General features: G+C 48.6%; 51 protein-coding genes, 1 tRNA gene and 3 pseudogenes (1 of these 55 running past the window's edge). 17 read left to right on the top strand and 38 right to left on the bottom strand.

Features of this window, described 5'->3' with window-relative positions:
• On the bottom strand, positions 1 to 202 hold the 5' portion of the coding sequence (locus VJY99_RS07195; protein WP_324117380.1) for a YbgS-like family protein. 179 nt of this gene lie to the left of the window's left edge; the window shows 202 of its 381 coding nt (coding positions 1–202); its start codon is at positions 200 to 202; its stop codon lies off the left edge, out of view.
• 320 nt (positions 203 to 522) lie between these two features.
• On the opposite strand from VJY99_RS07195, the gene aroG reads away from it, so the two are divergent.
• Complete coding sequence (aroG, locus tag VJY99_RS07190) at positions 523 to 1,575, top strand: 3-deoxy-7-phosphoheptulonate synthase AroG (protein ID WP_324117373.1); 1,053 nt, start codon at positions 523 to 525, stop codon at positions 1,573 to 1,575.
• A gap of 66 nt (positions 1,576 to 1,641) precedes the next feature.
• Here the strand turns inward: aroG and VJY99_RS07185 are convergent, their stop codons facing one another.
• The 7 genes from VJY99_RS07185 to VJY99_RS07155 form a co-directional block, all read right to left on the bottom strand.
• Entirely contained in the window at positions 1,642 to 2,688 is a 1,047-nt protein-coding gene (locus VJY99_RS07185) for a fimbrial protein (RefSeq protein ID WP_324117372.1), read from the bottom strand.
• A complete protein-coding gene (locus tag VJY99_RS07180) occupies positions 2,681 to 3,280 on the bottom strand; it encodes a fimbrial-like protein (RefSeq protein WP_324117371.1) in 600 nt (199 codons plus the stop codon). The genes VJY99_RS07185 and VJY99_RS07180 overlap by 8 nt, the downstream gene beginning before the upstream one ends.
• Before the next feature lie 9 nt (positions 3,281 to 3,289).
• Positions 3,290 to 3,865: a fimbrial protein gene (locus VJY99_RS07175; protein WP_324117370.1), complete on the bottom strand. Its 576-nt coding sequence runs from the start codon at positions 3,863 to 3,865 to the stop codon at positions 3,290 to 3,292.
• 24 nt (positions 3,866 to 3,889) lie between these two features.
• Positions 3,890 to 4,468 carry a fimbrial protein gene (locus VJY99_RS07170; protein WP_324117369.1) on the bottom strand — a complete coding sequence of 193 codons (579 nt, stop codon included), beginning with the start codon at positions 4,466 to 4,468 and terminating at the stop codon, positions 3,890 to 3,892.
• Between the two features lie 102 nt (positions 4,469 to 4,570).
• Positions 4,571 to 7,201: an outer membrane usher protein gene (locus tag VJY99_RS07165; RefSeq protein ID WP_414641576.1), complete on the bottom strand. Its 2,631-nt coding sequence runs from the start codon at positions 7,199 to 7,201 to the stop codon at positions 4,571 to 4,573.
• A 53-nt stretch (positions 7,202 to 7,254) separates the two neighbouring features.
• Positions 7,255 to 7,998, bottom strand: a complete 744-nt coding sequence (locus tag VJY99_RS07160; RefSeq protein WP_324117367.1) for a fimbrial chaperone — start codon at positions 7,996 to 7,998, stop codon at positions 7,255 to 7,257.
• A 119-nt stretch (positions 7,999 to 8,117) separates the two neighbouring features.
• The gene (locus tag VJY99_RS07155) at positions 8,118 to 8,714 is read right to left on the bottom strand and encodes a fimbrial protein (protein ID WP_324117366.1); all 597 of its coding nucleotides are present in this window, start codon (positions 8,712 to 8,714) and stop codon (positions 8,118 to 8,120) included.
• Between the two features lie 326 nt (positions 8,715 to 9,040).
• On the opposite strand from VJY99_RS07155, the pseudogene VJY99_RS07150 reads away from it, so the two are divergent.
• Positions 9,041 to 9,234, top strand: a pseudogene (locus VJY99_RS07150) (IS1 family transposase); the annotation flags it as partial.
• Between the two features lie 118 nt (positions 9,235 to 9,352).
• On the opposite strand, the gene gpmA reads toward VJY99_RS07150, so the two are convergent.
• The 7 genes from gpmA to modE form a co-directional block, all read right to left on the bottom strand.
• Positions 9,353 to 10,105 (bottom strand): 2,3-diphosphoglycerate-dependent phosphoglycerate mutase, encoded by a 753-nt coding sequence (gpmA, locus tag VJY99_RS07145; RefSeq protein ID WP_324117365.1) that lies wholly within the window; start codon positions 10,103 to 10,105, stop codon positions 9,353 to 9,355.
• Between the two features lie 209 nt (positions 10,106 to 10,314).
• A complete protein-coding gene (gene galM, locus VJY99_RS07140) occupies positions 10,315 to 11,355 on the bottom strand; it encodes a galactose-1-epimerase (protein WP_324117364.1) in 1,041 nt (346 codons plus the stop codon).
• Positions 11,349 to 12,497, bottom strand: coding sequence for a galactokinase (gene galK / locus VJY99_RS07135; protein WP_324117363.1), 1,149 nt, complete (start codon positions 12,495 to 12,497; stop codon positions 11,349 to 11,351). Before galK ends, galM begins: the two co-directional genes overlap by 7 nt.
• A gap of 2 nt (positions 12,498 to 12,499) precedes the next feature.
• A complete protein-coding gene (gene galT, locus VJY99_RS07130) occupies positions 12,500 to 13,546 on the bottom strand; it encodes a galactose-1-phosphate uridylyltransferase (protein WP_324117362.1) in 1,047 nt (348 codons plus the stop codon).
• A gap of 9 nt (positions 13,547 to 13,555) precedes the next feature.
• The gene (gene galE, locus VJY99_RS07125) at positions 13,556 to 14,572 is read right to left on the bottom strand and encodes a UDP-glucose 4-epimerase GalE (protein WP_324117361.1); all 1,017 of its coding nucleotides are present in this window, start codon (positions 14,570 to 14,572) and stop codon (positions 13,556 to 13,558) included.
• 225 nt (positions 14,573 to 14,797) lie between these two features.
• Complete coding sequence (gene modF, locus VJY99_RS07120) at positions 14,798 to 16,279, bottom strand: molybdate ABC transporter ATP-binding protein ModF (RefSeq protein ID WP_324117360.1); 1,482 nt, start codon at positions 16,277 to 16,279, stop codon at positions 14,798 to 14,800.
• 76 nt (positions 16,280 to 16,355) lie between these two features.
• On the bottom strand, positions 16,356 to 17,147 hold the full coding sequence (modE, locus tag VJY99_RS07115) for a molybdenum-dependent transcriptional regulator (protein ID WP_324117359.1): 792 nt from the start codon (positions 17,145 to 17,147) through the stop codon (positions 16,356 to 16,358).
• Between the two features lie 128 nt (positions 17,148 to 17,275).
• On the opposite strand from modE, the gene VJY99_RS07110 reads away from it, so the two are divergent.
• On the top strand, positions 17,276 to 17,425 hold the full coding sequence (locus tag VJY99_RS07110) for an AcrZ family multidrug efflux pump-associated protein (protein WP_064512573.1): 150 nt from the start codon (positions 17,276 to 17,278) through the stop codon (positions 17,423 to 17,425).
• Positions 17,426 to 17,496: 71 nt separating this feature from the next.
• Here the strand turns inward: VJY99_RS07110 and VJY99_RS07105 are convergent, their stop codons facing one another.
• Complete coding sequence (locus VJY99_RS07105) at positions 17,497 to 18,777, bottom strand: DUF445 domain-containing protein (protein ID WP_324117358.1); 1,281 nt, start codon at positions 18,775 to 18,777, stop codon at positions 17,497 to 17,499.
• Positions 18,778 to 19,034: 257 nt separating this feature from the next.
• Between VJY99_RS07105 and umuD the strand changes: the two genes are divergently transcribed.
• The 3 genes from umuD (at position 19,035) to VJY99_RS07090 (ending at position 21,168) form a co-directional block, all read left to right on the top strand.
• Complete coding sequence (gene umuD / locus VJY99_RS07100; protein WP_324117357.1) at positions 19,035 to 19,388, top strand: translesion error-prone DNA polymerase V autoproteolytic subunit; 354 nt, start codon at positions 19,035 to 19,037, stop codon at positions 19,386 to 19,388.
• A 2-nt stretch (positions 19,389 to 19,390) separates the two neighbouring features.
• A complete protein-coding gene (locus tag VJY99_RS07095) occupies positions 19,391 to 20,656 on the top strand; it encodes a Y-family DNA polymerase (protein ID WP_324117379.1) in 1,266 nt (421 codons plus the stop codon).
• A gap of 203 nt (positions 20,657 to 20,859) precedes the next feature.
• Positions 20,860 to 21,168, top strand: coding sequence for a hypothetical protein (locus VJY99_RS07090; RefSeq protein ID WP_324117356.1), 309 nt, complete (start codon positions 20,860 to 20,862; stop codon positions 21,166 to 21,168).
• 236 nt (positions 21,169 to 21,404) lie between these two features.
• On the opposite strand, the gene VJY99_RS07085 is transcribed toward VJY99_RS07090, so the two are convergent.
• The 3 genes from VJY99_RS07085 to VJY99_RS07075 all read right to left on the bottom strand — a co-directional run bounded on the left by VJY99_RS07085 (position 21,405) and on the right by VJY99_RS07075 (position 23,566).
• Positions 21,405 to 21,481: transfer RNA gene (locus tag VJY99_RS07085), tRNA-Pro, on the bottom strand.
• A gap of 74 nt (positions 21,482 to 21,555) precedes the next feature.
• Entirely contained in the window at positions 21,556 to 23,319 is a 1,764-nt protein-coding gene (yejM, locus tag VJY99_RS07080; protein ID WP_324117355.1) for an LPS biosynthesis-modulating metalloenzyme YejM, read from the bottom strand.
• A gap of 19 nt (positions 23,320 to 23,338) precedes the next feature.
• Complete coding sequence (locus VJY99_RS07075; RefSeq protein WP_034458713.1) at positions 23,339 to 23,566, bottom strand: YejL family protein; 228 nt, start codon at positions 23,564 to 23,566, stop codon at positions 23,339 to 23,341.
• A 138-nt stretch (positions 23,567 to 23,704) separates the two neighbouring features.
• Here VJY99_RS07075 and yejK point away from each other — a divergent pair, with 138 nt between their 5' ends.
• Complete coding sequence (gene yejK / locus VJY99_RS07070; protein WP_324117354.1) at positions 23,705 to 24,712, top strand: nucleoid-associated protein YejK; 1,008 nt, start codon at positions 23,705 to 23,707, stop codon at positions 24,710 to 24,712.
• A 49-nt stretch (positions 24,713 to 24,761) separates the two neighbouring features.
• Here the strand turns inward: yejK and rplY are convergent, their stop codons facing one another.
• Both rplY and VJY99_RS07060 read right to left on the bottom strand, forming a co-directional pair.
• Positions 24,762 to 25,046 carry a 50S ribosomal protein L25 gene (gene rplY, locus VJY99_RS07065; RefSeq protein ID WP_324117353.1) on the bottom strand — a complete coding sequence of 95 codons (285 nt, stop codon included), beginning with the start codon at positions 25,044 to 25,046 and terminating at the stop codon, positions 24,762 to 24,764.
• 176 nt (positions 25,047 to 25,222) lie between these two features.
• Positions 25,223 to 26,992 carry a DEAD/DEAH box helicase gene (locus VJY99_RS07060; RefSeq protein ID WP_324117352.1) on the bottom strand — a complete coding sequence of 590 codons (1,770 nt, stop codon included), beginning with the start codon at positions 26,990 to 26,992 and terminating at the stop codon, positions 25,223 to 25,225.
• A gap of 446 nt (positions 26,993 to 27,438) precedes the next feature.
• Between VJY99_RS07060 and rsuA the strand changes: the two genes are divergently transcribed.
• The 3 genes from rsuA (at position 27,439) to VJY99_RS07045 (ending at position 30,064) form a co-directional block, all read left to right on the top strand.
• Positions 27,439 to 28,146 (top strand): 16S rRNA pseudouridine(516) synthase RsuA, encoded by a 708-nt coding sequence (rsuA, locus tag VJY99_RS07055; RefSeq protein WP_324117351.1) that lies wholly within the window; start codon positions 27,439 to 27,441, stop codon positions 28,144 to 28,146.
• Between the two features lie 15 nt (positions 28,147 to 28,161).
• On the top strand, positions 28,162 to 29,364 hold the full coding sequence (locus VJY99_RS07050; RefSeq protein WP_324117350.1) for a Bcr/CflA family multidrug efflux MFS transporter: 1,203 nt from the start codon (positions 28,162 to 28,164) through the stop codon (positions 29,362 to 29,364).
• Positions 29,365 to 29,719: 355 nt separating this feature from the next.
• Positions 29,720 to 30,064: a YejG family protein gene (locus tag VJY99_RS07045; protein WP_324117378.1), complete on the top strand. Its 345-nt coding sequence runs from the start codon at positions 29,720 to 29,722 to the stop codon at positions 30,062 to 30,064.
• A 16-nt stretch (positions 30,065 to 30,080) separates the two neighbouring features.
• Here the strand turns inward: VJY99_RS07045 and yejF are convergent, their stop codons facing one another.
• The 9 genes from yejF to VJY99_RS07000 all read right to left on the bottom strand — a co-directional run bounded on the left by yejF (position 30,081) and on the right by VJY99_RS07000 (position 41,941).
• On the bottom strand, positions 30,081 to 31,670 hold the full coding sequence (gene yejF, locus VJY99_RS07040; protein ID WP_324117349.1) for a microcin C ABC transporter ATP-binding protein YejF: 1,590 nt from the start codon (positions 31,668 to 31,670) through the stop codon (positions 30,081 to 30,083).
• A 1-nt stretch (position 31,671) separates the two neighbouring features.
• Complete coding sequence (locus tag VJY99_RS07035; RefSeq protein ID WP_324117348.1) at positions 31,672 to 32,697, bottom strand: microcin C ABC transporter permease; 1,026 nt, start codon at positions 32,695 to 32,697, stop codon at positions 31,672 to 31,674.
• On the bottom strand, positions 32,694 to 33,791 hold the full coding sequence (locus VJY99_RS07030) for a microcin C ABC transporter permease YejB (protein ID WP_324117347.1): 1,098 nt from the start codon (positions 33,789 to 33,791) through the stop codon (positions 32,694 to 32,696). The genes VJY99_RS07035 and VJY99_RS07030 overlap by 4 nt, the downstream gene beginning before the upstream one ends.
• 8 nt (positions 33,792 to 33,799) lie before the next feature.
• Positions 33,800 to 35,608, bottom strand: coding sequence for an extracellular solute-binding protein (locus tag VJY99_RS07025; protein ID WP_324117346.1), 1,809 nt, complete (start codon positions 35,606 to 35,608; stop codon positions 33,800 to 33,802).
• 179 nt (positions 35,609 to 35,787) lie between these two features.
• Complete coding sequence (locus tag VJY99_RS07020; protein ID WP_324117345.1) at positions 35,788 to 37,374, bottom strand: cyclic di-GMP phosphodiesterase; 1,587 nt, start codon at positions 37,372 to 37,374, stop codon at positions 35,788 to 35,790.
• A 252-nt stretch (positions 37,375 to 37,626) separates the two neighbouring features.
• Positions 37,627 to 38,193: a bifunctional murein DD-endopeptidase/murein LD-carboxypeptidase gene (gene mepS, locus VJY99_RS07015; RefSeq protein ID WP_324117344.1), complete on the bottom strand. Its 567-nt coding sequence runs from the start codon at positions 38,191 to 38,193 to the stop codon at positions 37,627 to 37,629.
• Between the two features lie 421 nt (positions 38,194 to 38,614).
• Positions 38,615 to 39,322 (bottom strand): phosphatase PAP2 family protein, encoded by a 708-nt coding sequence (locus VJY99_RS07010; RefSeq protein ID WP_324117343.1) that lies wholly within the window; start codon positions 39,320 to 39,322, stop codon positions 38,615 to 38,617.
• A 42-nt stretch (positions 39,323 to 39,364) separates the two neighbouring features.
• Complete coding sequence (locus VJY99_RS07005; protein WP_324117342.1) at positions 39,365 to 40,345, bottom strand: GTP-binding protein; 981 nt, start codon at positions 40,343 to 40,345, stop codon at positions 39,365 to 39,367.
• A 132-nt stretch (positions 40,346 to 40,477) separates the two neighbouring features.
• Positions 40,478 to 41,941, bottom strand: a complete 1,464-nt coding sequence (locus VJY99_RS07000; protein WP_324117341.1) for a mannitol dehydrogenase family protein — start codon at positions 41,939 to 41,941, stop codon at positions 40,478 to 40,480.
• A gap of 209 nt (positions 41,942 to 42,150) precedes the next feature.
• Here VJY99_RS07000 and uxuA point away from each other — a divergent pair, with 209 nt between their 5' ends.
• Positions 42,151 to 43,344 carry a mannonate dehydratase gene (gene uxuA, locus VJY99_RS06995; protein WP_324117340.1) on the top strand — a complete coding sequence of 398 codons (1,194 nt, stop codon included), beginning with the start codon at positions 42,151 to 42,153 and terminating at the stop codon, positions 43,342 to 43,344.
• Positions 43,345 to 43,525: 181 nt separating this feature from the next.
• Here the strand turns inward: uxuA and yeiP are convergent, their stop codons facing one another.
• A complete protein-coding gene (gene yeiP / locus VJY99_RS06990; protein ID WP_324117339.1) occupies positions 43,526 to 44,098 on the bottom strand; it encodes an elongation factor P-like protein YeiP in 573 nt (190 codons plus the stop codon).
• 166 nt (positions 44,099 to 44,264) lie between these two features.
• On the opposite strand from yeiP, the gene VJY99_RS06985 reads away from it, so the two are divergent.
• Positions 44,265 to 44,519, top strand: a complete 255-nt coding sequence (locus tag VJY99_RS06985; RefSeq protein ID WP_324117338.1) for a YkgJ family cysteine cluster protein — start codon at positions 44,265 to 44,267, stop codon at positions 44,517 to 44,519.
• A 106-nt stretch (positions 44,520 to 44,625) separates the two neighbouring features.
• On the opposite strand, the gene VJY99_RS06980 is transcribed toward VJY99_RS06985, so the two are convergent.
• The 3 genes and pseudogenes from VJY99_RS06980 to VJY99_RS06970 form a co-directional block, all read right to left on the bottom strand.
• Positions 44,626 to 46,206: an EAL domain-containing protein gene (locus VJY99_RS06980; RefSeq protein WP_324117337.1), complete on the bottom strand. Its 1,581-nt coding sequence runs from the start codon at positions 46,204 to 46,206 to the stop codon at positions 44,626 to 44,628.
• A 32-nt stretch (positions 46,207 to 46,238) separates the two neighbouring features.
• A pseudogene (locus tag VJY99_RS06975) lies at positions 46,239 to 47,222 on the bottom strand (methyl-accepting chemotaxis protein); the annotation flags it as partial.
• 462 nt (positions 47,223 to 47,684) lie between these two features.
• Positions 47,685 to 47,777, bottom strand: a pseudogene (locus VJY99_RS06970) (hypothetical protein); the annotation flags it as partial.
• 369 nt (positions 47,778 to 48,146) lie between these two features.
• Here VJY99_RS06970 and fruB point away from each other — a divergent pair.
• Genes fruB through fruA form a run of 3 tightly spaced genes read left to right on the top strand, consistent with a single transcriptional unit; the run spans position 48,147 to position 51,923 of the window.
• Positions 48,147 to 49,280 (top strand): fused PTS fructose transporter subunit IIA/HPr protein, encoded by a 1,134-nt coding sequence (fruB, locus tag VJY99_RS06965; protein WP_324117336.1) that lies wholly within the window; start codon positions 48,147 to 48,149, stop codon positions 49,278 to 49,280.
• A complete protein-coding gene (gene fruK, locus VJY99_RS06960) occupies positions 49,277 to 50,215 on the top strand; it encodes a 1-phosphofructokinase (RefSeq protein ID WP_324117335.1) in 939 nt (312 codons plus the stop codon). Before fruB ends, fruK begins: the two co-directional genes overlap by 4 nt.
• Positions 50,216 to 50,231: 16 nt before the next feature.
• Positions 50,232 to 51,923, top strand: coding sequence for a PTS fructose transporter subunit IIBC (gene fruA, locus VJY99_RS06955; protein WP_324117334.1), 1,692 nt, complete (start codon positions 50,232 to 50,234; stop codon positions 51,921 to 51,923).
• Positions 51,924 to 52,044: 121 nt separating this feature from the next.
• Here the strand turns inward: fruA and nfo are convergent, their stop codons facing one another.
• From nfo to VJY99_RS06935, 4 genes are all read right to left on the bottom strand, one after another.
• Complete coding sequence (nfo, locus tag VJY99_RS06950; protein WP_324117377.1) at positions 52,045 to 52,902, bottom strand: deoxyribonuclease IV; 858 nt, start codon at positions 52,900 to 52,902, stop codon at positions 52,045 to 52,047.
• A 99-nt stretch (positions 52,903 to 53,001) separates the two neighbouring features.
• Positions 53,002 to 53,571 carry a hypothetical protein gene (locus VJY99_RS06945; RefSeq protein ID WP_324117333.1) on the bottom strand — a complete coding sequence of 190 codons (570 nt, stop codon included), beginning with the start codon at positions 53,569 to 53,571 and terminating at the stop codon, positions 53,002 to 53,004.
• Positions 53,561 to 53,905: a hypothetical protein gene (locus VJY99_RS06940; RefSeq protein WP_324117332.1), complete on the bottom strand. Its 345-nt coding sequence runs from the start codon at positions 53,903 to 53,905 to the stop codon at positions 53,561 to 53,563. Before VJY99_RS06940 ends, VJY99_RS06945 begins: the two co-directional genes overlap by 11 nt.
• Before the next feature lie 113 nt (positions 53,906 to 54,018).
• On the bottom strand, positions 54,019 to 55,068 hold the full coding sequence (locus tag VJY99_RS06935) for a YeiH family protein (RefSeq protein ID WP_324117331.1): 1,050 nt from the start codon (positions 55,066 to 55,068) through the stop codon (positions 54,019 to 54,021).
• A 104-nt stretch (positions 55,069 to 55,172) separates the two neighbouring features.
• Between VJY99_RS06935 and yieE the strand changes: the two genes are divergently transcribed.
• Together yieE and VJY99_RS06925 are read left to right on the top strand one after the other, a co-directional pair.
• On the top strand, positions 55,173 to 56,039 hold the full coding sequence (yieE, locus tag VJY99_RS06930; protein ID WP_324117330.1) for a DNA-binding transcriptional regulator YeiE: 867 nt from the start codon (positions 55,173 to 55,175) through the stop codon (positions 56,037 to 56,039).
• Between the two features lie 163 nt (positions 56,040 to 56,202).
• On the top strand, positions 56,203 to 57,671 hold a 1,469-nt coding region (locus VJY99_RS06925; RefSeq protein WP_324117329.1), incomplete at its 3' end, for an amino acid permease.

Below are 57,671 nucleotides of genomic sequence, written 5' to 3'. Positions count from 1 at the left end.
TGCCGCCGTTGTTGATATTGCTGTTATCAAGGCCTTTGGGCGCGATGTTTTGATTCGCGTCAGGGGCGACCTGGCCTGCTTCAGCGCTGGCATTAGCCTGGCCATTATTCATACCACTTGTTGTATCGGCAGCCAACGCTGCACCGCTGGCAAGGGTAAGGGTTGCTGTCAGGAAAAGAGTGGTTAATTTAGTCATCATGATGCTCCTGTTATGGTCGTTATTGCTGGATAACTTCTTCCAACAGTGCACGGGTTTGATCCTGATTAAATTATTTATATCGGTGATACCTACCAACCTTGAGAATCTAATCAGAATACAATTTTGCTAAATTGCTACTTTTTGGTGTTAACAATTAAAAATTGTAGTGGGAAACCGAGTTTTTACCATTTATTGACCGCTTTTAGGCCATTTCCAGGAATATTCCGCCTGAAGTGTAAAAGCCCGTTTACACTTCAGGCTTGAAGCGATAGATTGAAGGGATTGCAACTAAGCTAAATCTAAAGGCCATTCCCGGAAATCTCATGAATTATCAGAACGACGACTTACGTATCAAAGAAATTAACGAACTTTTGCCTCCAGTAGCGCTGTTCGAAAAATTCCCTGCCACTGAAAAAGCAGCCGCAACGGTATCTGGCGCTCGCAAAGCGATTCATAAAATTCTGAAAGGAAATGATGATCGCCTGCTGGTTGTCATCGGCCCTTGCTCAATTCACGACATTAAATCGGCAAAAGAGTATGGCGCCCGCTTACTGACACTGCGTGAAGAACTGCAAGGCGAGCTGGAAATCGTGATGCGTGTTTACTTCGAAAAGCCACGCACTACAGTAGGCTGGAAAGGCCTCATCAACGATCCGCAAATGGATAACAGCTTCCAAATCAACGATGGCCTGCGTATTGCTCGTAAGTTGTTGGTCGATATCAATGACTCCGGTCTGCCTGCTGCGGGTGAGTTCTTAGATATGATTACCCCGCAGTATCTGGCGGACTTGATGAGCTGGGGTGCCATTGGTGCACGTACTACAGAATCTCAGGTTCACCGTGAACTGGCATCAGGCTTGTCATGTCCAGTTGGCTTCAAAAATGGCACAGATGGCACAATGAAAGTGGCGATTGACGCCATCAACGCCGCTGGCGCACCACACAGCTTCCTGTCGGTGACGAAATGGGGTCATTCTGCCATTGTGACGACCAGCGGGAATGGCGACTGCCATATCATACTGCGTGGCGGTAAAGAGCCAAACTACAGTGCGGCACACGTCGCTCAGGTTAAAGCGGATTTGGTGAAGGCTGGCTTGCCTGCACAGGTGATGATTGATTTCAGCCATGCCAACAGCAGCAAGCAGTTTAAGAAACAAATGGAAGTTGGTGCCGATGTTTGCCAGCAAATCGCTGGTGGCGATAAAGCCATTACTGGTGTGATGATCGAAAGTCATCTTGTTGAAGGCAATCAGAACCTGGAAAGCGGCGAACCGTTGGTTTACGGCAAGAGCGTGACCGATGCATGTATCGGCTGGGAAGATACTGAAATTGTGTTGCGCCAGCTAGCGGATGCCGTGAAAACTCGTCGCGGCTAAGCATCATTGATAAACAGGCGCTGCCAGTGATTTTCTGGCAGCACCTGACAATCTAATGACACCTTTCTATTCATACGTTAGCGAAAACGTCCCGGTCGCTTTAAACTCCCCAGCCGAAACCGCAACACCACTCTCTCCAGTCGCCACTAATTGCGCCTGATACTCAAAGGTTCTCGAGCCTGGCATTGTGCCTGGAGTATCGACATACTGGGAATTACTGTTATTTGCCAGAAGTTGGCTCTCATTCGGCGCCGTAATATAAACACCTACACCTCTCGCTTTAAGCGATGCAGATGAATTATTACCCAACAAACCATTGTAAGCGGAGTGTGTGGTCAGTTTTGTGGTAAACCGCGTGACGTTGGAACACTGCGAGGCGGTGAGTGTGAAAGGGACTATCTCTGTTTTGTGATTTGTTATATCTGCTACATCATAATCCTTCAAATTTACATTGCCAGATCCTACTGAAGAAATTAGAGAGGTACATGTCGGTACCACAATCGGGACATCCATACTAACCATAGTAATATCTGCTGCGTGGTGTTGTTCTCCACCTACCCGCAAATAACCGATATAACCAGTTTGTTTGAGTTTAATGCTTGAAATTCCTGTGGGAACCCCATTATAGGATGGCATCTGGTAAAGAATAATAGAAATGCGCCATTTTGAATCATCAAGTTGATCAAAACTCCCACCAGCCCAACTTAATTCTCTGGAATCAGCCGATATAGCCCCCCCAGGATGCGACCCTCCGGTTGTTTCTGCCTGCAAAGAATAAACAATACCCGGTATATTGGTTTCGAATAGACCTTTATTAGAGTATGAACCTACCGTGGCAAAATTACTGGAACGTTTTGTATAGATGTCATTTCCATCATTTCCTCGACCACAGCGTGAATAAATATTCTGATCATAATCCCAACGATATAACTCTACTGTGCTGGCGACTTTGGCGCGAAAACTAATAGGCGTTGTGTTGCTTACGCTAATCATAGGGTCCAACGAACCCTCAAGTTCACAGTCTTTTGCTATACTTATGTTTGAATAAAAAATCAAAATTATCACGCTCAGAATTATAGGTGTGGTTACTGAACATTTTAAGTAATTAATCATAGACTACGCTCACTAAAACATTTGAGGTCACTCTTCCTGCTGACGCTGGACCTGTGTTTTGATAACGTGCATAAAATGTATAATTCGTTAAATATTGTGAAGAGGTCTTATCTTCCACGTTATAGATTACGTCTGATGAACCATCTGGGTTTAAAACATTTTTATTAGTAGTATCAGAAAAGATTACTACGCCAACATTATTTGCCCCGCCACTGGCTTCATTAATAAATACTTGCCTTGATTCGGGAGGGAAGGTGCCTGACTGTGGCCTAAATTTAAAATGCAGGCGATTGGCATTACCTTTACTCCAGTCTTCACAATCATCGACCTTGATATTAAAAGGCGTTCCACCTGCGGTATCGGTCGGCATCAGTGGTGATGGAGGGTTACCGCGAGCGTTAAAATAACCTGTACTTACAATAGGCATATTGATGTTTCCATTATTATCAACCGATATATAACAGGTGTTGTTAATGATATTAGCTGTTAGATTAACATCCATATCAGCATTGCAGAGTGAAGAAAATAGCCCTGACAATAAAAAGCTTAATAAGTATGCAGCCCTTGATCTGCAATGCTGAGAAAAAAGCATATTGAAGTCCTATCGATACGTGATAACGAATGTCACTGGGGCCTGAAATGTTCCAGCCGTGATATCGCTTGCTGTTTGTCCATTAGCAACGACCATTCTTGCACTCATACTGACATCTTTAGTTCCACCTGAAATCGAAATATCTTGCGCGGTGGTTCGAGTATTACAGCTAAATTCTGTGCCAGAATCCGGTTGTCCATTCCAGATTTCCACTGCGGCACCTGTAGATGTACCTCCCGCATTCGGATAGGAAGTGCCATTTGCGTTAGCCCCTGAGCAACTTCCAGCAATCTGTGTAGTGACCAGTGCTCCATGTACACCAGAGCATTCGCTGAAGGATAATTGGAAATTCTCCTGACGGGTTTTACGTTCCAAATCAGATTTAAATACATCACCAAAACTAATAGTCGATGTAGTGGCTCCGGTATTGTCTTTAATCCGGGCGTTACACGTACCCGCTTCTATAGTGGACGTCAGTGTCGCGGTCAGGCTCGGTGTACCTTCAATGGCAAAAACAGCCAGGGACATCGGAAGCATTAATAGTGCTAAGCTCAGAAGCAGTGACTTATTTGATTGTTTGTTCATTATTATTCTCTTATCCTTGAGTTATTAATCATAAGTAAAGTTAAATGTTGCTACTGCGCTGAAATCACCGGGAGTCGTTTTATCGCCGCCATATGTTGGTACTAATTGTGCAACCAAATCGACTTTCTTTTTATTTTTAATCTCGTCATTGGTCCACACTATCCGATGTGGATCGTCTGTTGCATTGATGGTAAATGCGTCACCTCCACTGCTACGGGAAAGGGTAACCCCAACATATGTAGATGCCCCTGTTCCTGTTAAACCATTTGTTATTGCTTTATCATTATAATTGGATTGCGTTCCGCTAACGGTTGTTTTCAGTGTGCTAATACTGGATGGGCAGGTGATAATATCCAGAGAAAAAGGAGCGCTTACACTAGCATCTTCAGAAATAATTTTATCCAATGAAGTTTTCCCCCCACTTCCACCAATGGGGATGGTATTGTTTTTTCCATCACCAGTACCTCCCGTTATCCGCATATCACAGGTAGTCTCACGAATTGTTGCAGTGAAATTAACGTCTATATTCTGTGCGTATAATGATGATGTGCTGACGCAAGATAATATGAATATCAGTATGAATTTTTTGTCTATTTCTCTCATAATAAAATCCTGATTTATTCTCCAGTAATGGTTTCATTGTTATGCCCGTTATCCTTTAGGTGAAAGGTGTATTGGCTACGCTCATTCATCTGTTGACTAAACTCATTGGGACTCGTTATCTTTCTGTTTCCCAGCAACGTTAAACTCATTGGGTATAATTTTACATTCCTGGTTTTTTAAAAATATTGATTTGCCAATTGTTTGCGGTTGTGGCGGGATCAGGTAATTAACCTGGCATTGTTCATCTGAAGCACGCCCCCATCTCACGTTTAATACTCCTGTTTGATCTATACCCCGTACCCAAGCACGTCCAGCTTGTCCGACACTTCCTACCAGGTTATTTTTACTGTCATACACATCAGCGCCAAGAGGGATGAACCCTTTATCAGAACGTATTAATTCCAGTAAAACTGAACGCCCCTCATCGGTTGCAAAGTTCACAAGTACAACTGCACCATCACGTGGAATGGTTGTGGTACTGGTATTTTCCATTTCAATATCATTTTCAAGTGTATCAATATTCAAACCAACGCTGTTTTCCTGATAAGGCGAAAGCCATGGCATAACGGCATAACCATTGGCATCAATTTTCCCTTCACCGCTATTCATTTTCGCTCCCGCTGCACCTTTAGCATTAACCAGTGCAACCGTGCTGTTGACACCCAAATTACCAGGAGTCAGTGTTATGCCGCCGCTATGCAGGATCATGCCACCGCTATTACCTAAAGAATATTGTTGGCCATTATCGCCATTCACCGATGCGGAGCCGCTAAACGGACCCCATGGACTATTGTAGGTACCATAACCCCCAATTTGCTGAAGGTTTCCTGAGTCGGACTGTGACAGCGAAGCATTCACACTATAACTGAAACGATTATCTGCAGTATTGCCACCAACCGAGATATCTGTCTGGTTATTCCCCTTGAAATCTGTACTTGCCGACGTGTTAAGCGTGTTGAAACCACCCTGCAGAGTATCGTGTCCTAAAAGCCTGTTCAAAGGGATGCTTAAGCTAATATAAGCTCTATCGTCTTCTTCTCCCCATTCGTTATAGGCTCGTTGTAATGAAATGTTGTAACTGACCCAACTAAATGAGTTGCTGTAGCCTAACGAATATTGTGATGTTGTTTTGTTGCTGCCCCAATAATCTTGCCAGCTGCCTGTCAGATAGACGGAACCATAATCACTATCCCCGTTTCGTAACGGCTGGTTAATATTTATCTGGATCTCATTTTTTTCGCGCTCAAAATCTTGCTTAGAATGTTCAGTGTCTCCATCCTCGGATTCACTCATATCATTTCTCAGCAACGCAGCATCCTGGAGACTAAAGTAGTTTTCGGTTGAGAAGCGGTAAGCCGCGACGTTCAGTGAAGTGTCGGTAATTTCAAGTAATTTGCTATATGTCAGGCGAAAACTTTGCCCTTCTAGCGCACCTTCATCATCAAATTCAGCATGTGAATGAGTAACATCAAAAGCAAATGCCCCGGCAGAGGTATTTACCGCGATACCGAGTAAAGCCGCGTAATAATCAGTATCTGTATATTCAAACCCTGAATACCCCGTGAAAATATTATTCAGGCCGTAATATCCCGTAGCGGTAACAACACGCGTTTTTTCACTCCCGGTATCCTCATTGAGTTCACCAATGCCGAGATCCCAGCGAGCATCGCCGGGGCGTAACAATTGCGCAACTGATGAAAATGGCACTGAAAAGTAACTTTTACTTCCATCGGACTCTTCAACCGTGACTTCTAAATCGGTGCCGTATCCTGTCGGGTTTAAGTCCGTAATGGCGAATGGTCCAGGGGGAACGGTATTTTCATAAATAACATTCTCATTCTGACGAATGGTCACCTTCGCGTTACTGTTCGCCACACCGCGTACTATTGGGGCATAACCGTTAGTCGAGCCAGGTTTCATTCGATCGTCGCTGTATAAACGAACGCCACGCAGGCTTATCGAATCAAACGTATCACCGTTGGTGTAAGTGTCCCCGATGACAAACTGCGACTTTAGTGACGGAATATCACGCTGCAAGAAAAGGTCCTGATGATCGTAGTCTCCACTTTCATCATCCGACCAGTGCGCAGAACCACGGGAGCGAAACCGCCAGGCACCCAGGTTGATACCATAGTTCAGGCCCGCATACAGACTTTGAGACGAATCACCATTATTAGTTGAACTGTAGGCGTTGAGATCCCAGGAAAACATGGCCGCATTAATACCGCTATCCCACAGGCTAGGATCGACATAATCGCGTGGCAGTTTGGATAGATAAATTTGTGGCAATGTAATATTCAGACGCTGATCGGTACTGTCAAAACTGAGCTGTGCACCCGGATAAAGTGTATTCAAGTCATAACAGATTGATTCATCATCCAGATTGGTCGCAATGCTGTTGCTCTCACTATCCTCAAGTTTCAACTGCTTCAATAACTTGTACGTTATACAAGGTGACGCTATTTCAGTACCGGTATCCTTAAAAAGGAGGTTGCCGCTAAATTCTGCTCGATCGTTAATGTAGACAGTAACACTGTAAACTCCGGGTAAAACGGGGTTGCCTTTAGTAAAACGATCGACATCTATTTTCCCGCCGCTGCCCGTATGGAACAAAAATTGATCGTTAAACGTCACGACTTCAGGCGCCGGAGCCACCTTTTTTTCTTCTGCGCTGACATATATCGGCAGCAGCACGCAGCTAAGCAGAAGTAACTGGGAACGGTTTGCAGGCACTTTCACGGTGATGAAATTCCATTTCAGAATAAAAGATGCGAAGTTGTGGCGTTTTAAAGCTGAATTTCGTTCTTTATCGATCCGCCAAAATCATTAATAACGTCATATTCAATCTTTGCGCCCGTAGGCATCGAGCTTAAGCCTTGCACCTTAAAGGACTGATTTTCACCGGGTTTTAGCATTGCTGTTTCAATAGCGTATTTACTCTTCCCATTCAGAAGGGAAGCACTGCTAAAGGAAACATGGAACAGCGAAGGATTATTGACCTCAACATAAACGTTTTTGCCGTCCGCTTTTGCTTTCCAGGTAAGCGTTTTCGCCGCATCGGCAGGATTGCCTTTTAAACCTTCAGGGCGATAAAACAGCTTGATGCGTGTGCGAAAAGCCAATTGAAGGAGATTTTGATCGGCAGCGTTATTGGCTTTTGGCGGTATCTCCAGGACGTTAAACCAAAATATGCTCTCTTTATTTTGCGGGAGCGCATTACCTAAATAGGTGACCTTGATGGTCTGGCCTTTAGACGGTTCAATACGTGAAACGGGCGGTGTGACTAAAAATGGGATGTTTAGCTCTTGTGGATTAACATTCTCACGGCCATCGTCAAGCCATGACTGAACTAATAAGGGTTTTTCTCCACGGTTTTCAAGTTTTATGGTGACGTTTTGTTGTTCTGAAGGATAAATTACACGTGTACCTGAAATAACGATGTCGGCATGACTCATTGAGGACATCAGCAAGCCACTGAGTAAACCTAAAATAGGCATGAATGTTTTTTTAGTAAGCATACTTTTACTCATCAGGTTCTCGAGGTTGTTTTAGGCGAAAATGGCGAATGCAGAGACGCCATTTTTAGACAACTCATGGAAATACAGCATGCCGTTTTCGACATGCTGCTAACAATTAATACTATGAAAAATTACTCGTAAGCTAGAGTAAAGGTTGCATTGGTATTAACTTTACCTGCAATAATAGGATTGCTGGTGGCATTCATATCCGCACTTGGAACATATTTTGCTTTATATGCAAATACACCACCGTTGGTTTCACTCAGATCTAATTCCTGGGAAGCATCTGCAGGATCGCCAATTTTCACTTGGTTGGTTGAACCATTACCGTTATTAAACAGGGCGATGTTAACGTTTTCGGCTGCACCAGAAACCGTTGCATCTGGTTTCAAAGTACCGGTAGAAAGTTCAGCAAACTGTTGAGAAGTAAATGAAATTTTTGCCGCAGTCAGCGTTTCTTCACATTCTGATAACTTCAGTTCAAACTCTTTGCTTGCAGCGGTGCCATCTAATACTGCTGCTTTTGTTACAATGGGCATAGAAATAGTCACGTTGTGAGCATCCAAACCGTTATTAGTGGTGACTTTACAGGTTGTATCTGTCACTGCGCCGTCAAACGTCACTAAGCCCAGATCGGTTGCTGCTTGGGTAGAAAAAGCACTCATTGCCAGCAATACAACAGAAATATTAAATTTCATTTTAAGCATCCCTCTAAAATTATTTTTCATTGAATCATAGCCCTGGCTATATACCTCGAGGCTCATGCCTCTGATAAATATATTAAAGCCAAAGAAATTATAATGGATATGTGATGTTATTAAACTTAATCACTCATTAAGATAATTAAAGTGGTTCCTACAGTTATCTTAATTATGATATTTGCGGCATCAATGATTAGAAATAAAGTTATATAAAATATAAGGTCATGGCGCTCAAGCGTGAATGCAATAAACTCTCCGTTTTTCAGGATCTGCCATGACAGTCACAATTGAAGTTTATTACTGGTACTGCTAACAGACTGAACCCATTCGTAAACATGGGACGGGAAAAGCAGGGTTTTATTACCACGGATGACTGGGGAAGCTATGCACGTGAAGTCCCGTCAGAAATCCACCTGGTGGGAAAGATATTTACGCAGCGAATAGAGATTTACACATACCCATTAAGCGTCTGGCACGTAGCATAATATGCTATTCACGTTTAGTGAAATTTGATGAGAAGGTTATTGGCACTTATATCAAAAGGCATCATGACAACGTGTCTGCGTCATCACCAAATATAAGGCAGGAATCAGATGAACTAATTCCTGCCTTATTGTGTATGTATTGCTTCTATTTTGCAGCTACGGGTACTGTAACAGAGTTTATTACTTCGCTTTACCCTGGTTTGCTACCGCTGCGGCTTTTGCTGCGATTTCATCAGCATTGCCCAGATAGTAGCGCTTCAGCGGTTTGAAGTTCTCGTCAAACTCATACACCAACGGTACGCCAGTTGGGATATTCAGCTCAAGAATTTCGTCTTCGCCCAGGTTATCAAGGAATTTAACCAGTGCACGCAGGGAGTTACCGTGAGCCGCAACAATGACGCGCTCGCCGCTTTTCATGCGTGGCAGAATGGTTTCGTTCCAGTAAGGGATAACGCGATCAATAGTCAGCGCCAGGCTTTCAGTGACCGGCAGCTCTTTATCGGTCAGGCTTGCATAACGCGGGTCATGGCCCGGGAAACGTTCGTCATCACGAGTCAGTTCTGGAGGGGTTATTGCAAAGCCACGACGCCATTGTTTAACTTGCTCATCACCGTATTTTTCTGCGGTTTCAGCTTTGTTCAGACCCTGCAATGCACCGTAGTGACGCTCATTCAGTTTCCAGGATTTTTCAACCGGCAGCCAGGCCTGGTCCAGTTCATCGAGGATGTTCCACAGGGTATGAATGGCACGTTTCAGCACAGAAGTGTAAGCAAAGTCGAAGGAGTAGCCTTCGTCTTTCAGCAATTTACCTGCAGCTTTCGCTTCAGTTTCACCTTTCTCAGACAGATCAACGTCATACCAACCAGTGAAGCGGTTTTCGTTGTTCCACTGGCTTTCACCGTGACGAACCAGAACCAGCTTAGTAACAGCCATAGTTTACTCCTTAATAAGCCTGCGATTAATGATAACGATTATCATTATATTGCCGTAAAGGGACGAGCGGCAATGGTAATCGTTTAACATAGCGAAAAAGAGTGTTTAGTGTAAGGTGGATGTGAACGGTTGTTATATTTTTGTCGCTAAATGGCGGGAAATCCAGCGATTCGAATAAGAATCGCCCTCCCTGGAGGAGGGCGAGAAACTTAAAGCGGAATGAACTCGTATTCTGTAATGCTTAGATATTCATCATTAGGCTGTAACCAGCAATCGGGTTGTGGCCATTCTGGATGATTCGGGCTGTCAGGCAGGAACTCACTTTCCAGCGCCAGGCCTTGATAAGCGCTGTAAGTGCCTTGCTCCCGAGCCGGTGTCCCTTCCAGATAATTACCGCTGTAAAACTGTAATGCTGGGGCAGTCGTGTAGACCGTCATTTGCAGTTGATTATCGCTCGACCAGAGGTGTGCTGCGGGTTGGCTGGCATCGCCCTGCGCTTGTAACAAGAACGCATGGTCATAGCCTTTTACCAGCACCTGGTCGTTGTCACTCAGGAAATCATCGGCAATGGTTTTCACCGTGCGGAAATCAAAGCTGGTGCCTTCTACATCTTTAAGCCCGGCCTGCGGAATGCCGCTGCTGTCGACAGGCAAATAGCTATCAGCCAGAATTTGCAGGCGATGTTGACGGATATCGTTCTGCTGGCCATCAAGGTTGAAGTAGGCGTGATTGGTCAGATTCACCGGGCACACTTTGCTGGTTTTGGCGCGAAACTCAACGGTGATGCAGTTATCTTCGGTGAGTGCATAGCGTGCTGTTGCGCGCAACTCGCCAGGAAAACCTTGGTCACCGTCCTGGGAATCCAGGGTGTACAGCACTTCGTGTTCGTTTTGACGCACGATACGCCAGCGACGTTTGTCGAAGCCGTCAGGCCCGCCATGTAACTGATGAGCCCCTTGGTTTGCTGTCACACTAACGGTTACGCCATCACGGCTAAACTCGCTGTTGGCAATCCTGTTGGCATAGCGCCCAACCGTGGCCCCAAGATAAGCCGATTGATTCAGATAATCTTCTGGCGTTTCGCAGCCGAGCAACGTTTCGCGCACGCTTCCATCTTTCATCGGCACACGGCACGACAGCAGGGTAGCGCCCCAGTCCATGACTGAGACAACCAAGCCTGCGTTGTTGCGCAGGGTGGAGATGCGGAAGGGCTGCCCGTCAGGTGCGAGCTGTGGCGTTTCTTTTAGCATTGGCCTGCGCCCTCCGAAGCTTTGCAGACATAGAAAGTCTCTTTGATGCCAGTTTTGGCTTCGTACTGTTTTGCGACCGCTTGTTGCACAGCAGGAACCATATCTTCAGGGATAAGCGCCACGATACAACCACCGAAGCCACCGCCGGTCATGCGCACGCCACCTTTATCGCCGATTGTCGCTTTCACGATTTCAACTAATGTATCGATTTGCGGTACGGTGATTTCGAAGTCGTCACGCATTGAGGCGTGAGATTCAGCCATCAATACACCCATACGTTGTAAATCGCCTTTTGCCAACGCATCGGCGGCTTCAACGGTGCGGATATTTTCAGTCAGTACGTGGCGTACACGCTTAGCGACAATGGGATCAAGTTCATGTGCCACAACGTTGAATCTGGACAGCTCCACGTCACGCAACGCTTTCTGAGTAAAGAAGCGCGCACCCGTTTCGCATTGCTGGCGGCGGGTGTTGTATTCGCTGCCCACCAGAGTGCGTTTGAAGTTACTGTTGATGATGACAACGGCCACGCCTTTTGGCATTGAAACCGCTTTGGTGCCGAGCGTGCGGCAATCGATCAGCAACGCATGATCTTTTTTGCCCAGCGCAGAAATCAGCTGATCCATGATGCCGCAGTTACAGCCAACAAACTGGTTTTCTGCTTCCTGGCCATTTAACGCAATTTGTGAGCCATCGAGTGACAAGTGGTACAGCTTCTGGAACACCGTACCTACGGCCACTTCAAGTGAAGCCGATGAGCTTAGTCCCGCGCCTTGTGGCACGTTACCGCTGATCACTAAATCGGCACCGCCAACGTTTTTATCACGCTTTTGTAGATGTTTAACCACGCCGCGCACATAGTTTGACCACTGTTGCGTGTCGTGGCTCAGAATCGGTTTATCCAGAGAGAACTCATCGGTTTGATTGTCATAATCCGCGGCAATCACTCGCACCATCCGATCATCACGCTTAGCACAACTGATAACCGTCTGGTAGTCGATTGCACAAGGCAGCACAAAACCGTCGTTGTAATCGGTGTGCTCGCCAATCAGGTTAACGCGGCCCGGAGCCTGAATCGCATGGGTCGCCGGATAACCAAATTGTTCGGCGAAGATGTGTTGGGTATTATCTTTCAGACTCATTTTTACTCTCCGGATTGGCGAAAGTGAGTATCGGAAACGGCACGCAAGCGTTCTGCGGCTTGCTCTGCGGTTAAATCACGTTGGGTTTCAGCCAGCATTTCATAGCCGACCATAAATTTACGCACTGTTGCGCTACGCAGCAGTGGCGGATAGAAGTGAGCATGCAACTGCCAATGACCATTTTCCTCTCCGTTAAACGGGGCGCCGTGCCAGCCCATGGAATAGGGGAATGAGCACTGGAAAAGGTTGTCATAGCGGCTGGTTAGTTTTTTCAGCGCGAGCGCTAAATCACGACTCTGTTCAGTTGTCAGGTCAGTGATACGCAGAACATGCGCTTTTGGCAGCAGCAGCGTTTCGAACGGCCAGGCAGCCCAATAAGGCACCACGGCAATCCAATGTTCTGTTTCGACGACTGTGCGGCTGCCGTCTTTGAGTTCGCGCTCTACGTAGTCGACCAACATCGGTGAACCCATTTCCGCGAAGTACTCACGCTGCAGCACATCCTCACGTGCCACTTCATTTGGCAGGAAGCTGTTTGCCCAAACCTGGCCGTGTGGATGCGGGTTGGAGCAGCCCATGGCCGCACCTTTATTCTCAAAAACCTGTACCCACGGATAGGTTTTCCCTAAATCCGCGGTCTGTTCTTGCCAGGTTTTTACCACTTCTTCCAGTGCTGGCACTGAAAGCTGTGGCAATGTTTTACTGTGATCCGGTGAGAAACAGATAACCCGGCTGGTGCCGCGTGCGCTTTCACAACGTAAAAGCGGATCGCTGCTTTCAGGCGCATCGGGGGTGTCCGTCATCAACGCGGCAAAATCATTCGTAAAAACAAAAGTGCCGGTATATTGCGGATTTTTATCGCCGGTTACGCGTGTATTGTCAGGACACAAGAAACAATCCGGATCATGGGCCGGTAACGTTTCATTTGACGGTGTTTCCTGCGCCCCTTGCCATGGGCGCTTAGCACGATGCGGAGACACCAGAATCCATTGTCCGGTCAGTGGGTTAAAACGGCGATGTGGATGATCCACCGGGTTAAACTGCTCCATCACATTTCCTTAGTCTGGATAACCTTGAGGGTGGCGAGACTGCCAGCGCCAGGTATCATCTGCCATTTCTTGCAGAGTACGGCTGACACGCCAGTTAAGTTCTTGGTCGGCTTTTGTGGCATCGGCCCAGTAAGCCGGGAGATCACCATCACGACGCGGGGCGAAGTGATAATTCACTGATTTTCCACAAGCGGTGCTAAAAGCGTTGATCACGTCCAGCACGCTGCTACCAATGCCTGCGCCGAGGTTGTAAATATGTACGCCCGGTTTGTCTTGTAGCGTTTGCATCGCGGCCACGTGACCATCAGCGAGATCCATTACGTGAATGTAGTCGCGCACGCCAGTACCGTCTTCGGTTGGATAATCATTCCCAAAGACGGCCAGTGAATCACGACGCCCAACAGCAACCTGCGCGATGTACGGCATCAGATTGTTTGGAATACCTTGTGGGTCTTCACCCATATCACCTGATGGATGTGCGCCAACTGGGTTGAAGTAACGCAACAGCGCTACGCTCCAGTTCGGCTGCGCTTTTTGCAGGTCAGCCAGAATCTGTTCAACCATTAACTTACTGCGGCCGTAAGGGCTTGCAGGTGTGCCAGTCGGGAAGTTTTCAACATAAGGGATTTGGGGTTGGTCACCATACACTGTGGCGGAAGAACTGAAGATGAAGTTGGTGACATTGGCTGCGCGCATGGCAGAAATCAGGCGCAATGTGCCAGTAACGTTGTTGTCGTAGTATTCCAGCGGTTTGCTAACCGATTCGCCGACCGCTTTTAGGCCAGCAAAATGAATCACGGCATCAATTTGGTGATCGTGGAAAATTTCAGCCAGCAGGGCTTCATCACGAATATCACCATCAATGAACAGTGGCTTCTTGCCGCTCAGACGTTCAATGACGGGCAGAACGCTGCGTTTGCTGTTGCACAAATTATCCAGAATGACGACGTCGTGGTCATTTTGTAGCAGTTGTACGCAGGTATGACTACCAATGTAACCGCTACCACCTGTTACCAATACTCTCATTTTTCTCTCCATTACGCGTATGGTATGTAATAAACATAGCATAACAGAGATGTCAAAAGTGTGACATGCGCTAAATTAGTGGAATCGCTTACACTAATGTTTTAAAGACGAACATCATCGTAAAAAATGATTATAAAACAAAAGGTCACCGTCATGATGTTGCGGGTTGTCTGAAAGTGGGGCGGATATGCGAAACCTCTCTCCGCCCCCGTGAATGAATGAGCCTTATCGTGCAGACGAAACGTCGTCTAACTGATAGCGATACACCTCGCCATCGGCGACGAAGGTTAACCGCTTAGTGATGCATTCCGGCGCATCTTCAGCGTGGTGAGAGACAAACAGCAATTGGGTTTCCCCTTCGCCAATCAAAATATCAATGAAACGGCGTACTAGCTGGCGATTCAGCGGATCCAGACCTTGCAGTGGTTCATCCAGGATTAACAGCGTCGGATGTTTCACTAACGCACGAGCGATCAGTGCAAGGCGCTGCTGGCCCCAGGAAAGGCTGTGGAATGGCGCGTCAGCGATGGAATTGTCCATACCGAGCATATTCAGCCATTGGCGGGCCAGTTTTTGCTGGCGGTCAGAAACAGCTTGATAAATGCCTATCGAATCAAAATAACCGGAAAGAACCACGTTTCGCACCGTGGTACTGACGCGGTAATCAAGGTGCAAATTACTGCTGACGTAACCGATATGCTTTTTGATATCCCAAATGGTCTCGCCACTGCCACGGCGGCGGCCAAACAACGTCAGATCGTTACTGTAACCTTGGGGATGATCACCTGTCACCAGACTGAGTAATGTCGATTTACCCGCGCCGTTTGGGCCCACGATTTGCCAGTGTTCGCCGGGATTTACCGTCCAGGACAGTTTATGCAAGATAGGCTTGTCGTTATATTCCACAACACCATCACGCAGAATAATGCGTGGTTGATCCTCGGGTAGCGTATAGCGAGCACTCGGATCGTCGGCTTCCGGCAGTGCAACGCCTGCCAGTTTTTCACTGTGGGCCAGTTGTGCGATCAGCGCCTGTTCGAGCAGCTTTTGCTTTTTACCCACTTCAATCAGTGCACAATCGGCCAGCACGCCAGCATGTTGTACAAAATCAGGAATTTCATCGAAGCGGTTAAGCACCAGCACCACGGTGTAGCCTTGCGCGCTCAATTCACCTAATAATCCAGCAAGTTGCTCACGGGACTTCACATCCAGCCCGTCAAACGGCTCATCAAGAATAAGCAAATCAGGTTGTGGCATCAGTGCCTGGCAGAGCAGAGTTTTACGTGTCTCACCGGTCGAAAGATATTTAAAGCGGCGGGTCAATAACGAGGTGATACCGAAAAGCTCCGCAAGCCTGTTACAGCGGGCTTCATCTTTGATTTCATCTTGAATAATTTCTGCCGTGGTTCGGCCGGTATCGTCTTCATCAGGACTCAATAAATCGGTGTTATTGCGCTGCCATTCATCGCTGACTAATTTTTGCAGCTGTTCAAAGGAAAGATGCGCAATACGTGAAAAGGTGCACTGGCGTTCACCTTTTTGCACAGGCAGGGATCCTGCGAGCGCGCGGGCAAGTGCCGATTTCCCGCTACCGTTTGCACCCACAAACGCCCAGCTTTCACCGGCATTAATGGTTAAATCATTGAGGGCAAGAGTGCGGGTATCGCTAAGATGGAAGATCCCTTGCGAAATGCGTAACACAGACATGTTTCATCCCATTTTTTGCAGTGATTAACTCCAGATTTACGGATTGCCTGTGTTGTTGTCAATTCGCTGGGCGGTTTTAGCACAGAGTGGCGATAATCACGCGATCGGCATTAAAAAATGCTATGACTTCAGCACCTTTTACCAGTTTCTGGATTTCTACCACGTGATTAGGAACCGTTGCGCACAGCGTTTGTCCGTCTGGCAGTTGCACCAGGATTTCGCTTTGCTCGGAATCTTGCTCAATCTCGCTGATAGTGCCAGTGAGTTGATTATCAGCACCACTGGCCTGCTTCGCATCAGTGGTGATTTCCACCCACGGAGCCTTAATTAGCACCAGCACTTCTTTGCCCGAACTCAACCCCAGGCGCTCGGCGCTTTGGCGTGTAATCGCTGCACGTAAGCGGGTGGTGCCATCAGCCAAAAGAATATCAACGTGCTGTTGCACTTGTTCGCTATCGCGATGTAAAACTGTGCCGAAAAGCTGGTTACGAGCGCTGGTTTGTAGCGAAAAACGGGAAATTGCGGCGAGCAGGCTATCAAGTGGTAATGCGTCATCACGCAGGACATCGAAAGCTTTTTGCTGGATCTGTGCGAGCAATTCATACAGCTGAATCAGGCGTTCGCCATAGCGGGTAATCACCGCACCGCCGCCGCCTTTACCGCCAGTCGCCCGCTCAACTAAGGTCTCATCGCTTAACTGATTCATCTCATTGATAGCATCCCAGGCACTTTTGTAGCTAATGCCGGCGAGTTTTGCGCCCTGGCTAATTGAGCCGGTATGTTGTATTTGTTTAAGTAGCGCAATACGACGTGGATCGGCGAACAACCGCTGCTGGAGTTTCAGCGTCAGTAAAATTTCAGCTTGCATAACCTCTCCGCAATGATAAAAACGTCATTTTCCTCTATTGCGGCAGGATGGGCAAATGGCACAAAAGGAGAGTGCGTTTTTCTGTCATGTCGTTAGAATGCTCGCTCTTACTTTTGTTGGAGGCATCCATGTTAGAGTTATTAAAAAGCTTGGTGTTTGCCGTGGTCATGGTGCCAATCGTTATGGCGGTGATCCTCGGTCTTATTTATGGATTGGGTGAAGTCTTTAACGTCTTCTCAAAAGTCGGTCATAACGACCAACCGAAACAAAACCATTGATTTCCAGACGCCCGCTTATGCGGGCGTTTCTTTATCCCCGTCATTCTTCACATGGCGCGTTCAGCTCATCATCATAAATTCAGCAACTGTAGCGCCGCGGGTATTTGCGAGAGCAGGTACAACACCAGCCCGATAGACCCCCCAACCAGCGTGCCGTTAATGCGGATAAACTGTAAATCCTTGCCGATATTAAGCTCGATTTGCCGCGACATATCCTTTGCATCCCAACTTTTGACCGTATCGCTAATGTGGTGAGTCAGGAATGTGGCGAATTCTGGTGCCATTTTTTGCACCGCTTGCTCCAGATGCTCATTCAGTGAAGTGCGCAATGCGCTGTCAGTCACCAACGTTTCCCCCAACCAAAGTCCTGCCTCCGCAATACGCTGTTTCATACGGGAGTCATCAGAGTTGACGTCTACTTTCAGCCATTGTCGTAAATCCCCCCAAAGTTCACCCAGATAGCGGTTGAATGCCTCATCTTCTTTCAGATAATTTTTGATACTGTCTGCTTTTTCAGCCATTTGTGGCGAGTGTTTAAGATTATCAATGAGCTTTAACGTCGCTCGATCAAATGCCTGTCGGATTTGGTGCCCCTGGTCATGGCTAACATCATCTAAAAATGAATTTACCGCACTGGAAACCCATTCAGCGCTGTGCTCTCCCAGCCACTCTGTCGGCAGCATTTTGGCTTTGCGCGGATGCTCTGTTTCCAGCCAGTGCACAATCTGGCGGGCAATAAAAGCACGTGTGCTTTCACGTTTAATCAGCGCGAGCATTTGGGCGATAACTGAATCGAGCAGTTCTTGATGTCGGTTATTTTTAGTCAAACTTTCCAGCAGTAGAGCGCTTGAATACGTCAAATCGACTTTATCAATCGCCTTATGCACGGCCTGGCGGATTAAGCGCTGGATCCGTGCATCGTCGGTCAGATCCAAAAAAGTGCTCATCACCTGTAGCAGGTGTTGACCCACTCGCTGGGCATTGTCGGGTTTGCTGAACCACTGGCCCATCATGTGTGCCGGTTCGTGGCGACGAATTAGGGCAATCAGGGATTGAGTATCGAGAAATTTCTCTTGCACGAAGATGCCAAGATTTTCGCCAATTCTGTCTTTATTACGCGGAATTATTGCCGTATGGCGAGCAATAAAGGGAATAGGTACGCGCCGAAACAGCGCCACAACGGCAAACCAGTCAGCAAGAGCCCCCACCATAGCGGCTTCAGCAATCGCTTTTAAACCGCTAACCCAGAAGTTGGGAGGTAAAAAGAGGGTGATCACAAAAGTTACGGCAGCAACCAGCAATAAGGACAGCGCAAGTCGCTTGGTACGTTTCAGTTCAGCTATTTTCTCCATCACCTAAGCATAGAACGGTGAAGGCTGAATCGGTAGAACAAATTTATCTTGCGATTAACCCTGTGCATCAGTGTGCCTATTCCTGGCAACTAAATTGTCCGCGACTTCAAATGTTTATAAGAATCTTCCCGGTGGCAACTTGATTGCTATGTTGCTTTAACGATACTGTATATATATACAGTTAATTGTTCGAGGGGATTTATGACACCGCTTATTTCGTTTTCTTTTTGTCACTCAACGCTATATGAGGCATGACTATGGGGGCATTTCCATCACCGGCACAGGACTATGCGGAACACAGTCTCGATCTTCATCAACTGCTGGTTAAGCATCCTACTGCCACCTATTTCGTACGTGCATCCGACGACTCAATGATTGAAGGCAGCATCGGTAAGGGGGATTTACTGGTTGTCGACAGTGCCAAAACGGCGGTGCATCACGATATTGTGATTGCAGCAGTTAATGGTGAATTCACCGTGAGGCAATTAAGCCTCAGACCCATTGTTCAGTTAATGCCACTCAATCGCGCTTACAAACCGTTCTGTCTCGGTTCAGAGGAGGCGCTTGAGGTCTTTGGCGTTGTCACTTACATCATTAAGTCGACGAGCTAATGATGTTTGCCCTGGTGGATGTAAACAGTTTTTACGCCAGTTGCGAAACCGTATTCAGGCCTGATTTGAAAGGGATACCGGTTGTTGTTTTAAGTAATAACGATGGGTGCGTGGTCGCGTGTAATGCCGAGGCTAAAAAATGTGGCGTACAAATGGGGGGGCCTTACTTCAAGCAAAAGGATCTCTTCCGCCATCGTGGCGTTATTGCGTTCAGTAGCAATTATGAACTGTACGCTGATATGTCACACCGCGTCATGATGACGCTGGAGGAAATATGCCCGCGCGTGGAGATTTACTCAATCGATGAAGCATTCTGTGATTTTTCTGGTGTACGTCATTGCCGTAATCTGGAGGATGTTGGTCGGGAAATACGCGCCACTCTTTTACAGAGAACGCATTTAACGGTTGGCGTTGGAATAGCCCAGAGCAAAACGCTGGCCAAGCTTGCTAACCACGCCGCGAAGAGATGGCAACAGCAGACGGGTGGCGTTGTTGACCTGTCAAATGTCGAACATCAGAGGAAACTTATGGCGGCATTGCCAGTCGGTGAAGTTTGGGGGATAGGCCGCCGTATAAGCAAAAAGCTTGAGGCAATGGGTATCAAAACCACGCTGCAACTTGCGGATACTGACACGCGATTTATACGCAAACACTTCAGTGTTGTGCTCGAAAGGACAGTTCGCGAGCTGCGCGGTGAATCTTGTCTGGGATTTGAAGAGTTTGCGCCGACGAAACAAGAAATCATCTGCTCTCGCTCATTTGGCGAGCGACTTACCGAATACGAACATATGCATCAGGCCATTTGTAGTTATGCAACGCGTGCCGCAGAGAAACTGAGAACTGAGCACCAGTATTGCCGTCATATTTCAGTCTTTATTAAAACATCCCCGTTCAACGTAAATGAACCTTATTACGGCAACCAGGCGATGGTAAAACTGCTTACGCCGACGCAAGACACCCGAGATATCATCGCGGCGGCCACACGCTGCCTGGGGACTATCTGGAGAAGCGGGCATCACTATCAAAAAGCCGGAGTGATGCTCGGCGACTTTTTTAGCCAGGGTGTTGCGCAGCTTAATCTCTTTGATGACAACCCGCCACGGGTCAACAGTGAAGCACTGATGCAGGTATTGGACATGATTAATAAAAAGAAAGGCAAAGGGACGCTTTACTTTGCAGGGCAGGGGATTGAACAACCGTGGCAGATGAAAAGGGCGATGTTGTCGCCTTGCTATACGACGCGGTATAAGGATTTGCTGTTGGTGTGATGATGCCGGCACGAGAATAACACCGTGAGTTTAAGAATGAGATATCTGGGGCGACCAGTCCATTAACAACGCCGAACCAATGAAAAAGCCCGCTATTTAAACTGCCCCGAGGATTACCCTCCATTGTTCTCAGAATCACCACAGAGATGATATTTTCCTGACTACAATATGAATACTTCAACATTTTGTTGGCGGAGAGCGACATGATGCGAGCGTTAGGGGGAGTTTTATCCGTTCTGAGTTTGACTATATACATCTTCATTGGCTTTGTTCAACTATCAGCTATCGCCTCGGCCTTCCAACTCTGGTGGGGGATTGGCACTTTTTTCTCATACCTACTTGGTGCGTTTCTGGGTTATACGCCTCTGGTAGGTTCAATTGTAGGAATGATAGGCGCAATGGAGGTATGGCACTGGGAATGGTGGCAAGCAGGCGGTTTGTTCTTTGGTGGATTACTGCTGACCATCGTGCTTATAGTGGTAAAGATCGCACGAGAAAAACGGGGAAGATGACGAGAAAATTCTACTTATGAACACACCGCTTTTCGGGGGGGGATTACCGAATAAGTTAGATTATCGTAGCGCATCCTGGTCGCGCAAAAGGCCGTTTTAAGTTTTGCTTTCGGCATGGACTAATCTACAGGAATTTGCACCCTGTTAAGGGTATAGCACGTGCCATATTTTAAGATAGGATTGCTTCAAAATGCAGGGTGAGGGCAATGTAACTGATTGTCCTTATTGGAATAATTTGGTCGGCACGAGAGGATTTGAACCTCCGACCCCTGACACCCCATGACAGTGCGCTACCAGGCTGCGCTACGTGCCGACTGTCAAATAATACTACCTTTTTTACCATCATTTGCAAGATTACGCACAGCTAACTGTTTAATAAATAAACAATCAATTAGCGATGAAGCGTTTCTCATCGGTCAGCACTTGCAGCAATAATCCCAGCTGTGGTTTAGTTTCTATGATGGTGTCGCCTTTCAAATTGTACATTCGATAGTTGCCGTTGTTATCGAGTACCAGCGTCATGGTCGGCAAAGTAATCCCGAGGCTATTATTGTCCGCACCCACCACCCAGTTATTGCGTCGAGTTGCAGCAAACAGGTCTTCACCTTGTGAATACTCACTTGCCGGGTTTTTGACGTGTAGCAGACGTTGCATCAACGTGGTCATCACATCCCGATGGTCGGTGAGTTTTGCGATATTTTGCGCAGGCGTACCAGGCCAATGGATAACCAGCGGTACCTGAATACGAGCACGTGACCAGGCGAAGTCACCCCGCTCTTTACCCAGCGGCACACCATGACCTGCGGTAATAATCACCACCGTATTCTGCAGCTTCCCGGAAGCTTCTAGCGCATCCAGAACGCGTTTAATTTGCTCATCAACGTTACCTGCGGCACGGGCATAGCGACGACTAAAGGCTTGCTGATTGTTGTCTGCCGTGATGCTGGTGCCATTAAAGGCCACCCAGGAGAACCAGCGATTATCTTCAGATGCGTATTGCGTCAGCCACTTAACCCATTGCGAAGCCGTTTGGCTGTCAGACTGGCTTTGCGCAGAAGGCAAAGAGAAGTCAGATAACAAAGCCTGGCGATACATTGAAGAGTCAAAGCCATCGGATGCGAAAAGCCCCAATTGATAGCCCTGCTGGTTCAATGCAGTAATGAGCGCAGCAGGAACACGAGCGGATAAAACACCGTCCATATAGGCCGGTGAGATACCGTAGAACAGGCCAAAGATGCCGTTATCGGTGCCATTACCCGCGCTCATATGCTGCGTGAAGTTAATATTGTTGCTCGCGAACTGGCTCAGATTGGGTAGATCTTTTTGCGCCTGTTCGGCATTCAGACCATCGACAGTAATCAGCAAGACATTACTGCCCGTTCCCATATCGCGGAATTGCAGATCACTGAGTGGATACTGCACCGAAACGGCTTCAGGATTACCCTGTTCCACGAGGCGACGCTGGTACTCTTTCGCATCCAACAGGCCATGTTTTTCGAGGAAGCGACGGGCCGTCATCGGGTAGGAAAGCGGTAGGTTGGCGCGCTGCATAGTAATCGGGCGATAGAAATTCGCATCCGCCCAGATATACATAATGTGGCTGCTAAAGAAAGCGACAAAGAACAGCACGACGACCGGTTTAGCATAGTGCCTGCGCCGCCCGAGACTGCGCAGTTTTTGCCAACTCCAGGTCGCAAACAGCATTTCAATCAGTAAAATTACGGGCACGCTGATAAACATCAGTTGCCAGTCACGCGCCATCTCACTCTGGTCGGGGTTAATCACCAGTTCCCAGACAATCGGATTAAGATGGAGATGGAAACGAGTAAAGACTTCGCTGTCGATAAGTAGCAGCGTCATGCCTGCGGTGGCAAGCGCTGCCGAGACAAAGCGCATCAAGCGTTGCGACATCACAATGAATGTCAGCGGGAAGAGGATCAGCAAATACGTGGCGAAAACCACAAAGCTGAAATGGCCGATAACGGTCAGCCAGGAATAAATACGACCCGTGAGCGTTGTCGGCCAGTCGGCGACAAACAGATAGCGGCTACCCAGCAGCGTTGCCAGCAGGATATTAAACAAGGCGAACCAATGTCCCCAACTGACCATCTGGGAAACTTTTTCGCGGTAGCGCTGACGGTTAGTCACCATAACGTATAGCTACAATCCCTTAATGAGCTTTGTCTTCGCTCACGGAGGCTTGTAACGCCTCAGCGAATGAGCGAGCCAGCGAGCGGCGCTGGGCAGAAGCTACGCTGGTATTAATCAGGTTGGTGACCATATTTCCCAGTACCATCAGGGAAAGATCGGTTGGCGTTTGGTGCTTTTCCAGCACGCTTGCCAGTTCACTCAACAGTTCTTCGACGCGTTCGTCACTATAACGGGATATTTGTGGCATAAATTAACAATCATTTAGATTCAGGAAAGGGCGTTATCTTACCGTAGGAAGACCTATTTTTCTTGAATTATTTAGGGGATGTTGCGTAAGGCTTCCGGCAATGGTTGAATACCGCCGAGTCTAAAAGGAGAGTTTATCATGAGTCTGGATATCAACCAGATTGCCTTACACCAGTTGATCAAGCGCGGCGAACAGACACTTGAAGTTGTGCTGCGTGATTCTCTGTTGGCAACGAACGGCGCCGTAGAAGAAATGATGGCCGAATTGCACCGCGTCTACAGTGCAAAGAATAAAGCATATGGTCTGTTCAGCGAGGAGAGTGAATTAGCGCAAGCGTTGCGCTCGCAGCGTAAAGGCGAGGAGGATTTCCTGGCGTTCAGCCGTGCTGCCACGGGTCGCTTGCGTGATGAACTGGCGAAATATCCTTTTGCTGATGGCGGCATCGTGCTGTTTTGCCAATACCGTTATTTGGCTGTGGAATATTTGTTGGTGGCGGTGCTGAATAATTTAAGCAGCATGCGTGTCAACGAAGAGCTCGATATCAGCTCAACGCATCACCTGGACATCAACCACGCAGATATCGTGGCGCGTATTGATTTGACCGAATGGGAAACCAACCCAGAGTCCACCCGTTACCTGACTTTCCTGAAAGGGCGAGTCGGGCGCAAAGTTGCCGATTTCTTTATGGATTTCTTGGGTGCCAGCGAAGGTTTGAACGCCAAAGCGCAAAACAAAGGTCTGTTACAAGCGTTAGATGATTTCACTAACGAAGCGCAACTGGATAAAAACGAACGTCAGGCCGCACGCCAGCAGGTTTATGCTTACTGCAACGAGCAACTCCAGGCGGGAGAAGAGATTGCGCTTTCTTCCCTTGCCGATGAGTTACCCTGGGCTGTGGATGACAAAAACTTCAAGGAATTCACCGCTGATAAAGGCTATGAGCTGGAAGAGAGTTTCCCGGCTGACCGTAGCACGTTGCGTCAATTAACCAAATTCGCCGGGAGTGGTGGCGGGTTAACGATAAGCTTTGATGCAATGTTATTAGGCGAGCGCATTTACTGGGATCCTGCGACCGATACGCTGACGATTAAAGGTACGCCGCCGAACCTGCGCGATCAGTTGCAGCGCCGGAGCTCTGGTAAGTAGCCATAAAAAAACCCGCTGAAGCGGGTTTTTTTTCGAGCTAAATTCGCGATTAAGCGCGAACGAAGTCGATGTGGCTCAGTTTTGGCTTGAACGGGTGACGCTGAACAGCCTGAACTTTAGCTTTAACTTCTTTACCGTCTACAACCAGAGTCAGAACTTCTTCGTAGAAACCTGGTTTAGCTTGCAGGTTCATTACGTTGTCGTGATCCAGTTCGATAGAGATCGCAGCTTCGGAACCACCATAGATGATTGCCGGGAATTTGTTAGCTGCACGCAGGCGGCGGCTCGCACCCTTGCCCTGCTCTTTGCGTTCTACTGCATTGATAGTAAACATTAACTGTTTCTCTCTTAAATAATCCTGTTACAGGCGACCCAGCAACAGGTAAGTTTCCTGCTTTGCGGATGCAAAAGCGGGCGGGATTATAGCCATATTTGCCCTGGGCTTCAATGAAAAGAACCTTTATCCCCATAATCCTTCAAGCTGCAGGGGTGTTGGCTGCAACTCGAATGCTAATGGGAATAGCCACGCAATTCGTTGGCACGGCGGAAGCGGCCTTCATAATCAAATACCTTTTCCCGCACGTTCCAGAAGTTACCGTTCTTGCGGGCAACGACAAAATCCGGGTGACGAAGTGCTGATTGCTGTGCGACGACATCGGCGGCGTTTATCCAGCGTAGCGGCACGCCTGGTGTACGGCTGTGTGGCCGAATAAAGATCTGTTCAAACGCCATACGCTGGGCGGGTGTTTGCAGGCGGAACCGTTCGCTGACATCCGCACCATCTTCATCAAAATAGGTAATCTTCAGCCACTCGCCTTTTTCATCGCTGCCGTGTTGCAGCGTCATCCCGCCACAGCGCAACACCAGCGCGTCTTTTAATTTCAACGCAGCTTTTAACATGTCATCGGGATCGACCAGAACCTGATCGCATTGGTGGCAGCGACGGGCTGCGATATCATTCTCGGCGTTGCATTGCGGACAGTTTTTAAAGCGGAAGCGAAAATCGCATTGTTCACGCCCACCATCGTCATCTTCAAACCACCCCTGGCAGCGGCGGCCAAAATGCTCAATCAATGTGCCATCGCGGGTGGTTTTGCCCCAGAAAGTGTTGGCAAAACCGCAGGCAGGGCAAAATACTTGCACCGGTACATTGTCACTTTTGCCTTTCGCTGCCCCGACTTCAGGCGTGAATAAATCATGAGGGTTTCCCGCATAATCCAGAATCAAACAATCTTTTTTCCCCGGGGCAAGACGCAATCCACGGCCAACAATTTGCTGATACAGGCTCACGGACTCGGTCGGTCGTAAAATAGCAATCAGGTCGACATGGGGGGCATCAAAGCCGGTGGTGAGCACCGAAACGTTGACCAGGAAGCGGAATTGCTGGTTTTTGAAGGTCTCAATTAAGGTATCGCGCACAGGGCCTGGGGTATCGGCGGTAATGAGTGCGGCATCGGTTGCGGGCAGCAGCGCGGTGATTTCTTTGGCATGTTCAACCGTTGCGGCAAAAATCATCACTCCGCGCCTGTCAGTAGCAAACTCAACAATCTGGCTGATGATATGTGGCGTAATGCGTTTTTGTTGTTTGAGTTCGCGATTAAGGTCCGCTTCACTAAACAGGCCGTTAGATTGCGCTTGCAGGCGACTAAAATCGTATTGCACCACCGGCATATCCAGGCGCTCGGGCGGTGTTAAATAGCCATGCTTTATCATGTAACGCAGCGGTAATTCGTAAATACAGTCACGAAATAGGGCAGTTTCATTGCCACGAACCATACCGTGATAGTGAAAATGATAAATCCAGCCTTTGCCCAGTCGATAAGGTGTAGCGGTTAGACCCAACAGGCGCAACTTAGGGTTTGCCGTGCGTAAATGAGCCAGAATTTGTTGATATTGGCTGTCGTCGGCGTCACCGATGCGGTGGCACTCGTCCACAATCAGCAAAGAAAACGCACCGTGGAATTGCTCCAGATTACGCGCCACCGACTGTACGCTGCCAAAAACCACTTTTCCGTGGCTCTCTTTGCGTTGCAGGCCTGCGGCAAAAATGTCGGCTTCCAGCCCAAGTGCGCAATACTTAGCGTGGTTTTGTGCAACCAATTCTTTGACATGCGCCAGCACCAATACGCGCCCACGCGCCACACGGGCGAGTTCGGCAATCACCAGACTTTTCCCAGCCCCCGTCGGCAGCACAATCACCGCAGGCGTAATGTGTTGGCGAAAATAGTGCAGGGTGGCGTCCACGGCTTCTTGTTGGTAAGGGCGTAAGGTAAAAGACATCTGCATTCCAACCCTTCATCTTTCAAGCCACAGGGTTGTTGGCTGCAGGAGCTCCCCCCAGTCACTTACTTTAGTCAGCTCCTGGGGATAAGCGCCTTTGCCGCCTACCTGTGACTCGAAATCTAAAGGGCATAAAAAGTATTCATAAATGAAAGCGAAGACGGGATTATGGCATGAAACAGGGTTTTAGCTTGAGAGAGTTTTCTATCCCGCTATACTGGGCAACTAATTAACAGGCAAATTATTATACCCGTCATACTTCGAGCCGCAGGAGTGTTGGTTGCACTCTCAAATCCCAGTCACTTACTTAAGTAAGCACCCGGGAATTTGTTCCCTTGCCGTTGACCTGCAACTCGATTTATATAGGGTATTGGCCTCAAAAAGCGGGCTAAATGCCCCGTCAGTAGCCTTCATGCTGGCACCTCTATGAAACAGGCAATATTTTAATGCGACTCGATAAATTTATCTCTCAGCAGCTTGGCGTGAGCCGTGCAATTTCTGGCCGTGAAATCCGTGCTAGCCGTGTCACCATTGATGGCGAAGTGGTGCGTGACGCCTCTTTCAAGCTCAACCCTGAACATCAGGTTGAGTTTGATGGCCGCTCGTTGACGCAACAAAACGGTCCTCGCTACTTCATGCTTAATAAGCCACAGGGTTATGTTTGCTCCACCGAAGACCCGGATCATCCAACCGTGCTGTATTTCCTGGATGAGCCAATGGCGCACAAACTGCACGCTGCCGGGCGTCTGGATATCGACACCACAGGCCTTGTGTTGATGACCGATGATGGTCAATGGTCACACCGTATTACTTCTCCGCGCCATCTTTGTGAAAAAACCTATTTAGTGACGCTTGAGAATCCTGTATCCGATGACACGGCAGAACAATTTACCGCTGGTGTTCAACTGCATAATGAAAAAGATCTGACGCTGCCTGCGGTACTTGAAGTCATTACCCCGCTGGAAGTCCGTTTGACCATCAGCGAAGGGCGTTATCACCAGGTAAAACGCATGTTCGCGGCAGTGGGCAACCATGTGGTTGGCTTACATCGTGAGCGTATTGGTGCCATTGCCATGGATGCGGATCTCGCGCCAGGTGAATATCGTCCATTAACCGAAGAAGAAATTGCCAGCGTAGGCATGCCGCCACGTTGATTCCGGGAGGATGCGTTGAGTAGTAAGCAAAACTCGTCAATTGGTATTGTGGTAATACTTGGCCTGCTGGCCATGTTGATGCCGTTATCAATAGATATGTACCTGCCAGCATTACCGGTTATCGCCTCGGAATTTGGCGTGCCAGCAGGCAGTGCGCAGATGACGCTAAGTACGTATATTCTTGGTTTCGCTATCGGCCAGCTATTCTATGGCCCAATGGCTGACAGCATTGGTCGTAAACCGGTTGTGCTCGGTGGGACGTTAGTCTTTGCGGCGGCGGCGATTGCTTGTGCACTCTCACAAACGATTGATCATCTGATTGCGATGCGTTTTCTGCATGGTTTATCAGCGGCAGCTGCAAGTGTCGTTATCAATGCTCTGATGCGCGATATTTATCCGAAAGAAGAGTTCTCACGCATGATGTCGTTCGTCATGCTGATAACCACGGTTGCGCCGCTGGTGGCGCCAATGGTCGGTGGGGCGGTGCTGGTGTGGTTTAGCTGGCACGCCATCTTCTGGATTCTGGCGCTGGCAGCACTGCTGGCATCAGCGATGATTTTCTTCCTTATCCATGAAACGCTACCCGTCGAACGGCGGCAGAAGTTTCATTTGCGCACCACGATAGGGAACTTCGCGACACTGTTCCGCCACAAACGCGTACTGAGTTATATGTTGGCAAGCGGTTTTAGCTTTGCGGCAATGTTCTCATTTTTGAGCGCTGGGCCGTTTGTTTACATTGAGCTGAATCATGTCGCGCCGCAGCACTTTGGTTACTACTTTGCGCTTAACATCGTGTTTTTGATCGTGATGACGCTGATCAATAGCCGCTTTGTACGCCATTTTGGTCCACTGGCGATGTTCCGCTTCGGGTTGTTTGTGCAATTTGTCATGGCAATCTGGCTGGTGTTAAGTACAGGGTTAGGGTTAGGTTTTTGGTCAATGGTGCTGGGCATTGCGGTGTTTGTTGGCTGTGTTTCGATGGTGTCGTCAAACGCGATGGCGGTCATTCTTGATGAATTCCCCCATATGGCAGGCACGGCCTCTTCGCTGGCGGGGACATTCCGCTTTGGTATCGGTGCATTAACCGGTGCGTTGTTATCTATCGCGACCTTTAACTCCGCGTGGCCAATGATTTGGTCGATTGCGGTGTGCGCAACATGCTCCATCGTTTTCTATCTCTACGCCAGCCGTCCTCGAGTCACCGCGACAAAATCCTAAAGTTCAAAACGGGTATCGCCAGATGCCCGTTCTTTAATCCACATCAAAAAAACTTCTCCTCGAACGGCTACAATTTGTTTCTCAAATGTAAACGTTTCAATAATAAAAAGTCACATTCATGTAGTTAAAAAGGTTGAGTTAGACTGAAGAAAGCGTTACATATAGCGCCGAAATGTGTGCTGTAGCACAAAAATAATGCTTTAAAAATGAAATGGTAGACAAATAAATACAAGGGATGTATGCGGTTTCTGCTGGTGTTTACACACAAAACATCAACAATGTGTTAACCTTTTATGTAAATCATTTGTGAAAATATTTTGAGTTTTTCCAGGGGAATACCACAGTGAATACCATCGTGAATACGTTACAACTTTCCATCGTTCATCGCTTACCTCACTGCTATCGTTGGCTGACGGGTTTTGCAGGTTCCAAAGTTGAACCGATTCCGCAAAATGGGCCGAAAGCTGAAAATTGCCTGATAGGCCTGAAATTACTAAGCGATAATAGCGATTCTGCATGGCCGACAATGCACAACCTAAGCCTGGCCTTGCGAGATATCGAAGTGGATTCTTCGGTTGTGGAATGTGAAGGTGGGCCGTGCTTGTTTGTGAATCGCCAGGATGAACTTGCAGCAACTTGCCGACTGAAAAATTTTGGCGTTGCAATTGCTGAGTCTTTCTCCAACACGAATCCTTTTTGACTGTAAAACCTGCGTATCAGGCAAGCGAAAGTAGCTGGCGTGTATATTCCGCCTGAGGTGCTGCGAAAATCTGCTGGCACGCCCCTTGCTCAACCACTTCTCCCTGCCGCAGTACGACTACCTGATGGCATAACGACTTCACCACGCGCAAATCATGGCTGATAAAAATGTAGGCCAGCTGATGCTTTTCTTGTAACGATTTCAGCAATGCAAGAATTTGCGCTTGTACCGACCGGTCAAGAGATGACGTCGGCTCATCAAGAATAATCAATTCTGGTTGTAAAATGAGCGCCCTGGCAATGGCGATGCGCTGTCTTTGCCCGCCTGAAAACTCTGCCGGATAACGGTGCATTGTTTGCGGATCTAACCCCACTTCCTGCATTGCAACGATCACTTTCTGCTCACGTTCAACTGCAGTTAGCGCAGGCTGATGGACGCGCAAACCCTCTTCAATAATCTGCAAAACATCAAGCCGCGGATTAAGCGACGAATTGGGATCCTGAAAGACCACCTGGATACGTTTGCGCAGCGGCAGCAGTTTTTTGCGATTGAGATCGTGCAGCGGTTTTCCATCGAACCAAATCTCTCCGCTGGAGTGAATAAGGCGTAACAGCGCAAGCCCCGTCGTGCTTTTCCCCGAACCTGATTCCCCAACCAGCCCGATGCTTTCACCCGCCCGCAGCGCGAAGCTCAGATTCTTTATCCCATAATGGTGGCCCACAGTTTTCCTGAGTAACCCACGGCGAATAGGGAAAGCGACCTGTAAATCATGAACCGTTAATAGTGGCGTGCTGCTTTCATCGACCGGACGTGGGCTCCCCGTAGGTTCAGCGGCCAGCAATTGTTGGGTGTAAGGGTGCTGCGGTGCCGCTAATAATGTGGATGCCGTGTTTTGTTCAACACATTTTCCGTTGCGCATCACGGCAACGTTATCAGCCAGTTGTTTGACGATATTCAGGTTATGGGTAATGAACAACAGCCCCATATTTAGCTCTTGCTTGAGTTCTTTTAGTAATTGCAGAATCTGTGCCTGAACGGTGACATCCAGTGCCGTTGTCGGTTCGTCGGCAATCAGCAATTCCGGGCGCGTCAGCAGCGCCATGGCTATCATCACGCGCTGGCGTTCTCCACCGGAAAGCTGGTGCGGGAAGTCGGTTAAACGGCTCGCTGCGTTACGAATGCCCACTCTATCAAGGCAGGTCAGCATTTCAGCGCGAGCCGCTTCCCGGCGCATGCCGCGGTGGAGCGATAACACTTCGTAAAGCTGCTTTTCGATATTGTGAAGGGGATTAAGCGACGTCATCGGTTCCTGAAATATCATGGCAATTTTATTACCACGCACGCTGCGTAGCGTGCGTTCAGGCGCATGCAACAACTCCTGACCTTTAAATAAAATCTCCCCAGACGGGTAAACGACCGGCGGTGCAGGCAACAAACGCAGAACCGATAACGCGGTGACGCTTTTTCCAGAACCTGATTCCCCGACCAGCGCCAGCGTTTCACCGGCATTTACTTCAAGGGATAAATCGTCCACCACCTGTCGGACGATATTGCCGCTACGGAAAGCGACAGACAGATGATTGATGGACAGCAGTGGCGTTGTCATATCAGTGCACCTTACTCGGGTCGAAGGCGTCGCGCACAGCTTCGCCAATAAAAATGAGGAGTGTCAGTAAGATGGCCAACGAAAGAAATGCGGTGATGCCAAGCCACGGAGCCTGAAGATTATTTTTTCCCTGCAACAACAGTTCACCGAGCGACGGTGAACCGAGCGGCAAACCAAAGCCGAGAAAGTCCAGCGAGGTGAGGGTGGTAATCGAACCGCACAGGATAAATGGTAAAAATGTCAGCGTGGCGACCATGGCATTGGGCAGTATATGACGGGTGATTATCGACCAGTCACTCACGCCCATCGCCTGAGCGGCCCGAATATAATCAAAGTTGCGGGTACGCAAAAATTCAGCGCGCACCACACCGACCAGACTCATCCAGCCAAACAGCACGGTAATGCCAAGTAGCCACCAGAAATTCGGCTGGATAACACTTGAAAGTAAGATGATGAGGAATAGCGTCGGCATCCCCGACCACACTTCGATAAACCGCTGACCCCACAAGTCCACGCGCCCACCGTAATAACCTTGTACTGCACCGGCTAGTATCCCAATGACGCTGGATAAAATCGTCAACATCAGGCCGAACAGAATGGAGATACGCGTGCCGTATAAAATCCGCGCCAGCACATCGCCGCCGTTGGCATCCGTCCCCAGCCAGTTTTGGCGACTGGGTGGCGAAGGGAAGGGGACGGTAGTGGCAAAGTTAATCGCATTGTAGCCAAAGCGAATGGGGGCCCACACTACCCACCCTTTTTGGCTCAGACGTTCTGCGAGCCATGGATCCTGATAATCGGCAGGCGTCGCCAGAGGTCCATCGAAATCACTTTCGCTGTAATTGGCAATAAACGGAAAATAAAGACGTTCCTGATAATGCACGATCAACGGGCGATCATTGGCAATAAGCTCTGAGCCCAGAGTGAGCAAAAAAAGAATGGCGAAAATCCACAACGACCAATAGCCGCGCTTATTGTGTCGAAACCGTGCCCAGCGGGCTTGATTAACAGGACTTAAATGGCTCATCCACGGCCCTCGAAATCAATACGCGGATCAACCAGCGTGTAAGTAATGTCGCTGAGAATATTCAGCAGTAAGCCAATGAGGGTAAAAATGTATAAGGTGCCAAACATCACCGGATAATCACGGGAAATGGTGGAGTCATAACCCAGCAAGCCCAGCCCGTTGAGCGAGAACATCACTTCGATAAGCAATGACCCGGTAAAAAACATACTGATGAACGTGGCAGGAAATCCAGCAATCACCAACAGCATCGCGTTACGGAACACATGTCGGTAGAGAATTTTAGTTTCATCCAACCCTTTGGCTCGCGCAGTGACCACGTATTGCTTACGAATTTCATCCAGAAACGAGTTTTTGGTCAGCATCGTCAAGGTCGCAAAGCCACCCACTACGGTTGCCAGCACCGGCAATGTGATGTGCCAGAGATAATCAATAATTTTGCCATACCACGGCAGGGTATCGAAATGGGTCGACACCAGGCCACGCAGCGGGAACCAGTCCAAATAACTACCGCCAGCAAACAAGACAATCAGCAAAATAGCGAACAAGAAAGCAGGGATTGCGTAGCCAATGATAATAAACGTGCTGCTCCAGACATCAAAAGCGCTGCCATTACTGACGGCTTTTCGGATACCGAGCGGGATCGACACCATGTAGATAATTAAGGTGCTCCACAGACCAATTGAGATGGAAACCGGCAAGCTTTCTTTGATCAGATGCAGAACCGAAGCGCTGCGGAACAGGCTGTCGCCAAAGTCAAAACGCAGATAATCACCGAGCATTTTGAAGTAGCGTTCATGAATCGGTTTATCAAAGCCGTAGCGGTGAGTGATTTCAGCAATCACTTCCGGGTCGAGGCCGCGTGCGCCACGGTACTGGCTGTCGCCAACGTTTCCGACGCCGACTCGGGCATGACCACTTCCCATGGTATCCGTCGTCAAACCGGGCACCCCTGTGCCGTGACCAAACTGAATCACTGCGATAGCCTGATCAACAGGGCCACCAGGTGCAATCTGTACGATGAAAAAATTGATGGTGATAATCGCCCACAGCGTGGGGATTATCAGCAGCAAGCGACGTAACAGATAACTTCCCATGATTTCCCTTAACGCCGGTTTGCTGGTAATTGAGCGGCTTTATTGACGTCATACCACCAGGTGTCAAAACCGGTTGTGTATAACGGATGGATTGCCGGTTTGGAGAACTTCCCCCACCAGGCGAAGCGGTCTGCTGCCATGTACCACATCGGGATCATGTAATTATTCCATGTCAGCACACGGTCCAGTGCACGCCCCAAGGGTAGCAGTTTTTGTTTATCACCTTGATTAGCCACAATCTGAGAAATGAGTTTATCGACCACGGGGCTTTTCACGCCAGGCGCATTATAAGTGGAGTCGACGTATTCAGAAGCCCATGAAATTTGCACATCCGCACTGGGGTAAGGCATGGCGCTGTAGAGTGTCGGCATCATGTCGTAGTCACGGGAGCGCAGGCGGTTGGTGAGTTGCGAGTTATCCACCTGACGAACGTCCATCGTGATACCCAGTCGTTGCAAATTATGCTGGAAAGGCAATACCCATTGTGTGTTGCCGGTGGTACCAATTAACAATTCGAAGCTAAACGGTTTGCCGGTTTTAACATTGACGAGTTTCTGGTCTTTGAGTTCCCAACCCGCATCCTTCAACAAGTTGAGTGCTTTTAGCAGGTTGTCCCGGTCAAAGCCATCACCCCGGGATTTTGGTGGATGGTAGATAGTCGTGAGCACCTCTGGCGGTAAATCTTTTTTCATGGGAGCCAGAATAGTCAGTTCATCGGCATTCGGATAATCCCGCGCGGCATATTCCGTGTTCTGGAAATAACTGTTCGCTCGATTGTAAGCATCATAAAACAGCGCTTTGTTCATCCATTCAAAATCGAATGCCAGGCCAATGGCTTCACGTACGTTGCGGTCTTCAAAGACAGGGCGCTGGATATTAAATGCCAGCCAGCGTGTGTCCTGGGCTGCTTCGTTGGGCTGTTCTTCTTTTACGATGAAATGATTCGCAAAGTTCTTTCCGGTATAGCGTGTCGCCCAATTCTTCGCGCTGGCTTCATTACGAAAATCGTAGGCTCCGGCCTTAAAGGCTTCAAACGCGACGTTGTCATCAAGGTAGTAATCATAACGGATAGAGTCAAAATTCCAGCGGCCACGGTTTACCGGCAAATTGGCGGCCCAATAGTCTCTGACACGGGAATAGGTAATGTATTGCCCCATGCGCCATGCCGTTATTTTATAGGGGCCACTGGCCGGAGGTGGGGCAGAAAGCGGGTTGCTGAGTTTATGATCTTTCCAGAATGTTTCAGGGAACACCGGGAGCGAGAATAGCCCCAACATCCGTTCTTTGCTGGGTTCCGCCAGTTCAATACGCACCGTTAAAGGCGCGATAGCTCGCACTTTGACACCCTTATAAACCAGACGAAATTGCGGCACACCTTCAGTCATAAATTTAGTGAAAGTGAAAGCGACATCGCTAGCTTTGATGGGCGTCCCATCATGAAAACGTGCACGAGGATTAATTTCTATTTCAGCCCAGGCAAAATTGCTGGGGTAACGCGCCATTTCGCCGATGAGCGGGTAATAGCTGCCAGGCTCATCATCTGAGGTAGTAAAAAGCGTGTCATACAATGTGTCGGTACGCACCCCTGAATTACCGCGTAGCGCATAACGATTGAAGTTATCAAAGGTGCCAATCGCCGACAGCGTGATGTTTCCACCCTTGGGTGCCGCGGGGTTGACGTAATCAAAGCGAGTGAAGTTGATGGCGTATTTAGGCTCACCTAAAACGGAAAAGGAATAACTTTCCTTGATGTTTTCAGCCTGACTTGACGCGGCAATCAGGCAAAGGCTCAGCAGGGCGAGGATGCGGGCAAACATCGTATAGGTCAATCCTTGTCGTAGAGGAGATTACCTAATTGTTTTATCCCGAAACAATATCATTATTCAGGCAACGTACCACTGCATTATCACGTGATGTGGGTAAATCATAAGTTATGCTCGTGATACTTCAAGCGGCATCTTTGTTAACCGCGACGTCTGGCCGTCAGACAAAGAAATTAATGGCGGATAACCAGCTCATCATACTCTTTCTGCTGACCTTCCCACTCCTGCAATTGCTCAAGGGGCAGAGGGCGGGCGAAATAGTAACCCTGTAAGTAATTCACCCCCTGGTCAATCAACCATCTGGCTTGCTCTCGGGTTTCAACCCCTTCTGCGACGGTGGTCATGCTGAGTTTGCGTGCCAGCGTAAGTACTGCATCAAGCACCGGAGTGTTGACAGTTTCCAAACCAATTGAGTTAACAAAGCCACGATCAATTTTGAGATAGTCCAGCTCGAAGCGTTCGAGATAAATCAATGCGCTGTGACCGGTACCAAAATCATCGACAGCAATTTCAAAACCTTGCTCGTGCATCCAGGAAAACAGGTAACTGGCTTCGTTTTCCTGAACCATATCGCGTTCGGTAATTTCAAACATGAGCTGGAAATGATGAGGAGGTAACGACGCGGCAAAAGCGCGAATATCTTCTTTGAAGGTTGAGGAGTGCAGATGGCTGGGAGCCAGATTGACACCGAGTCGCGCGCCAGGTGGCAAAACATGCTGGAGTTTGTTGGCATCACGCGCAATCAATTCAAACAGATGGCGGGTGAGAGGAACAATCGATTGCTGAGCTTCTGCGAAAGCGATAAACGCATCTGGGGGAATGGGGCCTGCAATCGGATGGTTCCAACGCATCAACACTTCAACACCTGACATTTTTAACGTGTTGGCATTCACTATCGGTTGATAAACCACATGGAATTGCCCGCGTTTAATGCCGGTCAGGATCTCTTTACCTGAGCGTAAGCGCATTGTTAGAAAATAGGCGCATAACGCACTGCTAAGGATGCCAAAAACTAAACCAGTCAGAATCGAGATTTGTATGTCTTCAATAGGCCAGGTTTTACCGTACAAGGCTAATTTGATGGGGTAATCCTGAAGAGTAATCATGCGCGTAGGATTCGCCGATAACTCTGACGCATTTATCACATTATTGGATAGGGTGGTTAAGGCTTTATCACCCACAATAATCGCCATCGAAACCATATCGCTTTGGCGCGTGCTAAATAATAAATAGGGTGTGAGATCAACATTCAGAGTGGCGAAAATACCGCGTCCTGCAATCACTGGGTTTTTAAACCATGCGGCAACTGTCGGTTTGCCTGGCATCATCGGAGTGCCATGCATGATATCAAGATCGACGTTTTTATTGAGATCGATTGTCGGGACTAGCTGGTGCATATCTGTCAGCAAACTACCCGTCGCGGAAGAACAATAGGCGTAACCATTACGCACTAATACAAAGGCGCGGACGTCGGCATTAAAGGCGGCACGCGAGGTGAGTTCACCTGAGACTTGATGGCAATCAGAAAGCGTTAACGGTTGGATACTGCTGCTGTCTGCCTGAAGTTCATCGAAAAAGTTGTTTAGGTAGTTACGTATATCTTTAGCCAGTGTGTCATAGCTAGCCTCACGCTTGCTGTGCAGCGTCAGGCTGGTTATCCCACCAAGCAGTAGCGCGGCAAGACAACCTGCCAAAATACTGAAAGCGACAATTTGCCGGGGGGAGGTAAAGTAGCGCGAAAATATATTTTTTGGAAACATGGATAACGGGTTCCTGCACGCGCAAGAGGCTGATGGTTCAATCGTGTTTTTTGGGACTATAACGCCAACACTATCATCGCGTCATAATGTTTCAAAAGGAAATTATTAACATTTTGTAATTGCTTACTCTTTGAGCTTAACGCGTGGAACTTAATGAATTTCAGGCAAAAAAAACGCTGCATAAGCAGCATTTTTGTCTCGTCAAATTGTCGTTTGCAAACAGCCAAGGGGTAACTGCTTGCAAGATTCGCATTAACTGCGGCTCAGGACGCGTCGTGCTTCGTTATAGCGCTTCTTCCAGTACGGCTCGTCCATGCTTGAAATCGTCACACCACTGCTGGTGGAAGCATGTACAAACTGATTATTGCCGATATAAATACCAACATGTCGACCGGTTGAACCTGCTCGGAACAGAACTAAATCGCCAGTACGTAATTTATTACGTGAAATCGACTTACCTGTATCCTGCTGTTCAGAAGTTGAACGAGGTAGCTCTAAACCAAATTGTTCACGGAATGTACGCTGCACGAATCCTGAACAATCAATACCGCTTTTATTGCTGCCGCCAAGACGATAACGAACGCCTTTCCAGCTTGCATATTGATCCATGAGACGTGTTTTCACATCTACATTACGGACCATCTCTTCGAATTCATCCTGAGAAGCTTGCAGTAAAAAACCATCTTTATTGCTGACTGCATGCGTCTCAGAATGCATATTTGCGGTGTTAGTCGAACTACATGCTGACAGCAGTACTGCTACAGCAACTGCGGGAATAGCCCGCAAGATATATCTCAAAATAGGCTGAGATTTGACCATTATGTTTGTTATCCCTTGATGTCCTTAACGATAAATATCGTTATACGAAATGCCAACGTGACGAGACTAATTATCTATACGCCATGAAACAATTGATTATGAGCAAAACTGTGGTATCACGCACAAAATTATTCACACTGTGAATTAATTTGCTTTATGCACATAACGAATCCGAGGGTACCCTATCAACACGGGTGTGGCGAGAGCTTTTAACTGATTTCTTATAAGAAATTGTGATGTTAGAAAATGATTAGAAATATTGTATGTTTGTTGAGCGAGATTGGTGCTTAAAGGTACAACTGCTTCATTTGTCTGGGGAAGCTGGCCGGCTAAATATTGGGCTATTTTGACAGAAGAATGAACAATCACCCGATACTATTCCATTCTCTGATGTTTGGGGGTTAATTATGTTTGTTATTTGTTAATGATTTGTTTTAAGTCGCTTGGGTAAATAGCAATCCAGCAGGATAATTAACCTGTCACTTATTGAGGTTAATAGCACCCAGGGTAAGCAAACAAGCACTACAGATAACGAACCGACGAAGATATCAGTAAACCAATGCGCACCTATCATCATGCGAGGCATGATAAAAATCAGGAAAATAATAACGGCAAGCCCAAACGCTTTTTTGCCAAAATATCGCCACATGAAGCCGGTAAAAATCAGCAGCATTAATCCGTGATCGCCAGGAAAACTGTCTTTAGATGCATCTTTAGTCGGGAAGTGCAGCAAGTCACTCACACGATAAATATCGGTGAAATACAGCGTAGGGCTGACGTGAGATTCCGGAATCAAATGGCCGAGCTGATTAATAATCACTGCGCAAAATAGCATCACAATACCCATGATAACTCTGTGGCGGCGGCCAGTTACTGACTCTTTGCGCCAGTAGCAAAAAAACAGCGAACCCATCGCTAATAACGATATTCCATCAAATACCCGATTATTGGTCACAGCGACAAGCAAGAGGAAGGCGTGGCTCTTAATCAGTGCGTGGTTAAAGAAGTGGAAGAGAGTGGAATCGATAACGAACCAATACCCGTGCTCAGGAGGTAGATACCAACTAAAAAATAGTGCTAATCCCAGTGCGTTAAGCACCAGAATTAGAGGAAGTCGAACAGTATTCATACAATGTCACGAGATTTTTAAACACAGGGCAAAAGGGTAGACTTACGAACTTAAACGTAACTTCAACAGTGATGATTGCAACGTATTCCAGTCAACATCACCGCTATGGATTAACTCAATACGGCTGTCTGGTGGCGCAACATTTTGTGTTTCGATATGGAAATCAAGGCCCTGACGATTAACTCGCACTAAACCTTCCTCAATACGCAGCACACCTTTAACGCGGTCGACCGGGGCAAGCCTGGCCCATTCCAGAATCCCAACGGTGTCAAAGAGTGTGTCGGCATCAAATATCCAACCGCAACCGACATAACCCTGGCCACTATTAATGCTGCGTCTCCAGCGTTGATGTTCAGGCAAGCTTAATGCGGCAAGCCCCTTAGAGACGGCGTGGCTGTGGTTATGGTCTGGACTGGAAGGGAGTTCACGTAAATTTTGGCGCGGTTTATCGAGGAGAGAGATGTCGATGTTGCCGTTAAGGGCCGTAATAATTTCACGGCCCGCACCTTCGCGCTGTTGCCATTGGGCCAATGCACTGCGGCTTTCGTCGCTGGCACGGTCTTCTTTATTAGCAATAATCATGTCGGCTGCGGCCAATTGATCGCGGAAATTATCATTATTCACGACCCGTTCATCAAGCAACTGGCGAGGGTCAAGCAAACAGACAGTGGCATTGAGTTCTATCCACGGTTGGTAAACTTCGGCAGTCAGCATGTCGAGAATTTGTTTCGGATGACCCAGCCCCGTAGGCTCGATAAGTAAGCGGTCGGGTTTACCCTGACGAAGCAATGTATTCAGGCCAACCTGCATCGGAAGCCCATTCACGCAACACATACAACCGCCGGGGATTTCTTTCAATAATGCGCCACTGTCGGCTAACAACGCGCCGTCGATGCCGACTTCACCAAATTCGTTGACCAGCACCGCCCATTTTTCATGCTCAGGTTTATTGGCTAGCAAATGTAAAATGGTGGTGGTTTTTCCGCTACCGAGAAAACCGGTAATGAGGTTGGTTTTAGTCACAGTTGCTCCGGACAGGTTAAGTGAACCTTATGTGATGTAATTATCACAATCCTGAACAACATTTGCGAGAAATGGAAGCTTGGGTCGGCATCACATCCTTGTGAAGCACGCTTAAAGGCATCGATCGTTAAATTAACTGACCAGTTTGGCGATCGCTGCGCGCGCGCCATTGCGACATAATTCGTTCCATGCGGCACGGATGTTTTCGACAAACTGCTCATCAGCAGGCAGGTCGCTACCGAAGATTTCTTGCAGGCTGAGCAGGGCGAGTACGCGTTCTTCAGGAGCACTGCCTTCAACCAACGTTTTTATCTTGCTGGCCAGAGGATCGCGAATATCAATCTCGTTGCCCGCATCATCGATACCGCTGACATAACGCATCCAGCCAGCAATACCCAACGCCAGACATGGCCATTCATCACCTTGTTGCAGATGCCAGCGCACACTTTCCAACATGCGTTGTGGCAGTTTCTGGCTTCCATCCATCGCGATTTGCCAGGTGCGATGCTTCAGCGCCGGGTTTTCGAAACGCTCAAGTAAGTTATGCGCATACTGCTGCAAGTCGACGCCTGTGACGCGTAGCGTCGGCGCTTGTTCTTGCATCATTAAACGATGCGCAGCCTTGCGGAAATTGTCATCAGCCATGCAATCATTGACATGCTGATAGCCCGCGAGGTAGCCGAGATACGCGAGGAAGGAGTGGCTACCGTTAAGCATGCGCAGTTTCATTTGTTCCCACGGCATCACGTCGTCGACCATTTCAACGCCCACTTCTTCCCATGCGGGGCGGCCAGCAACAAAGTTATCTTCAATAACCCATTGGATAAACGGCTCGCCTGAAATCGCACACGGATCTTCAACACCCAGCGTTTCGGTGATTTCGAGTAACGATTCGGGTGTTGCAGCGGGGACAATTCTGTCGACCATGGTGCTTGGGAAAGTCACATGCTCACGGATCCAGTCGGCTAACTCCGGGCTGCGCGTTTCTGCCATGCCAATCACAGCATGGCGAACCACATGACCGTTGTCGGGAATGTTGTCGCACGAAAGCACGGTAAAAGGACGCAACCCCCGTTCGCGGCGACGATTAAGGGCTTCTACCAGAATGCCAGGTGCTGAATGGGGTTCGCCTGGATTTTGTAGATCGTGAATAATTCGTTCGTTATTGTTGTCGAGTTTTCCGGTCGCCGGGTCGATGCAATATCCCTTTTCAGTCACGGTCAGGGAAACAATCGCCACCTGTGGCTCGCAGAACTTCTCAATAATCGCATCAAGGCCATCAAGTTTTGCATTCAGGCATTCGTTAACCGCGCCGACAATAATCGCCTGATTACCCTCGCGGCCTTTTTCTAGCACGGTATAGAGGTGGTCCTGAGCCCGTAGCGCAGTCATCAGTTTGTCGCCACTAAACAGGCTAATTTCACAAATACCCCAATCACCCCCCAATTTATTGAGTACCCGATCAGTCAACAACGCCTGGTGTGCGCGATGAAATGCCCCAAAGCCAAAATGGACGATGCGGGTTTTTAACGCCTTACGATCATAGCGCGGTTGCTGAACGCTGGCGGGGTGCGTGACCGAAGCAATTGTATTCATAAATGTAAATCCTGATTAACGAATTGGTAACATTGCGCAGTCTAAAGTTATATGACAGCAAATAAAATTGGTGTGCCGCCTTTATCCATTTAATGTGAGCTGGATCAACCAATACCACCGCAAAATTTGACCGAAAAGAAGAATCAAGTATGGTAGTAGTCAATGCAGTATTCTAAAATTGGTATGACAACTTAACTGAGGAACTGTCGATGGAACAAACATGGCGTTGGTACGGCCCAAAAGACCCGGTATCTTTAGATGATGTGCGTCAGGCGGGCGCGACTGGTGTCGTGACTGCTTTGCATCACATCCCAAATGGCGAAGTATGGCCGATTGTTGATATTAAAGAGCGTCAAGCCGTGTTGGCAGCGAAAGGGCTGACCTGGTCGGTAGTAGAAAGTATTCCGGTGCACGAAGAAATTAAAACTCACACCGGCGACTACGATAAGCATATCGCAAACTACCAACAAAGCATTCGTAACCTGGCAGAATGTGGCATCGACACCGTTTGCTACAACTTCATGCCTATTCTGGACTGGACGCGTACCGATCTGGAATATGAGTTACCCGATGGCTCACGCGCTCTGCGTTTTGACCAGATAGCGTTCGCGGCATTTGAGCTGCACATCCTGAAGCGCAAAGGCGCGCAAGCGGATTACAGCGAAGAAGAGCAGCGCCAGGCGCTGGATTACTTCAATACTACGTCCGATGCAGAAAAAGAAAAACTGACGCGTAATATCATCGCCGGTTTGCCGGGTGCGGAAGAGGGCTACACCCTGGACCAGTTCCGTGCACGCCTTGCTGAATACGACGGTATTAATAAAGAACAGCTACGTGAAAACATGGCGTACTTCCTGCGTGCGATTGTTGCCGTAGCAGAAGAAGCCGGTGTGCGTCTGGCCGTTCACCCGGATGATCCACCGCGTCCAATCCTCGGCCTGCCGCGTATCGTTTCTACCATTGAAGATATGCAGTGGCTTAAAGAAACCGTCGACAGCATTTATAACGGCTTCACGATGTGTACGGGTTCTTACGGTGTTCGTGCTGACAACGACCTGGTACGTATGATTGAATCCTTCGGCGATCGTATTCACTTCACCCATCTGCGTGCAACTTGCCGTGAAGAAAACCCGAAAACCTTCCATGAAGGCGCGCATCTGCAAGGTGACGTGGACATGGTGGCGGTTGTGAAAGCGATTCTGACTGAAGAGCAGCGTCGTAAAAACAGCGGTGATGTGCGTCCGATTCCAATGCGCCCAGACCACGGCCACCAGATGCTTGACGATCTGCACAAGAAAACCAACCCAGGTTATTCAGCGATTGGTCGTCTGAAAGGTCTGGCAGAAGTACGTGGCGTGGAACTGGCTCTGAAACAGACAATGTTCCCGGATTTGCTGAAGTAAGCTAAAACAGCCAATAAAAAACGCACCTTCTGGCTAACACCGTTCACTTAAGTCAATGAATGAGGGGAAACACCGGGATTTGGTTCCCGGAGGGACGCCAAACCCGGTGGTCGCCCCGGATATCTCGTTCTTAAACTAACGGTGTTAGCCTTCTGGCGCGTTTTTACATTCTTAGCAGCAATTAGTCAGCGCGGCCCATAGAACGTTTTTCAGCGATATGAATGCGGATCTTCTCACCCGTCACCATATATTCTGGAACCTGAATCACCAGGCCAGTTGACATCGTTGCAGGCTTGGTACGGGAGCTGGCTGATGCACCTTTGATACCCGGTGCAGTTTCAACAATTTCCAGATCCACAGTCTGTGGCAATTCCAGTGCCAGCAATTGGCCATCCCAGGTCAGAACCTGCATGTCTGGCATGCCGCCTTCAGGAATGAACTGCAACTCGTCTTCAATCTGATCTTTGGTGAAGATATACGGGGTGTAATCTTCTTTATCCATGAACACGTACTCGTTACCGTCGATGTAAGAGAAATCAACGAAACGGCGAGTCAAGGTAATGGTGTCGACGATATCGTCACCTTTGAAGCGTTCTTCAACTTTCTGCCCAGTACGGACATCAGAAAAACGCATTTTATAAAGCGTTGCTGCGCCGCGCGCACTCGGTGCCTGAATATCAATATCTTTAACAATCAGCAGTTTGCCGTTGTAATTCAGTACCATACCTTTTTTGATTTCATTAGCTCTTGCCATCGGTGTTTCCTGTAAAAAATTGAAGGGCGAAAATATTGCGTCAAATTACTCGCGGGGCGTCATTCAGGCAAGCGGATTTAATCACTGATAGGGTAGAAATGGCATAGTAAAGCCGCGTCACTACTGCTACAGTCCAGATCCTTGTCAGCCCACCAGAGTATTGCAGATGGACTGTCGTCCCGATTGCGGCGCATGTTGTATTGCCCCTTCAATTTCAAGCCCGATTCCTGGGATGCCACACGGAAAACCAGCTAATACCAGGTGTGTCCAACTTGCGGACAATTTACAGTGTAAGATTTTCACCTCTCCATTACGTCCCAAAGTCTGCGCGAGCCTGCAAGCTAGTCGGGAAATGTGTTTTACACATAGAGATGCTGCGATGACTTACCTGATTAAACTTGAAGCGGAAACTGCGTCTTAACATTCTGGCGAGATGTTTGATGTCTTAAATGAAGTGGCCAACAAAATTGGCCACGGTTTTAGAGTTTGTCCCAATATCATCGTTCTGATTCATTGTGTTAATCGGCTTACACAAACTCCTCTCGTATTTCTAATACCACCTGTCCTGCATCTGGCTGCAAGAGGTACTGACTGGCAAACTCCGTCATCGGCATCGGTCTGCCATATAAATAGCCCTGCAGGAAGGTCACATTACGTGCCCTCAGGTAGGCAGATTGCACCTCATTCTCCACGCCTTCTGCCACCAGTTGCAGGCTGAGTCGGTTTGCCAGGTCGATGATGTTATCGACGATGTGGACAGAGATAGCGTCGGTCCCAATCATGTTGACGAAGCTCTTGTCGATTTTGAGCGTATCAATACTGAAGCCCTGCAGATATCTGAGGCTGGAATTACCGGTACCGAAATCATCGATAGCGATTAACACTCCCATATTGTGTAGTTCGGCAATCAGCCTGTCCGTGACCTCATCGGGCACCAGCAACTCCCGTTCAGTCAGCTCCAGCACCAGCTTAATGGGGTTGTGTCGGAAGGCATAAATGAACATCCGGCAATCCTCAATCAGGCTAAAGTCCTTGCAGTGAGAGGCACTGATGTTGAAAGCGAAATGGAAGCCGCTGGGTAACTGATGTACCTGAGGCGCAAACTGTTCGCGCACCTGTTCCATCAGAACCCGGGTCATCGGGATGATAAGACCCGTGTCTTCCGCCATCGGGATAAACCGGTCCGGTGGGATCATGCCCTCAAGAGGATGCTGCCAGCGCATCAGGACCTCACAGCCAGTCAGGTGAGTATATTCTCCGGACACCACTGGCTGGAGGTAAGGAATGAACTCCTGATGCTCCAGCGCCCGTCGCAACCCTTGCTCCGGCGAGCTCCTATGCCCCGTTATCCTAAACACCCAAACGCCTGCCACCAGACTCAGAAGAGTCCAGGCGATGAGGCTGACTTTAGAAAATCGCCAGATATTGCTCATGTAGTTAGCAGGGGACAATTGCGTGGCGACCCGAAACGGGTACGTTGTCGATACCGATTCCAGATAATCCGGTGTTTCAAGGGCAAAAAATTGATCGGTTGGCTTTTTATTGGACTGCCAACGCTGTCGCCCCACGACCAGGCTTATGGGTGAATCTGAACTCAACATGTCGAGTTCAGAGAGCAAATGATAACCAAAAAGCCTCACCACGATACTATTATTGCCGACAACTTCCCGGTAGACGATAAGCGGCTGATCCGGTTTCACTTCGTTGCCCTTCATGAGAACGAGTTTACCATGGGTGTAATTATCAACATTGATCGGCTCCTGATAGGAGCCATACAGGGAAGAACAAAAGGCGTTATCCCCATGAACCAAGCTGATACTGTGCACATCCGGTGAAACAACCAACAACATTCTCAATAGCGGCTCGACTTCTTGACAAGGTTTGTCAAGGCTCCCTCTGAGGGCAGAGGCGGTCTGTTTGCCGCTATCCAGTGTCTGATCAACTTTCTTTAGGGTCTGCTGCAAGCGAGTCCTGGCCGCTTGCGTAGTATTTGAGACAGTCTGCGAGAGCGTGACGATATACCCCAGCACGATACACAGCAGGCTAACCGCAATGGCGCTTTCGAGCCGAACTTTAAATTGACGTGCCTCTAAGACTCGAAACGGCATTTACATCCCCATAAATTTTAGACCTCAATCAGCTAAAAACTTTCCCAGTTTCCTTCTGATGACGCGGATGTTTCATTGCGCCTGACGGTTTGTACCGGGGCTTTTTTAATGACCGCTTGTGGCAAAACACGCCCAGCCGTCACACTGTCTAACTTAAATGTTGATACTAGCCTGGTGAGCACTTCTGCCTGCTCATGTAATGACCGGGATGCAGAGGATGCCTCTTCCACCAGGGCGGCGTTTTGCTGGGTCACCTCATCCATCTGACCAATGGCCTGATGAACCTGCTCTATCCCTTTGCTTTGTTCCGCGGTGGCGGCAGCAATCTCACCGACCAGGTCAGCGACCTGTTGAACAGAATCTCTGACTTTCTCTGAATTATCCCTGACCTTTTCGGCCTGAAGTGCGCCATTGGCAATCTGGTCAACGGAGGTTCCAATCAGGATTTTAATATCACGCGCAGCAGTAGATGAGCGTTGGGCAAGATTGCGGACTTCTGTTGCGACGACAGCAAAACCGCGACCATACTCGCCAGCCCGGGCTGCTTCAACCGCCGCGTTAAGCGCCAATATATTAGTCTGGAAGGCAATACCTTCGATAAGCCCGGTGATATCAGCAATTTTACTGGAACTGTGTCGGATATCTTCCATGGTGTTCAGCATGGTGTTTACGGACTCACCATTTTCAACTGACATATTATTGGCAGTATTAGCCAGCTTACTGGCCTCATGCGCACTCTCCGCATTGTGTTTAACCGTGTCACTGAGTGCCGACATACTTGCCGATGTCTGTTCAAGAGAAGCGGCCTGTTCTTCCGTGCGTGCTGAAAGGTCTTCATTACCGGCTGCTATCTGAGAGGAACCGGTGCTCACTGAAAGCGCAGATCCATTGACAGAAGTCAGTGTGCCAGAAAAACTCGTCAGTAATTTATTAAATTCCTGTGCCATTTTGCCAATTTCATCCCCGCGGGAAGCATCGGCAAAGCGGGTAAGGTCAAGACTGCTGCTCACCTCAGACCCTTAAATCAGTTAACGTTCATGAAAAAAATATTTAACCATTACCTAACAAGGGTTATCGGTTTGGCTGCCATAAACTTGATATATTTTGACACAACACACTGAGGAAATTTTCAACCTTCTTATGTTAAGAAAATAAGTTAACAAATAGAGTGAAAGAGTTTTACAGAGGTATGACGCTTCTTTTTTATTAACTACTTGTAATGTATGTTAATTATCATCAGGAGAAGGCGTGATTATTTACCACAATAAATGAATGATTTCATTTTTGAACTAAATTGATTCATTGAAGAAATATCAGACTAAATAGAAAAAGGGTCGTGACTTCGATTTATTGACAACGTAATAAGCGCTTCTGTGAAGTTTATCGCCGTTTTTCATAACGCGTGGTGATACTGCGATTCTTTGCGGTCTGAAATATAAAAACCTTCTCACCCATCCCCGTGACAACGATAAATCCGCTGGGCCAGTCACCCAGGCAAGTGATACCTGCGCACGCAGAATCGAGCTGAACATCACCGCCTCGCGACTGATACGGTCGGCGTGTTCGCACGCCTTGTCAGTCAATAAACAGTTGTTCAATCAAAGGCGGCACGAAAAGCCTCTTAATGCTCACGCTACCCACAAACGCATCGCAGGGGGGCGGGTTTAGCTTTTTATGAAACTGCCACCATACTTATTAAAGAGGAAGGGTCCATTGGATGATCCTGCTTTAACTCGTTCAGCTTTTACGTTCAGGTTTGAGGAAAATGTGCGGAACCTCTAAATTTCAGTAACGAAATCTCAACATCTCTTGCCTGAATTCGGGTGAATATGCACACTACTTGAAACGTTTCAGCGTCGTCTTATTTTGTATCAGGAGTGGGATGGCGCATTTTTTCTCATTGCAGCTGAATCGTTTCAATTCAGCAGGAGAGGAGAACCATGTTCCAGTTATCTGTGCAGGACATTCATCCGGGAGCGAGTGCCGGAAATAAAGAAGAAGCCATTCGTCAGGTTGCCGCAGCACTCGCGCAAGCGGGTAATGTCAGCAGTGGCTATGTAGAAGGTATGCTGGCTCGCGAGCTGCAAACCTCCACTTACCTGGGTAACGGTATTGCTATTCCACACGGCACCACCGATACCCGAGATCTGGTGCTGAAAACCGGCGTTCAGGTGTTTCAGTTCCCGCAGGGAATCGAGTGGGGCGAAGGCCAAACCGCCTATGTTGCAATTGGTATTGCTGCCAGCTCCGACGAACACCTGGGTTTACTGCGTCAGCTGACACATGTGCTTAGTGATGACGACGTTGCTGAACAACTCAAAAATGCAACATCAGCAGAAGAGCTTCGTGCTGTGCTGATGGGCGAAAAACAGTCCGCATCTTTGCTATTTGATAACTCGTTGCTGACGCTGGATGTCACTGCAACTGACCTGATGACGCTGCAAGCATTAAATGCCGGGCGCATCAAACAGGCGGGTGCGGCTAACACCGCGTTTGTTAGCCATGTCATTTCCAGCAAACCACTTTACTTAGGTCAGGGTATCTGGCTGAGCGACAGTACCGAAGGCAACCTGGCCAGTGCTGTGGCAATCAGCCGTCCTGTTACCGCGTTCGAAACTGAAGGCCAACCGGTATCGCTTTTGATGACGGTTGCTGTGGCCGATGACCAACCCTTGCAAGTGCTTAACCGCCTGAGCGACATGCTGATTAACAACACGGCTGACCGTTTGCTCAATGCCGATGCACCCGCGTTGCTGACGATGCTGACCAGCGACGTCGCACCTGAACAAAACAGCCTGAGTGCTGAGTTCCAGATTCGTAATGAACACGGTTTGCATGCACGTCCCGGCACCGTGCTGGTGAATACCATCAAACAATTTAACAGTGAGATTACCGTGACCAACCTCGATGGCACCGGCAAACCAGCCAATGGACGTAGCCTGATGAAAGTTGTGGCACTTGGCGTGAAGAAAGGCCATCACCTGCGTTTTACCGCACAGGGTGACGATGCTGAACTTGCACTGAAAGCGATTGGTGAAGCTGTTGCTGCCGGTCTGGGCGAGGGGGCAGCATGACTCGTCGCGTCGCAACCATCACGCTAAACCCGGCTTACGATCTGGTCGGTTACACCCCGGAAATTGAGCGCGGTGAAGTTAACCTGGTTCGTACCACTGGCTTACACGCTGCCGGTAAAGGCATTAACGTTGCTAAGGTTCTCAAAGATCTCGGTATCGATGTCACAGTCGGCGGCTTCCTTGGGAAAGATAACCAGGATGGCTTCCAGCAACTGTTCAGCGAGTTGGGGATTGCTAACCGCTTCCAGGTTGTACAGGGCCGTACCCGTATCAACGTAAAACTGACAGAAAAAGACGGTGAAGTGACCGATCTGAATTTCTCCGGTTTTGAAGTCACTCAATCGGATTGGGATCGCTTTGTTGCCGATTCCCTGAGCTGGCTCGGCCAGTTTGACATGGTTTGCGTCAGTGGCAGCTTACCGGCAGGCGTTTCCCCGGAAGCGTTTACCGACTGGATGACCCGTCTGCGCAGCCTGTGCCCTTGCATTATTTTCGACAGCAGCCGCGAAGCGTTAGTGGCTGGTCTGAAAGCGGCACCATGGTTGGTGAAACCGAATCGCCGCGAGCTGGAAATTTGGGCAGGTCGTAAGCTTCCGGATATGAAAGATGTGATTGATGCGGCCCACGCGCTGCGTGAACAGGGCATTGCTCATGTGGTGATTTCTCTGGGTGCCGAAGGCGCTCTTTGGGTTAACGCGTCCGGTGAGTGGGTGGCGAAACCGCCAGCTTGTGAAGTCGTCAGCACCGTGGGTGCCGGTGATTCCATGGTGGGTGGGCTTATCTACGGCCTGTTAATGCGTGAATCCAGTGAACATACCTTACGTCTGGCGACGGCAGTTGCGGCGCTAGCGGTGAGTCAGAGCAACGTCGGTATTACCGACAGGACTCAACTGGCGGCCATGATGGCGCGTGTTGATCTGAAACCTTTTAACTGACAGCAGGAGAGGAACAATGAAAACGCTGCTGATTATCGAACCTGGTCTTGGTCAAGCCCGCGCATACCTTGCGAAAACGCTGCTCAGTTCTGCGGCGCAGAAAGCGCACTTGCAGATTATCGACAATCCAAATGATGCTGAAATGGCGATTGTGGTGGGTAACGCGATACCTGCTGATGCCTCGCTGAATGGTAAAAATGTATTCCTCGGCGATATCGACCGCGCGGTACAACATCCAGAATTGTTTTTAAGTGAAGCAAAAAGCAAAGCTAAACCGTACACCGCACCAGTAAACGTAGCGCCTGTGGCTGTGGCTAAAGGGCCAAAACGTGTGGTCGCGGTAACGGCTTGCCCGACCGGTGTCGCGCATACCTTTATGGCTGCTGAAGCCATTGAAACCGAAGCTAAAAAACGTGGCTGGTGGGTAAAAGTTGAAACGCGTGGTTCAGTCGGCGCGGGTAATGCGATTACACCAGAAGAAGTGGCTGAAGCTGATTTGGTGATTGTTGCCGCGGATATAGAAGTGGATCTGGCTAAATTTGCTGGCAAGCCGATGTACCGCACTTCAACCGGTTTGGCGCTGAAAAAAACGGCACAAGAGCTGGATAAAGCGGTCGTTGAGGCAACGACTTTCGTCGCGAACGCCCAGGGTGCTTCGAATACGAAAGAAGGTAAGAAAGAGGCGGCGGGTGCTTATCGTCACCTGTTAACCGGCGTTTCCTACATGTTGCCGATGGTGGTTGCGGGTGGTTTGTGTATCGCACTGTCATTTGCATTCGGTATCGAAGCGTTCAAAGTGCCGGGCACTCTGGCCGCAGCACTGATGCAAATCGGTGGGGGTTCAGCCTTTGCGTTGATGGTGCCAGTTCTTGCAGGTTACATCGCATTTTCTATTGCGGACCGTCCAGGCTTAACCCCAGGGCTTATCGGCGGTATGTTAGCGGTTAGCACCGGTTCAGGTTTTATCGGCGGTATTATTGCGGGCTTCCTCGCAGGTTACGTTGCGAAGATGATCAGCACGAAGCTGAAACTGCCAACCAGCATGGAAGCACTGAAGCCCATTCTGATAATCCCACTGTTCTCGAGCCTGGTTGTTGGGCTGGCGATGATTTACCTGATTGGTACCCCAGTTGCGAAAATCCTCGAAGGCTTAACTCACTGGCTGCAAACCATGGGCACCGCGAATGCGTTACTGCTGGGCGCAATTCTTGGCGGCATGATGTGTACTGATATGGGTGGGCCGGTGAACAAAGCGGCTTACGCATTTGGCGTCGGATTGCTGAGTACCCAAACTTATGCACCTATGGCGGCGATCATGGCCGCAGGTATGGTGCCACCCTTGGCGATGGGCCTGGCGACGCTGGTTGCGCGTCGTAAGTTCGACAAGGCACAGCAAGAGGGCGGTAAAGCGGCGTTGGTTCTGGGTTTGTGCTTTATCACTGAAGGGGCAATCCCGTTCGCCGCTCGTGACCCAATGCGCGTTCTGCCATGTTGTATCATTGGTGGTGCGGTGACGGGGGCTCTGTCGATGGCAGTGGGTGCCAAGTTGATGGCTCCACATGGCGGATTATTTGTTCTGCTGATTCCAGGTGCGATTACACCGGTTCTGGGTTACCTGATTGCGATTGTGGCGGGAACACTGCTGGCGGGGCTGTCTTATGCCTTCCTCAAACGTTCAGAAACTGAATTAGCGGTTAAAGCAGCGTAATACTGTGGGTGGATGACGCTATCGCTAATCCACCCTACAAAAGCAAAAAGTAGGTCGGATTAGCGCAGCGACATCCGACACTCATTCCAGGCTCCCTGCATTCGCCGGGAGCTTTCTTTTTTTAAGCCGCAACTTCTTGATGTTGTTGTGCTTTCAACCACGCAATTTCTTCGGCCCAAATATCCGGGTTAGTGGTTTCCAGAATCATTGGGATCCCATTGAAACGGCTATCGCGCATGATCCAGCTAAATGGGGTATGGCCGATATTGCCTTCACCCAGGCTGTTGTGGCGGTCGACACGGCTGCCAAAGGCACTTTTCGCGTCATTAAGGTGCATACCGCGCAAATATTTAAACCCGACTATACGGTCGAATTCAGCGAAGGTCTGTTCGCAGTCCGCTTCAGTACGCAGATCATATCCCGCAGCAAAAGCGTGGCAGGTATCGATACACACGCCGACGCGAGATTTATCTTCTACGCCATCAATGATTGCTGCCAGATGCTCAAAGCGGAAACCGAGGTTGCTCCCTTGGCCCGCCGTGTTTTCAATCACCGCCGTCACGCCTTCTGTCTTATCCAGCGCAATGTTTATCGACTGTGCAATACGTGCCAGACACTCTTCTTCGGGGATTTGCATCAGGTGGCTGCCAGGATGGAAATTCAGCAAGGACAGACCGAGTTGCGTGCAGCGTTCCAGCTCATCAATAAAGGCTTCGCGGGATTTTTCCAGCGCTTCTTCGACGGGATGACCGAGGTTAATCAGGTAGCTATCGTGTGGGAGGATTTGTCCTGGACCGTAATGGTACTTTTCACAGGCACGTTTGAAATTACTGATAACTTCTTCGCTCAACGGTGCGGCGCGCCACTGACGTTGGTTTTTAGTGAACAGGGCAAAAGCAGTGGCTTCAAGCTCATGTGCGCGAATTGCGGCATTTTCCAGACCACCTGCGGCACTGACGTGTGCGCCAATAAACTTCATCATTGTTTCTCCTGTCAAAACCCGCTACCGGGAAACCGTCAATGATAGCGGGTTATGCGGGAGTTTTCACACCAGGTTTGTGTTCCGGTTTACCTGGTTTTATCGCGGCGGGTGTAATCCTGGTATATCAGGAAAATCTAACCACACTTCGCGAACTCGTTTATTCAGGATATCTTCCTGATTTGGCACAATGGCATCCAACGCTTCGATGGGAGGGAAAGGGAGGTGAAAAGCAAGACTTTGGCTGAGTCTTTGCAAATGCTGTTGGTATATTTCCCGAGGAATAGATATTTGTTCTTTAATATCATGATGATATTCTGGGTAGGTATTTAACCATTCATCAAGCAGTGCCCTGGAGTCCGTTAACGCTGCCAGGCGTACCGTGATAACGGTATAATGATTTCTCTCCTGTTCGATACAGCCATCTCTGGACGTTTGAATAAGATCCCAAACCATATTTCTCCGGGTAGCTTCGGTTTGTGATTGTAACCAAAAATCAAAATAATTAACCTCGCGGTTTTCTAAAGCCTTACATTCTGAAATTTTATTTTCAAGTTGATACCTGGCGGTTACCGCCTCAGATTTTAGATGCTCATGAAAAGATGTCGCGGCGTTAGAAGAGCCTGCCTGGAACAGCAATGTTAAGAATAATAGGAAGTTATAAGGCATTGTAGACACACTTCCAAAATTCTCGGTCTTTCGAAGATGTCTCATCAACTGCTCTCATAGCAAGTGTTTCAAGCTGGCGGCGTTTTATAACATCTATGCTTGAAAATGCCTGAGCCAGATTGTTCCAGTCGTAGGTTGTGATGTTGTCGCTGCTGGATAATGTATTTAACCCGGCGTAATTGCCACGTCCTGAAAATATTTGAAATATAGGTACAGCGGTGAGTAGATGGCTAAGAAAATTAGCAGAGCGAGTAAGACGCTCCATTTCTTTGAGTGTCTCGAAGGTTTTCAGACTTGGGGTGAAATGATGAATGTTACAAAAGCTTCCTTTCATTACCTGATAGCTCCTGGGAAGATATAAAACTCTTTTATACCCTCCCAGAGTATTTCTTATACGATAGGGGTCACAAATTTCCAAATGGCTAACGGTATTGATTATTCATTTGTTTAATTAATAAACCCATGCACTATCAAATTAATAGCCGCACCGCCAATTATCAACCAGACAAATAATATTAGTGCCATCAACAATGGACGCACACCGGCTTTTTTCAGCGCGCTGATATGGGTCGTCAAACCCAATGCCGCCATGGCCATGGCTAGCAAAAAAGTATCCAGCTTTATCAGTATATTAACCGTCCAGGCAGGCAGCAGATGCAGCGAGTTAAACATCGCCACGACAATAAACAGCACTGCAAACCATGGGATCGTAATTTTACTTTTCTGTGCCTGGCCTGCCGGCGCGAGCTGTTTAACGCGAGCGGCCAGGAAAATCAGGAACGGAGCCAGCATCATGACGCGCAGCATTTTCGCAATCACCGCCGCATTTTCAGTCTCAGGGCTTATTGCATGCCCCGCAGCCACCACTTGCGCCACTTCATGCATGGTTGAACCGCTATAAATCCCAAACGTTTCCGGCGTGAACCACTGCGTGACATACGGATACATCATCGGATAAATGAAAATAGCCAGCGTACCGAAAATCACGACAGTGGCGACGGCCACGGTGACTTTACTGGCTTCAGCCTTGAGAACCGGTTCCGTTGCCAGTATCGCGGCGGCACCACAAATACTGCTACCGGCACCAATTAACCAACTGGTTTGTTTATCCAGACCAAACACTTTCTGACCCAGCCAGCAGGCGAGGGCAAAGGTGCTCGTTAATGTCAGAATGTCGATGACGACACCGCTGACACCGACGTCTGCAATTTGCGAAAACGTCAGGCGAAAACCATACAGAATGATGCCAAGGCGCAATAAGTGTTGTTTCGCAAACAGCACGCCACCCTCACAGTGCTGCCAGATTTTCGGGTACAGCGTGTTGCCGATGACCATCCCGCACAAAATGGCGAGCGTTAATGCTCCTAGCCCAAATCCTGCCACGGAAGGAATGTTACCCAACCACAATGCCAGTGCAGTAATGCTGCCTGCCAGCGCAAGGCCTGGCAGAAAATGCCACAATGAATATCGATGAGTGGGAATTGATAGCGTAGCCATAGCCTTCTCCTTTGTGTTGGCAAAAGTGTATGAGCGACTGGCTTAAAAATAAAATTGATTATATATTTATAATCAATCTGAATAACTGTTAAGGCGTAACCCTCATGCATATCACACTGCGGCAACTTGAAGTTTTTGCCGAAGTCCTCAAAAGCGGTTCTACGACCCAGGCTTCACAGATGCTGTCGCTGTCGCAGTCGGCGGTGAGTGCCGCGCTGTCTGATCTCGAAGGGCAATTGGGTGTGCAGTTATTTGACCGCGTCGGTAAGCGGTTGGTGGTCAACGAACATGGCCGCTTGTTGTATCCCCGCGTTGTGGGTTTACTGGAACAGGCCGCTGAAATTGAACAGTTATTTAAAGAAGATAATGGGGCTATTCGCGTTTTCGCCAGTAGCACGATTGGTAACTATATTCTGCCGGAAATGATTGCCCATTATCGCCGAGATTTCCCCGCACTTCCGCTGGAAATGAGCGTTGGCAATAGCCAGGACGTGATTAACGCGGTGGCAGATTTCCGTGTTGATATCGGCCTGATTGAAGGGCCGAGCCATATGACCGATTTGGTTACCGAGCCATGGCTTGAAGACGAACTGGTCGTGTTTGCTCCACCGAGTGCACCTTTCTTGCAACAGCCAATCACTCTGGAAATTCTGGCGCAACAGCCGTGGATCTTACGTGAAAAAGGCTCCGGTACGCGTGAGATCGTTGACTACCTGCTGCTATCGCATTTGCCTCAGATCCAACTCTGTATGGAATTAGGTAATTCAGAGGCGATTAAACACGCAGTGCGTCATGGTCTGGGCATTAGCTGCCTATCACGTCGAGTCATTGAAGAACAGTTGGAAGCCGGATCGCTGGTGGAAGTGCCTATACCGTTGCCGCGCCTGGTGCGGACTCTGTATCGCATTCACCATCGCCAGAAGCATATTTCAAATGCCTTACAGCGCTTTTTGAAATATTGCGATAAGTAAATGAAAGTGGCATCCGATGGCACTTTTCGCCCCTTATCATAAGTGCGTTACTTATAATCCGTCTCCGATCATGAAGCTCTCTTATAACATCGCATTTCTACTATATGTATAAGACTGATTTGCTACAATCGCGCCTCATTTTTTGGAAGGACCGCAATTTTCTATGGTTTCTCAAGATAAAACAACACAAGCGCCTGGCTTAAGACGTGAGCTAAAAGCGCGCCACTTAACGATGATCGCCATTGGCGGATCCATCGGTACCGGGTTATTTGTTGCCTCTGGTGCAACCATTTCTCAGGCGGGCCCTGGCGGCGCGCTGCTCTCCTATATGCTGATTGGTCTGATGGTGTACTTCCTGATGACAAGCCTGGGCGAGCTTGCGGCATACATGCCGGTTTCTGGTTCATTTGCCACCTACGGGCAAAAATACGTTGAGGAAGGCTTTGGCTTCGCGCTGGGCTGGAACTATTGGTACAACTGGGCGGTTACTATCGCGGTTGACCTGGTCGCCTCACAACTGGTGATGAACTACTGGTTCCCTGATACCCCAGGCTGGATTTGGAGTGCGCTGTTCCTCGGCATCATGTTCCTGCTGAACTACATCTCCGTTAAAGGCTTTGGTGAAGCAGAATACTGGTTCTCACTGATTAAAGTGACCACGATTATCATCTTTATCATTGTCGGTGTGATGATGATTCTGGGTATCTTCAAAGGCGCACAACCTGCGGGCTGGAGCAACTGGACGATTGGCGATGCGCCATTTGCTGGTGGGTTCTCTGCCATGATAGGCGTGGCGATGATAGTCGGCTTCTCCTTCCAGGGGACTGAGCTTATTGGTGTCGCTGCGGGTGAATCAGAAGATCCTGGTAAGAACATTCCACGCGCGGTGCGCCAGGTGTTCTGGCGTATCCTGCTGTTCTATGTGTTCGCGATTCTGATTATCAGCCTGATCATTCCTTATACCGACCCGAGCTTGCTGCGTAACGATGTGAAAGATATCGGCGTAAGCCCGTTCACCCTGGTATTTGAGCACGCAGGTCTGCTGTCTGCGGCGGCTGTCATGAATGCCGTAATCCTGACGGCAGTACTGTCAGCAGGTAACTCCGGGATGTACGCATCAACGCGTATGCTTTACACCCTGGCCTGTGATGGCAAAGCACCACGTATTTTCTCTAAGCTGTCTGCGGGCGGTGTGCCGCGTAATGCGCTAATCGCGACAACGGTCGTTGCGGGTCTGTGTTTCCTGACATCGATGTATGGCAACCAGACTGTTTACCTGTGGCTGCTGAACACCTCCGGTATGACGGGGTTTATTGCCTGGTTAGGTATTGCGATTAGCCACTACCGTTTCCGTCGTGGTTATGTGAAACAAGGGCGTGATCTCAAAGACTTGCCGTACGTTTCAGGCTTCTTCCCTTTGGGGCCAATCTTTGCCTTCGTTCTGTGCCTGATTATCACCTTGGGTCAGAACTACGAAGCATTCCTGGCCGATAGAATTGATTGGGCTGGCGTAACCGCAACCTACATTGGTATTCCATTGTTCCTGGCGATTTGGTTCGGCTACAAGATAACTAAAGGTTCTCGTTTCGTGAAATACAGCGAAATGACGTTCCCAAAAACGTTTGAAAAGTA

Origin of the sequence: Buttiauxella sp. (genome assembly GCF_035271705.1) — a bacterium.
Taxonomy (GTDB): domain Bacteria; phylum Pseudomonadota; class Gammaproteobacteria; order Enterobacterales; family Enterobacteriaceae; genus Buttiauxella.
The sequence above is the reverse complement of the archived record's forward strand: the minus strand, read 5'-3'. Positions and strand labels throughout refer to the sequence as shown.

Bases quoted from the DNA above. Each gene is read 5' to 3' on its own strand.
- aroG (WP_324117373.1), top strand. From the start codon at position 523: ATGAATTATCAGAACGACGACTTACGTATCAAAGAAATTAACGAACTT.
- VJY99_RS07185 (WP_324117372.1), bottom strand. From the start codon at position 2,688: ATGATTAATTACTTAAAATGTTCAGTAACCACACCTATAATTCTGAGC.
- VJY99_RS07180 (WP_324117371.1), bottom strand. From the start codon at position 3,280: ATGCTTTTTTCTCAGCATTGCAGATCAAGGGCTGCATACTTATTAAGC.
- VJY99_RS07175 (WP_324117370.1), bottom strand. From the start codon at position 3,865: ATGAACAAACAATCAAATAAGTCACTGCTTCTGAGCTTAGCACTATTA.
- VJY99_RS07170 (WP_324117369.1), bottom strand. From the start codon at position 4,468: ATGAGAGAAATAGACAAAAAATTCATACTGATATTCATATTATCTTGC.
- VJY99_RS07160 (WP_324117367.1), bottom strand. From the start codon at position 7,998: ATGAGTAAAAGTATGCTTACTAAAAAAACATTCATGCCTATTTTAGGT.
- VJY99_RS07155 (WP_324117366.1), bottom strand. From the start codon at position 8,714: ATGAAAAATAATTTTAGAGGGATGCTTAAAATGAAATTTAATATTTCT.
- gpmA (WP_324117365.1), bottom strand. From the start codon at position 10,105: ATGGCTGTTACTAAGCTGGTTCTGGTTCGTCACGGTGAAAGCCAGTGG.
- galM (WP_324117364.1), bottom strand. From the start codon at position 11,355: ATGCTAAAAGAAACGCCACAGCTCGCACCTGACGGGCAGCCCTTCCGC.
- galK (WP_324117363.1), bottom strand. From the start codon at position 12,497: ATGAGTCTGAAAGATAATACCCAACACATCTTCGCCGAACAATTTGGT.
- galT (WP_324117362.1), bottom strand. From the start codon at position 13,546: ATGGAGCAGTTTAACCCGGTGGATCATCCACATCGCCGTTTTAACCCA.
- galE (WP_324117361.1), bottom strand. From the start codon at position 14,572: ATGAGAGTATTGGTAACAGGTGGTAGCGGTTACATTGGTAGTCATACC.
- modF (WP_324117360.1), bottom strand. From the start codon at position 16,279: ATGTCTGTGTTACGCATTTCGCAAGGGATCTTCCATCTTAGCGATACC.
- modE (WP_324117359.1), bottom strand. From the start codon at position 17,147: ATGCAAGCTGAAATTTTACTGACGCTGAAACTCCAGCAGCGGTTGTTC.
- VJY99_RS07110 (WP_064512573.1), top strand. From the start codon at position 17,276: ATGTTAGAGTTATTAAAAAGCTTGGTGTTTGCCGTGGTCATGGTGCCA.
- VJY99_RS07105 (WP_324117358.1), bottom strand. From the start codon at position 18,777: ATGGAGAAAATAGCTGAACTGAAACGTACCAAGCGACTTGCGCTGTCC.
- umuD (WP_324117357.1), top strand. From the start codon at position 19,035: ATGGGGGCATTTCCATCACCGGCACAGGACTATGCGGAACACAGTCTC.
- VJY99_RS07095 (WP_324117379.1), top strand. From the start codon at position 19,391: ATGTTTGCCCTGGTGGATGTAAACAGTTTTTACGCCAGTTGCGAAACC.
- VJY99_RS07090 (WP_324117356.1), top strand. From the start codon at position 20,860: ATGATGCGAGCGTTAGGGGGAGTTTTATCCGTTCTGAGTTTGACTATA.
- yejM (WP_324117355.1), bottom strand. From the start codon at position 23,319: ATGGTGACTAACCGTCAGCGCTACCGCGAAAAAGTTTCCCAGATGGTC.
- VJY99_RS07075 (WP_034458713.1), bottom strand. From the start codon at position 23,566: ATGCCACAAATATCCCGTTATAGTGACGAACGCGTCGAAGAACTGTTG.
- yejK (WP_324117354.1), top strand. From the start codon at position 23,705: ATGAGTCTGGATATCAACCAGATTGCCTTACACCAGTTGATCAAGCGC.
- rplY (WP_324117353.1), bottom strand. From the start codon at position 25,046: ATGTTTACTATCAATGCAGTAGAACGCAAAGAGCAGGGCAAGGGTGCG.
- VJY99_RS07060 (WP_324117352.1), bottom strand. From the start codon at position 26,992: ATGTCTTTTACCTTACGCCCTTACCAACAAGAAGCCGTGGACGCCACC.
- rsuA (WP_324117351.1), top strand. From the start codon at position 27,439: ATGCGACTCGATAAATTTATCTCTCAGCAGCTTGGCGTGAGCCGTGCA.
- yejF (WP_324117349.1), bottom strand. From the start codon at position 31,670: ATGACAACGCCACTGCTGTCCATCAATCATCTGTCTGTCGCTTTCCGT.
- VJY99_RS07035 (WP_324117348.1), bottom strand. From the start codon at position 32,697: ATGAGCCATTTAAGTCCTGTTAATCAAGCCCGCTGGGCACGGTTTCGA.
- VJY99_RS07030 (WP_324117347.1), bottom strand. From the start codon at position 33,791: ATGGGAAGTTATCTGTTACGTCGCTTGCTGCTGATAATCCCCACGCTG.
- VJY99_RS07025 (WP_324117346.1), bottom strand. From the start codon at position 35,608: ATGTTTGCCCGCATCCTCGCCCTGCTGAGCCTTTGCCTGATTGCCGCG.
- VJY99_RS07020 (WP_324117345.1), bottom strand. From the start codon at position 37,374: ATGTTTCCAAAAAATATATTTTCGCGCTACTTTACCTCCCCCCGGCAA.
- mepS (WP_324117344.1), bottom strand. From the start codon at position 38,193: ATGGTCAAATCTCAGCCTATTTTGAGATATATCTTGCGGGCTATTCCC.
- VJY99_RS07010 (WP_324117343.1), bottom strand. From the start codon at position 39,322: ATGAATACTGTTCGACTTCCTCTAATTCTGGTGCTTAACGCACTGGGA.
- VJY99_RS07000 (WP_324117341.1), bottom strand. From the start codon at position 41,941: ATGAATACAATTGCTTCGGTCACGCACCCCGCCAGCGTTCAGCAACCG.
- uxuA (WP_324117340.1), top strand. From the start codon at position 42,151: ATGGAACAAACATGGCGTTGGTACGGCCCAAAAGACCCGGTATCTTTA.
- yeiP (WP_324117339.1), bottom strand. From the start codon at position 44,098: ATGGCAAGAGCTAATGAAATCAAAAAAGGTATGGTACTGAATTACAAC.
- VJY99_RS06985 (WP_324117338.1), top strand. From the start codon at position 44,265: ATGGACTGTCGTCCCGATTGCGGCGCATGTTGTATTGCCCCTTCAATT.
- VJY99_RS06980 (WP_324117337.1), bottom strand. From the start codon at position 46,206: ATGCCGTTTCGAGTCTTAGAGGCACGTCAATTTAAAGTTCGGCTCGAA.
- fruB (WP_324117336.1), top strand. From the start codon at position 48,147: ATGTTCCAGTTATCTGTGCAGGACATTCATCCGGGAGCGAGTGCCGGA.
- fruK (WP_324117335.1), top strand. From the start codon at position 49,277: ATGACTCGTCGCGTCGCAACCATCACGCTAAACCCGGCTTACGATCTG.
- fruA (WP_324117334.1), top strand. From the start codon at position 50,232: ATGAAAACGCTGCTGATTATCGAACCTGGTCTTGGTCAAGCCCGCGCA.
- nfo (WP_324117377.1), bottom strand. From the start codon at position 52,902: ATGAAGTTTATTGGCGCACACGTCAGTGCCGCAGGTGGTCTGGAAAAT.
- VJY99_RS06945 (WP_324117333.1), bottom strand. From the start codon at position 53,571: ATGCCTTATAACTTCCTATTATTCTTAACATTGCTGTTCCAGGCAGGC.
- VJY99_RS06940 (WP_324117332.1), bottom strand. From the start codon at position 53,905: ATGAAAGGAAGCTTTTGTAACATTCATCATTTCACCCCAAGTCTGAAA.
- VJY99_RS06935 (WP_324117331.1), bottom strand. From the start codon at position 55,068: ATGGCTACGCTATCAATTCCCACTCATCGATATTCATTGTGGCATTTT.
- yieE (WP_324117330.1), top strand. From the start codon at position 55,173: ATGCATATCACACTGCGGCAACTTGAAGTTTTTGCCGAAGTCCTCAAA.